Consider the following 57671-nt stretch of genomic DNA (forward strand, 5'->3'; position numbering starts at 1 on the left):
ATCAAAGAAATGGACGATGCCAATAAGAAATTGGAAAACGGCCTTGAATCGTTTTATGATAACGTTCGAAGACCGTCTTAAAGACTACGTTTAAAAACCGCAGTTACACAGAATTATTTACAGGGTCTTATTGCTTATTAAAAGTTGCTATTAATAAGAGCCAATTAACATCATAAGCTAAACTTCTTATCTATTTTTGTCTTATGAGATTCTGACTATTAACTCTAAAAAAATAGAGTTGTAATGCACTGCAAAGTTTTTAATCATAATAGTATTCGTTATTTTATGCTTATTATAGTATCACGACTCTTTTGAGCTTAATCAGATTTAGCAAACTTATCATTACTGCTTTCAGATATTTTATTAGCCACTAAAGAGCGTCCAAGATTGATGTTATGGACAGTAGATTTACACACAAGGATTTGTGACTTCATCTTATTAAAATAGATTGTGTATTCAGAAATCCTCAATTTTATTATTTTTAATTAAATGAGGCCACTTATGTTTCTTTTTCCTTGTAGCAAAAAGCGTGTTGGACTTGCCAGTGCTATACCTTTAATTCTTGTAGGTTTGACATTTGTTCCTAACAACTCTTATGCAGCACAAAATACACAATATAAAAGTGTTATGGATTTGATTGAATCAAAATCTAAAGGGCTTGCGGTTAATTCTTTAAAAAATGATCATGAACTTTTTACAGATTACACCGATACAGATGGTGAGTGGGATACTAAAAATAGTAGAACATGGTGTAGTGGTTTTGTTCCAGGAATTTTCTGGTACTTAAGTGTTATGACAGAAGATAAAGAGTGGAAAAATCGTGCAGTCTCTTGGACAGAAGGTGTGAGAGCTAGATCCTATGCTACTGATAACGATACAGGTTTTCAAATATTTGATAGTTTTGGTTTAGGTTATACTATCGGTGGGGAAAATACTGAAGATTATAAATCAGTGATGGTAACTGGTGCTAAGACATTAGTTGAAGAGCGATATAATAATGAAATAGGCGCTTTTCGATCATGGAAGCAGGGTGTTAGCAACCCAATAAGTATGCCCTTTGAAGTGAATATTGATCAATTAATGAATATGGAGTTGGTCTTATGGGTTGGTAAAAATGCAGATAAACCAGAGTATACACAAATGGCTATCTCCCATGCAGATAAAACTTGGGCAAATAATGTTAGAGAGAATGGCAGTACCTATCATGTCGTTAGTTATAATTCACAAGGACAAGTAGTAAAAAAACGCACTCATCAAGGCTGGAAAACAGAATCAACTTGGTCTAGAGGGCAAGCTTGGGCTGTTTATGCTTATGCTATGTATTATCGTTATACTGGTTTAGATAGAATGCTCGAGCGATCTAAAAAATCTTATCAATATTATCTTGAAGCAACAAAAAAACAAACGAATGATTTAGTACCATATGCTGATTTTGATGCGCCATTAGATAAGGATAATCCAAGAGATAGTTCAGCTGCTGCCATTGTTGCTTCTGCGTTAATCGAGTTATATAAGATCACTAAAGAAGAGCAATATTTAAATGATGCGCAAGCGATGTTAAACAGTTTGGCTACTCCTACCTATTTGGCGAATAACCCCGATTACGAGTCTATTTTATTAAAAGGTTCTGAAAAGTGGGGGGAACCTGAAGTGGGTTCTATTTTTGGTGATTATTTCTTTGTGGAAGCATTATATCGTTGGAAGGTTTGGACGAATAAACCATTGCCAGAGCACTTTGGATTATAAATAAGACAGATTTAAAAGTAATAAAAAAGCCACTTCATATGAAGTGGCTTTTAGTATCAGATAAAACTATTAATTAGTTTTAACAGACAATAGCGACTAGATACCTAGAGCTTGTCCGCCACCAATTTGTACAGTTTCAGCAGTGATGAATGCTGCATCTTTACTTACTAAGAAAGAGATAACACCAGAAACGTCTTCAGGTTGACCTAAACGACCAAGCATGATGCTGTCTTTCCAAGAAGCGAATACTTCTGGTTTAGTATCTTTAATTTGTTGGTGGAATGGTGTATCGATAGTACCTGGAGATACAGCATTTACACGGATACCAGCAGGAGCAAGCTCTTTAGCTAATGCGCGAGTGAATGTGTGAACAGCAGCTTTAGAAGTACCGTAGATACCAGCGCCTGGGCCACCAGCATTCCATGCAGCATTTGAAGTGTAGTTGATGATTGAACCACCAGTTGTTTTCTTCATGAATGGGATAGCTGCACGAGAAACGAAGAATGCACTGTCAAGGTTAAGAGCCATAACAAAACGGAAGAACTCAGTTGTCATTGTTTCAACTGGGCTACGACCACCTAGGCCACCAGCGTTGTTGATTACAACGTCGATTTGACCGTATTTTTCACCGATAGCTGTAACGTTTGCTGTTACTTCTTCGTCTTTAGTTACGTCAAAACCGTAGTATTCAGCTTCGATACCTTCAGCAGCAAGTTCTTTAACACGCTCTGCGCCGATTTCATCTTCGATACCGTTAAGTACAACAGTGTAACCATCTTGACCAAGACGTTTCGCTACAGCGAAACCGATTCCACCAGTAGCACCAGTGATTAAAGCAATTTTTTTAGACATGTTTTATATTCTCATTGACTAGTTAATTGATGATTATGCCAAAGGCATAAAGGAAGTAATCAAATGTGATATAAATTAACATCGATAATATATGTTCTAGGAAAGAATTAACTAAACCTATTATTTACATGTTCGATGTTATTAATTTAATGCAACACAACTGATTACTTTTTAATTGATATGCAATTTAAATGACTCTAATTAAATATCAACCGTAAAATTTACTGCGCTATTGTATTACAAATCACTCAATTGTAAAATTTTTTTATTAAACGCATCGTGATGCTGGTTATTAGATAATTCTATAGATTACTGTAAATTAAGCTTTTTTACTCATTACTGGGTATGCGAATAAGTTTTTATTTCTGATCTGTTAACAATGTTATAGTGTTATAAATGTCGCGGAAATTAATCAGGAAATTGAATGTGCTTATTCGATTATCCTGCTAAATAAGATGTAAGCATCTTAATTATTTTATAAACAAGGAATGTATCGTGAAAAAATTATTTATTGTAATGCTTATCAGTTTTACTTCACTACAAGTATCTTCTTCTCAATCCTCCTCATTAATTAAAAGTACATCAATTACTCATGCTTTTATAGAGCATCGAAGTGATGTACAAGTGAAGGGCAGAGGTGAAGTAGTAACTATTTTAAAAGATGATAATACAGGTTCCCGTCACCAGAAATTTATTCTAAAACTAGCCTCAGGACAAACGGTTTTAATCGCTCATAATATTGACCTCGCGCCTCGAGTTGCTTCATTAGAAGAAGGGGACTTTATTGAATTTTATGGTGAATATGAATGGAATAAAAAAGGCGGTGTCGTTCACTGGACACATAGAGATCCTAAGGGTAACCATATTCATGGTTGGTTGAAACATAATGGAAAAACATACCAATAGTGATTGCTATTATGCATCTATTAAAACGGGTTATTCACCCAAGTATTACCCTTGATAATTTAATTCCTGCTCACCCTCAATGTTTTACGCGGATTGCAACACGCGCTATCGTCATTAAAGATAATCAGATCTTATTAATGTTTACAAAACGGTATAACGATTACTCGCTACCTGGTGGCGGTGTTGATGAAGGTGAAAAATTGATTGATGGTTTGAAACGAGAATTACATGAAGAGACAGGAGCACACAGCATAAGAAACATTAATGCATTTGGTTTATATGAAGAATTTCGTCCTCATGAAAATAAAAAGCATTTTTCTGAATACTCTATTATGCACATGCTTTCCTATTGTTTTACATGTGATATTGGTGATGTATTAGCAGAAAATAAATTAGAAGATTATGAGATTAATAATGGTATGCAGGTTTGCTGGGTTAATATAGATGAAGCAATCAAACATAATTTTAAAACGATAAATAATGATAAAAAACAAGGGCTGTCAATTCTTAGGGAAACTTACCTAATGCAAGAGATCAAACAACGCTTGATGGCGACTTAACATTTTATTAAAAGTGCTAAGTCAGTCTCATTCGCGTACCACTTTATTGCGACCACTTGTTTTTGCTTCATATAGTGCGATATCTGCTCGTTTTAACAGTTGATCAATTTTATCTGTTGTATTAATTTTCTGTGATATACCAATTGAAATAGTTATTTTAATGTTAGTCTCTGGTGTAATTAATATTGGAGTATGTGCAATAGTGGTACAAATATTATTTGCTAGTGCTAAAACTTCTTGATCGTTTAAACCACCTGTTAAAATGGCAAACTCTTCCCCTCCTAATCGTGCGAGGATTGCATCATTAGGTAATGCTTGTTGTAACGTTTTAGCAATAAATTTAAGGACTAAGTCTCCTACATCATGACCATATTGGTCGTTTACATTTTTAAAATGATCTATATCGATCATTAATAAAGAGATGTCGTTTTGTTTTGCAAATATCTCTTTCGCTTGTATAAAGAAATGTCGACGATTACTGATTTCTGTTAACACATCAGTATGAGCAATATAATCTAAACGCTGTTCTAATTTTATTCTATCGGTTATATCAAACGCAGAAGTGCGGGCAATAGAGAAATAACCCTTTTCTAAAATCGAGGTGGCAGAGGTTGATACAAAGAAAGTGTGACCATCTTTACATCGTATTTCTAATACAACGCCTTCCACTTTTTTATCTTGTTGAAGTGCGATGAGAAAGTCTTCAAAAATGTGGATGCTATCGTTTGTTAAAAATTCAGTAAATGATTTACCTAACACTTCTTCACGAGAATAACCTAACCAATTTAATTCAGTTTGGTTTATTTTAATGATAGTGCCTTCTTTATCTAAACTATGGTAACCACATGGTGAATTTTCATATAAGTCTGTTAATTCATTGGTAATAAATCGGTCATAACGTCGTTGTCGACGCCTTTGCTCCGATAAAATCAATATTAATAATAAGATTGCTGCACTACTAATAAATAAAGAAATAATAAGAAAACGACCAATAGGTTTATAGAAAAACGATCTACTTTCCATTGTTTCATTGGGTAGAAAGATAATTAACTTCCAATCGTTTTGCTGTTTTGACTTAGCTGTCACGGACAGTGCTGCAGACTTTTCTGCTTTATATTTTCCAATGCTATTTAAAGTAAAAGGATTAATAGAGACATAACGAAACAATCCACTTTTAGTTTTTATTACACCATCAGATTGAGTATTAACTGTGGACCATGCATTAGGATATAGATCTTTAAAGGTTTGTGTGACGCTCTCTAAACTGCCTCCCCATTCATTGCTTCTATCATGGTTACTAATCCAGTAACCTCGAGGGTCAATTAACATTCCTTGCCCATTGATACGTAGGGTCATTTGTTCTCGAAAGTTTTCTAGTAACTCAGTTGCTAAATAATTCATCACCATATAACCCACTGTTCTACCGTTATCATTAACGATGGGAGTCACAAAACGAACAACTGGTTTATGAGGTAATTCTATTTCACCGTGTTCTTCATTGAGTTCCATTGATGAAACATATACTTGTCCTGGTGTGAGTTTTAGGCCCTCTTGAAAATATTTCCTGTACTTTTTGTTTTGAAGGTTTTGCGGACTAACAACCTCTGTCGTATTATTTTGGTAATTTATTCGGATCCGCTCAATACCCTCTGTATCAATTAAACGTATTTGATCATAACGGTGAAATGTAATCGCTAAATTTACAAAAAGTGTTTCTAAACCTCGACGATTAACTTTATTTTCATTCTGCATAAAATCTGCGAGTACTTTAGAGCGAGTGCTCATTTGTAACACCATTAATTGTACGTGCATTTCTTTTTGTAAAGCTTGAATTGTTGAGCCCACAAATACCTCTTCTTGTGAGAGTAATTCTTGCTCAAGACGGTCTGTATACTTTTGATAAATATAATAGGTGAAAGAGCCTAGTAAAATTATGATGATGCTGTATACCCAGACAAAACGGAATAAAATCGTTTTAAAGATAGATTTTAATTGAATAGTATCATCTATTTTTTCATTATGAATTTTAGAAGGTTTAATCAAAATTATTCGTCCGTGTTATTTATGCATCATTGCTAGAAAAGTCATTACTTATAGTGTAAAGATTATTTAATAAGGCTTGTTTTGTTGAGGCTTTAATATATTTCTATGTGATTGGATCTCTTTTAAATTGCACTACTTTGGAAATAAGTTGTAGCTTGCTAATTTCAATATGCCGTAAAATACAACAACATATTGAAAGATTGCAATATATTGTTTTCTAACAGCCTAATAGTTCAGGTAAAAAGTAGCCTGTGTTATTAGGGTAAATAATGTATTCGCCATGATATTTAACTTTTGACTTATAGTCAGTTACTTTATGTAGCAGTAAAGATTGATCAAAAGCTGCTTGTAGTGCTTCAGCTATATCCCCTCGAATATATAAACTAATTTCTTGGCTTAAAATGCCATTTTCAAAATGACTATCGAATTCATTCTTACATATAATCAATGATGCTTGGCCACCACTATGACGATTTAATTTTTCACCTACTTCAAGATCTGTATTGACCATCCATTGTAGTGCGACTAACTGTTCACATAATGATGTAACTTGCTTTATAGTGACTACTTTAGGTTGTAAATCTTGATCAAAAACATGTTCATAGGATTGTTTTATTGCAGTGAATGTCTCTACTAGACCAGAATTTTTACCCAAGCTGCGCGCTTTACGTTGCCAATGTTTTAAAGTAGGTAATACATCACTTTCAAAACGTTTTTTCTTCATCGCATTGGTTGTCCAAGCCGCTAGAAAGTGAGTTTCACTTAATGGATTATGTGGGATTTTTCCTTTTGATTGTGCTTCGTTTAGATCTGCTAATGCGCTAGTTACAACTTGATGAATTGATGTTGAGAAGCTTGTCATGATTATCCTACTGAAATAAAAAATATAATATAAAAGTATGACAGGGTAACCTGTTATGGACAAGTGAAGATACTGTTAATTGATCTTCAAAGCAGTGTATTGATGAAATGTTTAATAACTTAGATTCAAATCAAAAGCTGCCTAACTTCAAAAGTTATTAACTAAAACGGTTTTTTCGATACTAAAGTGAGTTTGCTATTTCATCAACTTTCTGAATATCATTAAACTAAATAATTGTTTAATAGTTATTATTTATTTAATAGAGAGCCTTTATGCCAACAAGTGGAACAGTAAAAGATGTTAATGAAAATAAGTGTATCTCACTTGTTTTAGGGAGTGGAGGGGCAAGAGGCATGGCCCATATTGGTGTCATAAAATGGCTACTCGAAAATGATTATCAAATTAAATCAATTTCAGGTTGTTCTATTGGTTCATTAATCGGTGGTATATATGCAGCGGGTAAGCTTGATACATTTGAACAATGGGTATGTGGATTAAATAAATTAGATATTATTTCCTTATTAGATATTTCGTGGACATCCAGTGGTTTATTACGTGGTGATAAAATAATAGATACATTGATTGCTTTATTAGGTGATCAGTTAATTGAAGAGTTACCTTTAAAATATACAGCCGTTGCATCTGATATAAAAAATGAAAAAGAGGTATGGATAAATTCAGGGTCTTTATTTTCTGCCATTCGAGCTTCTATTTCTTTACCCTTATTCTTTACTCCTGTTGATAGAAATGGTGTGCAGTTAATTGATGGTGGTGTATTAAATCCTGTACCCATCGCACCTACGTTTGGCGATAATACCGATTTTACGGTTGCTGTTAACTTAGGTGGTTCGATTAATTCAGATTGTCTTGAACCAGAAACAATTAAAGAAGTTATAGAAAGTGTGGATGAATTGTCTTTACACCAAAAAATAGGGCATTACATAAAGAAATTCGGTAGTAACTTAAATATTAAAAATAATAAACCTGCCGTTTGGGATGCATACAGTATTGCAGACCAAGCTTTTGATGCCATGCAAAGCTCTATTGCTCGTTTAAAATTAGCAGCATATCCCGCTGATTATAATATTGTAATCCCACGTAATGCATGTGGTACTTTAGAATTTGATAGAGCAAAAGATATGATTGAATTAGGTTACCGCAGTGCAGAGAAAATGTTGCAGTCAAATAAGAATAAAAATGATTAAGGGTTTGTTGTGAGTATAAATAATGTAGATGTAATCAAGAGCACGCAGTTATGGGTTAAAAACGTTATTGTGAAATATAATATTTGCCCCTTTGCAAAAAGAGAATTAGACCGAGGTAGCATTCGTTACTGTGACGAAGATAGAACAGAAATAGAAGATGTATTAGATAGATTAACTGAAGAATGTAAGTACTTAGATTCTCACCCAGAAACAGAAACAACATTGCTTATATTAAGTGAAGCTTGCAGTGATTTTGAGCATTTCCTTGATTTGATTTATTTGTCTAATCATCTATTGCAGATGAGTCAGTATGAAGGTGTCTATCAATTAGCACATTTTCATCCTGATTATTGTTTTGAAGGAGATGCAGAAGATGCCGCTTCAAATTACAGTAATCGCTCCCCTTATCCTACGTTACATATCATTCGAGAATCGAGCATGGAAAGAGCCATAGCAGCTCATCCCGATGTTGATAGTATTCCAAACAGAAATATTACTTTTATGAATAAAAAAGGGAGTCCTTTTTTTGCTGATTTATTAGCGAGTTGTTTATTTAATAAAGCTTAAATGCTGTTGCTATTAGTGCTTGATAATCGGTATTAAATAAACATTGTTTAGATATTCTACAAATATCCTGATTAACACTAACTCTTAGTTAAAACTGATCGACAAAAGCTTATAAGATCGATAGATTTGCAAGTTTTATGATGTTGTCTCTATAAAGAGTAGTACTGTCTATTTTAACTGAAGCTTTTTTATCTAACCATTAACAAGGAACTTCCATGGCACAGCAAGCCTATCAATTATTACGCATTATTATTATCGATAGCTTTTGGAAAGGACAAGTTAACGAGCTAGATTTATCTGGTCATACTCAACTTGAAGGTACAAACGGTGCGGGGAAAACCTCGTTAATGCGTTTATTGCCTTTATTCTATGGTATGCGTCCAAGTGATATCGTGAGTAAGGTGGATCAAGCAAAAAACTTTGCAGATTATTATCTACCTCGTGACTCCAGTATCTTGGTATATGAATATCAACGACCTAATGGGCAAACCTGTATGGCTTTAGCCAGTTCGGATGGGCGAGGTGTGCAGTTTAAGTTTATTGATAGTAGTTTTGATAGTAAGTTGTTTATTGCTGCCAATAATGTGCCATTAAAAGTATCTGAGATAGAGCGGGTATATCGTAATCTTGGTGTTGAGTGTTCTATTTACTTAGGTGTTGATAAATACCGTCAGGTCATTCAAAACCTACGTACAGGCCGTAAAATAAAAGAGATCCGTCAATTACAAAACAGATTTTCATTCAGTGATTTAGCAACGCCACATCTTGATAAAGTAGTGAACGGTACGATTGAGAAAAATCTAGATTTTGATGCAGTTAAGCAAATGTTAGTGGCCATTGCGAGTGATCATATCGCTCGCAGTATCAATGATGAAAAAGAGCAAATAACCCTTAATAAACAAGATATCAGCTTATGGCTTGCAGATATTCAAGCGAGTCGTTCAATTCAAAAAGTCAGTGATAAAATTGCTTTATGGCAAACTGATTTTACTCATTTAGATAGTCTACTCATTAAACTCCAACATTTGCATGCAGAAATGTTGCATCATCAAGAAAAAATTGAGCAGCTTCAACAACAGCGTAGTGAAGAAAAATCAGTATTAAGAGATGAAATCAATTTACTCGATAAACAATTAAAAGAACAAAGTGCTTCATTACAAATAGACATCAACAAATTAGCTGCCCAAATAGAGGCCGATCAGAGCAAAATTGATTTATTAGATGATGATAAATTAAAGTTTGATGATAACGATGCCGCAAGTTATCAACTACAAGCTGATAATGCACCTCGCTACCAACAACAACTTAATGATGTTAATGAAATTATTGAAGCATTTGAAGGTAATCTTAATAAAGTACAGGCTAAGTTTGAATCATTATTACAAGCTCTGACTTTACAGACAGTGAAAGATGAGTCGCGCAATAATGAGCAAGTTTCTAATGTCAAAGAACAAGCAAATATACAATTATCTGTGATATTTGAAACACATCAAGGTCAGTTAAGTAAGCTTAATGAACAACTAAACGAAAGCTTTTTAAAGTTAAATATGCATCTGCAAACTTTGCAGAATCAATTAACAATGACAGAACTTGCACAGCAAAGTATAAAGGTTGAAGATTCGTTGCAAAACGAAATAGAGCTTAATCAAGCAAACATGTCTGATGCTAAAGACCAGTTAAGTGATTTATTGCAAGTATTAAGCAGTGATAAAGAACATTTCAATACGTTAGATAAACAGCGTCAATTATTATTAGATGAGCATAAAAAAAATAATCGACAGTTAGATGACGCAAAAAAATCACGTCAACAATTACAGTTGCAATTGTTGCCTGAAGTTGACTCTTTACAACATTTTTTAAGTAATGAAAGTAAGGCTACGGGGTGGAAAGAAAATATTGGCCGTATTTTATCTGCGGAGCAATTAGCGCGTAAAGATTTAAACCCTCAATGGGTAAGTGAAATAAACGACTCTGGTATTAGTGATAGTTTATTTGGTCTTCAAATTGATCTAGAACGATTACAGGATAGTGACTTACAGTTAAATGAAAATGAATTACGTGAAAAACTAACTGATATCGATTTAAAAATAGCAGAGCTACTGAAATCGAATACTGAATTAGAAAGTCAGCTTAACGAACTTACTAAACAAATCAATGCACAAACACTCTTACTCAGTGAACGTAAACACAGCTTACAAAAAGTCGAATTAAGGCGAGATCAATTTAAGGCTCAGCAAGAGAACCTTGAGATTAAAAAGCAACGTTATTTAAAACAAGCAGCGAGTGCTTTTGAAGAGAATGTCAAACAGCTAAAAAATCAGATAAAGCAACAACAAACTAAACTAGATGAGTTTAAAGAATTACAACAAGAACAACGTTTAGAGCTTAATAATCAACTCTTAGAACAACGTATGGTAGTGGAATCGGATAGAGATAGTCAGTTAGAGCAATTAGCTGAGCAGCTTAAGTCAATTCGAGAGAGCGCTAAAATACGTCAGAAAGATTATAAGCAGCAACGTGCTCGCGCATTAGATGAATTAGATCCTGATGGTGAAGTGGATAAACGCATAAAACAACGTAGTGAACTTCAAAAGTTACTTGAAGAATGTGCTGTGTGGGCGCGCAAAGCCAGAGAATACCAACAGTTTATGAATGAGCGTTATGTTCATCGAGATCAACTTGTTGAAGTTAATCAAAATCGAGAAGTGCAAAAACGTAGTCTTGAAAATAGCTTGTCAGAGGTAACTATTGAGAAAAAATCGTTAATCAATGACAAGCAGAAACAGGTTAAAAAATTAACTCAACAACTGAGTGATGATGGTGACTTATTATTACAGTTAGGGTTAGCGCAACGTGAATGTGAACAATATGGTATCGAAGCTGTATTGTCTGATACAGAACCTCATAACAGTGCGGATCTTACGGTTACTTTCTGTGGAGATTGGGTCAAGCAATTTAAAACCATTGATAAGCGTCTACAAGAACAAATTAGTCGTTTTAATACGTCATTCAGTAAGCATAATGCAAACAGTGAGTTATATGAAAACTGGGTAAAACTTGTTGCAGATAATGATATTTATACCGGAGCGCGTAGTTTATTTAAATACCAACATCCGATTGCCGACTTATTGAGTAGTGCGGCTCAAAAACAAAAGAATACTTATCAGTTAGTTACCGTGAATGCCAATATGATCAATGAGTTTTACCAACACATAGAACATTTTGCGCGCCGCATTAAAAGTATTGGTAAACAGTTATCTAATAATGTTACAAAATTAGCTCACTTTGAAGCACTAGCCGATATCAATGTGAATACAGTGATGAAACAAGAAGAGTTGGATTATTGGGGACCATTGCAACAATTTGCTAAGTTATTTGATAAATATCGTGATGACCTACGTGAAGGCGTTGGTGATATTCCTGATGATTTAATTGTTGCTATGCAAAAACTGTCAACTTATTTACCAAGTGAAGGTTTTGCTTTAGCACATCATCAACTATTTGATATTGAATTTACTATCTCTGAGAAAGGGCAGTTAAAACATGCTCGTAACGCAAGGCAATTGAAAAAAATTAGCTCAACGGGATTATCTTATCTAGCGATGCTTTCCTTATATGCCGGCATACTTGGCATGTTACGAGGTGAAAGTGATGCGCCTACTCAAATTATTCTGCCGGTAGATGAATTAGGTGAATTAGCTGCTGAAAATATAGATCTGTTATTAACTATGTTTAACGAAAACTTTATTACTATGTTATCTGCTTCACCTTCAACGGATAGACATATTTTATCGTTATACGAACGTCATTATAAAATTAAAGATAACAAAATATTCCATGCGCATATTCCAACATCTCGTTTGGACGAACTGTTATTGCAGCGCAAACAAGTATCAGAAGCAAGCCCACAGGAGAATGCACATGTTTAAGCAAACCGTCCAACAACTGCTTACTGGCGCAGTAATTTGTGAAACTGCTTTTGCTGATGAATTCCTTTTTCTACAAGCGCAAGCAAACCAAGATCGTGTGACTGATTTTCTATTAAATTTGGATCGACAACTCACATACCTTGATAGTGCTGATGCCTATTATTGTACGTTTAGCGAAGTAGATAGCGGCAACACGGCAGAACTGAGCATGTTATTTACTGAAATTCGTGGCATGTTTCGTCCATTAGTTGAGTTTTTAGAATTAATACTCACCGCAAGCCAAACAGATCTTCCTCTTCATGCAAAATCCATTGTAAATATTAATGAGTTATTTGACCCTTTTGAACATGATCAAACGTTGCGTGAGCAATTACGCCATTTAACCGCCATTAAACCTTTTAAAACAAATAAGTTAGAAAGTCGTGAGCAGTTAGTATTTGTATTCCATAAATTAGAAGAGCTAGGTTACTTTGTGCGTAAAAATGCAGGTAGTAGCCGTTATTTTGCAACGGCTCGTTTTGATTTGGTTTATCTATTGATTGAGTTTTTAAACGATTCTGAACGTATTGAATTGCCAGAAACCATTGAACAACAACAAGAAGAGTTATTGTTCTAATGGCCGGTTATGATACTCACGATGTTGCCGAACTATTACGCCAACTAGGTGCAAATGATCAACTTTTAGCTGAAGCTTATGTTTCAGGTTCTGTACAAGGTGACGGTAGTGATGCGCGTAAAATCGCGGCATTACATAAAAAGTCATTATTAAGACCAGATGATGAACCGGGTGAATATCGAGTTAGCGCAGAATTAAAACGTATGTTGAATCGTTTAATGCGTAAACAAAGTAGTTATCGCCAATTAACCGATATGGGCAAAGTCATTGATGTATTAGAAGATACAGTCAATGATTACCGTTTATCTATTATTGCTGATCAACAGGATGATGCTGAATATTATTTAGATCAATTAGATGACTTGTTATATGAAGCTAAAGATAATCTTAATGTCAGCTTAGACAATATGCATTATGCCATCTCTAGTCAGTTTGGTTTTGTGACCACTATCAGTGCAAAAGTACGTGAAAATGAGCGTGCGTTAACTTATGCACAAAAGCTATTAACCGAACTACAACAGATAGATCCTGAAACCTGTTATGAATGGATGAATTGGGCTTGTCCTGTTGAATTAGCACGTAAAATTAGTGGCTTTATCTATTGGTTTAACCAAACACTTCCTAGATTACGTTTTATCATCGACAGTATGCGATTGAGTTTATTTAAGCTAAGACGTGATGAAAAACAGGCAAGTTTATTACGTAATATGGCGCGTTATTTACATAAACATCCTGAGTTTGAAATCAATGAAGATATTTTTGAAGACAAAGCTCTACCAACTGATTTGCGTTTTGCCGCACCAATGCATCTTAAGTCTTATATTAATGTTAAAGAAACAGCACACGAACAAGCATTAATCGAGATTGTACAATCACTGCGTAAGTTAAATACGGTTGCCAAACCGAGTGCTCGTGAAACATCAGAAGTTGAAGTGATTGAAAATGTAGCAATGAGCTTCAGTTATGATTACTTTGAAGAGCAAACAGAACGTTTATTTGAACAGGCAATTACAACGGGAGAACCTGTTTCTGCTGTCAATTTCTGGCTGAATGCATTACCAGAATGGCATAGCGAACAGCAGCATATTGAACCTACGCCCTGGGTTGAATTAGTATTTAGTAGTTATTGTAAATTAACCAATGCACAACAAGCATTAATCGATATTCGACCAAAGGGAAAACAGTTACCAGGGATTTCCCACAACTGGTCTTATAGCGATATAGTGGTTCAAGTTAATTAATGATGAACGATCATCTTTTTAATAAAATTCAGTATGATTTTTTTGCAAATCACCTTCGGAAAGATTTAGGGCAGGTTAAATCGACTAAAAGTTGCCAATGGCTTGTGGCTACACATCGTTTAGGGAGGATAGTTGATGGAGTATGGTTTTACACAGAGCAAGATAGAATAGATATTCTAAATCTAGTGTATAAACATCATCAAGTTAACTTATTAAATGATCCTTATCCTGTAAAGAAATCGCGCACAGACAATGCTAAAACACATCACAATGAAAAATTAAACTCATTATCGGTTACTAATGACTTTGTATTAGTGAACTCATTACAGTCTTTAAAATTAAATAAGAAAACAATAAATATAAATGAATTGAATACACTAGGTATTTATCTTAATGCAAACCTGATAAACAGCGTTGAGCATACAAGTATTGTTTTTGTTGAGAATCTTGCGGTGATGGCTAATTTACAACATCTTGTATTGACGGATAATGCCCTGCATCTAAAAGAGGCTTTATGGGTCTATCGTGGCGATATTAAAGCACAACAAAATACCTCCCAAGCTTATATTTTTTTTAGACGTTTTAGTGGAACACATCAACTTATTTGTTTTTCAGATTTTGATCCTGAAGGGATCATAATTGCTGCTCGTAGCGGAGCAACTGGATATTTAGCACCCGGTGCTAATGTTTTACAGCATTTTAGCCTGAATGGCGTAGAAAAAGATTATTACAAGCAAATAGAAGCAGTAAAAAAACTGAATAAAATAAAAGGTTTATCAGCGCCGTGTCGGGAATTAGTTGATGCGATATCTGCTCATAAAAGAACCATTAAACAAGAGCATATTTTAGCTCATCAAATACCTTTATCTGTATTTGAATTAAGTTAATTAAATTAGGTTATGATATACCTATTATATTTTATATTAAAAATAAATAAGACGATAACAAGGAACTAAAATGCAAATAGCTAAAGATAGTGTGGTTGAATTTCATTACCGTTTAACTGAAGGTACGGATCTATTAGAAGATAGCGCAGGTCATGATCCATTACTTTATTTACATGGTGCTGGTGGTTTATTTGAAACAATGGAATTAGCATTTGTTGGTAAAACAGTGGGTGATAAATTTGAAGTAACTTTAACACCAGATCAATCTTATGGTGAACGTCGTGAAGGTGCATTTCAGCGTATTCCATTAAAACATTTACAGGGTTTGAATCCAGGTCAAAAATGGGCTGCAGGAATGACAGCTGTTGTTGAATCAAATCAAGGGCGTAATGAAGTCACGTTAATTAAAGTAGGGCGCTTTAATGCTGATTGTGATTTAAACCATCCATTTGCAGGTAAAACATTAACATTTGCAATTGAAGTTGTGAGCGTTCGAGCTGCAACAGAAGATGAATTATCACACGGCCATGCACATGCAAAAGGTGGTTGTGAACATTAATTCAAAATTAGTTAATCGAGGCAAATTATGAAACGTATTTCATTATTTACAATGGCGAATTGCCCACATTGTAAAACAGCAAAACAATATCTAGAGCAACAAAAGTTAGAGTTTCGTCTGGTGGATATAAAAAGTCCGAGTGGACAAAAAGAGTTTGCTAAAACAGGTTACCGTGGTGTACCTATTATTAAAATTGGAGATCAATTTTTAAACGGGTTTACTGTGAAAGGTTTCCTTAATTTATACAATGGATAACAACAATATCATTTGCCACTAAGTGGTGCTGCATGTTGTTTGTAAAGAAGGCCTTACTTATTTAGTAAGGCCTTTTTGTTGCTTAACTTATTGCTTAGGCTGAAGTTAACTCACTTTGCGCTGGTAAAGGTAGTAGGTAAAGTGAAATAAATAAAGTGATTGCTGTTGGGATCACCCATGCCATTCCTAATGCAAATAATGGAATGAAGTCAAAGGAGTGCATATTCATACCAGCTACTTTTAAGCCATCTAATAATCCAAATATTAATGCGACAAATAGGACTAATGCGTAAGCTATTTGCTTATTGCGTATTTGACTTTTAAATAAGGTTAAAACAACAAGCGCAATGGCTACAGGGTACACAGTGTATAAAACAGGAACGGATAAACTAATTAGTTGTGCAAGACCGACATTAGTGACTAGTGCACAAAGAGCGCAATTAATGATGACTAATGTTGCTCTTGGCCACTTAGGTTTTAATTGTGCAATAAAGTCTGCCATGGCACTGACTAGACCAACAGCAGTCGTTAGACATGCAGTAGCCACAACAAAGGACAATAAATATTGTCCAAATGGCCCAAATAAAGCGGTAACATAATGACTAATCAATTCACCTCCATTAGCTGGATTTGGTGAAATAGTGTGGCTTGTTGCACCAAGGTAAAAAAGAGAAATATAAACAAATGCCAAACCAATAACCGCGATGCTACCTGCTAACATTAAGTATTTGTATTGTCCTTTTGCTGAGGTAATGCCTTTACTACGAATGATATTAATGATGAACATACCGAAGATTAACGACGCCAATGTATCCATGGTGTTATACCCTTCTAAAAACCCCTTAATAAAAGGAGTACTTGTATATTCTGTAATACCTTGACCTACTTCAGCCTGTGGATTAATAAATACAGCGATAGCGAGTATTAATAACGACAAAATCAGCATAGGGGTTATTACTTTTCCTACCCAATCTAATAACTTACCCGCACGTAACGATAGAAAAGCAGTGATTCCAAAAAATATAACTGAGAATAAAGCAAGGTGGCTTGCATCACTGTGTGATATAAAAGGTTTAAAGCCAATTTCGAAGGCCACTAATGCAGCTCTTGGTGTCGCAAAACTAGGGCCGATAATAATATAAACAACTAAAGCAAAAACTAAGGCAACTTTGGCGGGAAGATAACGAGCCATGGTAAGAATACCACCACCCGCTTTCGCTACGGCTAATAACGTGATTAAAGGCAAACCAACGGCAGTGACTAAAAAACCTAATGTGGTAAGGGTAAATTCTTCACCCGCTAACGCGCCTGCTAATGGTGGAAAAATAATATTGCCTGCACCTAAAAAAAATGCGAAGTTCATAAAACCGAGAGCAAAAATATCTTGATATGAGAGTTTTTGTTGCATAAGAGACCTTGTGTGGATTTGAATCATCTATCCCTTTAATAACAACAGATCATTCCTCAATAATTAATGTGGCGGCGAGCATAACAAATATGCACTTTTCTGTAATGAGCTAAACACTTGTTTTAAGTGAAAGTGATATTAATTTAATAAAAAATAGGCTTACATTTAACAGAAAGTTACTCAGATCACTGCGCCATAAAAATGTGAACAATAAACGTTCTATCTACTTTGCTATTGAATACTTAAATTGCTAGTTTAAAGGTTGGTTTATTTTGTTCATGTTAATCAATAAAATGAGTGAAACTGAAATGGAGTAAGTGATGGAGAATCGTATTATTAGACCTGCTGAAGTTATTAATTTACCTGATAATGTTGTAATGCATGAACATAATTATCACCAGCTTGTGATTGCTACTAAAGGTTCATCTGAGTCTTGTATTGAAGGCTTAGAAGATAAAATAGTACCAGGGCAAGCTTGTATTGTAACAGCGTCATCAAGCCATGCATTTAATGCGTTAGGGCAGTCAGAAATACTATTACTTAATATTGAAAACTCCCATAAGTTAACAAATTCACCTATAGAAAAACTAAACTCTTTACTGTCTACTAATCAATCTTTTAAATTAGATAATCAATTTCAAACATTATTGCAGTTATTAGTGAATGAAATAAAAACCTATCCAGAAGATCTATTAATTGCAGAGGCGTGTAAAAATACTATTGTTGCATTGTTGCAACGACATATAGAAACGGATTATGCGATAAAGACAAGAATAAATATGACGGTTATCGATAATTATATTCACCAGCAAATGACCTCAAAAATAACTGTCGCTCAACTGGCTGGTTGTGTTTTTTTAGGGGAGAGTCAATTTCATCATCTGTTTAAACAACAAATAGGTAAAACACCACATCAATATATCTTGCAAATCCGCCTTAATTTAGCGAAAAAACTATTACAAGAAGGTACTTTGACATTATCTGCTGTGGCGAATGCTGCTGGTTTTGCAAATCAAAGTAGCTTAACTCATGCCTTTACTAAATTTCATGGGATCTCTCCGTCGAAATACCGACATTAACATTTTATATGCGCTCTCTCACAAAAAAAAAGAGATCGTACTTTTGAACATAGTAATCGTAGTTTTTGACAATACATAAAAAATATTTATCAATACTATCGCTAGATTGATCCACTTTATTATTGCCATTTAATTGTTAGCTTGTTTTTAGGAGTATTGAAAATGCCATCATTTACCGCTGTCGATACATTACAAAAAGATTTCATAGACTCAGATTTAAACACGCTCTGGGCATTTATTTCACCTTTATATATGGTGAATGAAGGCGATTGGTTAAAACAGTTAATAGCAATGGCTGAACCTACGATTGATGAAAAAAATGCCATTGATGAACGAGCTACAGAGTTAATCGTCCGGGTGCGTAAAGACAAAAATGCCATTCATATGATTGATGCGCTATTGCTTGAGTACAGCTTAGATACTAAAGAGGGAATTTTATTAATGTGTTTAGCAGAAGCATTAATGCGTATTCCTGATGCCGTTACAGCTGATGCATTGATTAAAGATAAATTGAGTATTGCTGATTGGACATCTCATCTTAAAAAGTCTGATTCGTTATTTGTGAATGCATCTACATGGGGATTATTATTAACAGGTAAAGTGGTTAATTTAGGAAGTGCTGTTAAAGGTAGTCCTAGTCGCATCGTTAATCGTCTTGTTAGTCAGATGTCTGAACCCGTGATCCGCCAAGCGATGCATCAAGCAATGAAGATCATGGGGCATCAGTTTGTATTAGGACGTAATATTGAAGAAGCACAAAAAAATGCCAAACGTTTTAATGATAAGGGCTTTAGTTATTCATTTGATATGCTGGGGGAATCTGCATTAACGGCCACAGATGCTAAAAAATATTTTAATGCTTATATGTTAGCTATCGAATCTATTGGAAAAAAACAACTTAATCAACTCGATAAATCTAATGCTGCGACGGTTTCTATTAAACTATCTGCTTTACACCCTCGTTATGAGGTTGCTAATAAACAACGTGTTCATACAGAAATGCTTGCTAGTGTGCTTGCATTAATTGGACGAGCTAGAGAACTGAATGTAGGTTTAACCATTGATGCAGAAGAAGCGGATCGCTTAGAGTTATCGTTAAGTTTGTTTGAAAAGTTGTATCAACATCCAGTTACACAAGGATGGGGTAAACTTGGCATTGTTGTACAGGCATACAGTAAACGCGCATTACCAGTACTTGTTTGGTTAGCAGCATTAGCAAAACAGCAAGGTGACGTTATCCCTTTACGTTTAGTGAAAGGTGCTTATTGGGACAGTGAGCTTAAACTATCACAGCAAAATGGTTATGCCGGTTATCCTGTTTATACACGTAAAGAAGCAACAGATGTGTCTTATCTCGCTTGTTCACGATTTTTATTGTCAGAGCATATTAAAGGACTTATTTACCCTCAGTTTGCTAGTCATAATGCACATACTGTTGTTGCTATAACAGCAATGGCATCACATAGTGATTATGAGTTTCAGCGATTGCACGGCATGGGAGACGCCTTATATAACCATGTGTTAACCATGTTTGAAAGTAATGTGCGTATTTATGCACCCGTTGGAAGCCACAAAGACTTATTACCTTACTTAGTTAGACGCTTATTAGAGAATGGAGCAAATAGTTCATTTGTTCACCGTCTAGTGGATGCTAATTGTCCCATTGAAACATTAACAGAACATCCAGTGACAACCTTAAAAAGCAGAAGCACTTTACATAATGGCTTAATTGTTCTGCCTCCTGCTATTTTTGACGATAGAAAAAATTCAAGCAATATTAATATCGATATTGAAAGTGAAGCGAGTTTATTTGAAGAAAAAATAGCCCAGTTTAAAAACAAAACATGGCATGCTGGCCCCATTGTTAATGGGGTACATTACATTAATCAATGCGAAATGCTCGATACAGATACTAATGATCTGGATAACAAAAACATTGAAGATTTAACATCTGCAAAACTACAATTATGCAGCACTCCTTATGATCGTAGTATAAACATTGGCTCAATTTTATTTTCAACTCCAAGTATGCTTGAAAATGCATTAAACAATGCTCAGGAGTATTATTCTAAATGGAATGAGACTGCCGTACAACAACGCGCACAATACTTATATAAACTGGCAGATTTACTTGAAGAGAATGTGAGTGAGCTTATCGCCTTATGCCATCATGAAGCAGGTAAAACTATTCACGATAGTATTGATGAAGTGCGAGAGGCAGTAGATTTTTGTCGTTATTATGCGCAACAAGCAACGGTAAATTTTGCTATTCCAGAAACTAAAGTTAGTTTTGATAACGTGACACAACAAGTTTCTCGTCAGGGTAAGGGCGTATTTGTTTGTATTAGCCCCTGGAACTTCCCGCTCGCTATTTTCTTAGGGCAAGTAACAGCGGCACTAGTCACGGGTAATACGGTTGTTGCAAAACCGGCTGAACAAACATCATTAATCGCTGCAAAAGCTGTTTTATTAATGTTAGAAGCTGGATTCCCTAAACAAGTCATTCATCTAATTACGGGTAATGGCAGAGAAATAGGTCCAGCATTAACTGAAGATCATAGAGTCGCTGGCGTTGTGTTTACTGGCTCGACTATCACAGCGCAAGCCATTAATCGTAGTTTGGCTAGTAGGGAAATAAAACCAGCTACATTAATTGCTGAAACAGGCGGACAAAATGCAATGATTGTCGATAGTACAGCACTGCCTGAGCAAGTTGCTAAAGATGTCATCCGTTCTGCTTTTGCGTCTGCAGGGCAACGTTGTTCGGCACTTCGAGTGTTATTTATACAAAAGGATATTGCAGATCGTGTCATTGAGTTGATCCAAGGAGCAATGCAAGAGTTATCCTTAGGCCTACCTTATTTACATCAAACTGATGTGGGTCCTGTTATTGATAAACAAGCAAAAGATAAATTAAATTCATATATTAAAAGCATGCTCAGTGAACATAAATTATTAGCACAAGTTGAACTGAACGATGCATGTTTAAAAGGTGATTTTGTTTGTCCTACAGCAATTGAAATTGACCATCTAGGGCAATTATTAGATGAACAATTTGGGCCAATATTACATGTAATTCGCTTTAAATCACCACAAATGGATGAAGTAATTGAGCAAATTAATCATAGTGGATTTGGATTAACTATGGGCATACATAGTCGAAATGAAGCCGCTTATAGACGTATTGCTAATGCAAGCCATGTGGGAAATTGTTATATCAATCGAGATCAAGTCGGTGCAGTTGTTGGTGTACAACCCTTTGGTGGACAAGGTTTATCTGGTACAGGTCCTAAAGCTGGTGGACCACGTTATTTATACCGATTTACCAAACAAAAATTAAATGGTTTTATGGCTGATGATAACCAAGTATAAGGAGTTAATCATGTCTCAACTTAAATTAGAATCTACTCAATATATGCTTGAACAAGCAAAGTCAGCTTGGTTAGTTTGGAATACTATGGATATCGTAGAGCGTGTGGAATTAATCTCTAAATGGAGTGAGCTTCTATCCCAACAACGAGACGTTGATTTGATGCCTGCACAAATGGCAGACTTCCATACAAAACAAGCGTTATCACTTATTGGTGAACCTTTGACTATGCCTGGACCAACAGGTGAAAGTAATATTTTAAGTGCTTCTGGAAGAGGGACTTTTGTTATTATCGCAGAAAAAAATGTGCCATCTACGGCATTGGTCGCTATGATCAGCTGCGCCTTGGTAACTGGAAATAGTATTGTGATTGAGCAAAAATCTGAATACCAAGAGATTATTGATAGTCTATTATGGATTTTTTCATTTTCAAATATTGAAGAATCAGTTGTTCAAGTTATTGAACCTAAAAATGTAGATAGCTTAATTAGTCAACCAGCTATTTCCGGTGTCGCTTATGTTGGTCATGAAGGTCGCGCTATTGATTTAAATCGTACTTTAGCAAAGCGTGAGGGACAAATTGCTCAATTAATTATTGAAACTGATTTAGATCAATTAGCATGTGTTCGAGATGAACATCTACTGTTGCATTTTATCACTGAAAAAACGCAAACTATTAATGTTACAGCCGTTGGAGGGAACGCTTCTTTGTTAGCATTGGGCTCGGGTGACTTGTAAACAATACATTAATATTATTGTAAATTACGCTAATCACTAAGTGTTATAGCTTAGTGATTGGGTGACTGATATTAAAAAGAGTTCTCTGCAATCAACACCCATGTTAAATGTTTTAATAAATAGAAATTAATGACAAATAATACCTTAGCTATCAAATCGTTATATTCAATTACATCACCTCAAACCATTATTGAATTTACTTCGTTACACTTTGCATGAAATGATATTCAAGAGTGTCTATTTTGGTGCCAAGGTATTATGATACTTATAAAATTTCAACTCTTAAAATACCTATATGTTACGAGTTTATCGTCATCATTGAAGAAGCAAAAAAGTAATCAGTTGTGAGTTAGAGGCTCTTAATTTTTTCGCAGAGCAATCGATAGTTTCTTATGTTGCTAATATACCTTTCTCTTTTGATAATCCCATTGCAGAACTTAATACAATTGAAGGAAAACGATTTTTTATATTAACTCAATGGAGTGATGTCAATAACACGTTTGAAGCTTGTTTATATGCAAAAACGTTAGGCTAGCTTGAATAAAGATACAAATGCCTTTAAAACTTCAAATAAACGCTCTGAATATGATGTTCCATATCTACTTTCATCAATTTACTTTGTTAAAACAACAGCAAGTAGGTGACTTTACTAATCAGCAGTATTTTTATTAATTTTATTTGTGCATAGGTGGATAGATAAAAGCCCCATAAAAATGAGGCTTTAAATAAGAATGAGTTATATAAAATGTATTAAGAGTTAATACGAACTAATTTATTCAGGCAATACTGCGTTATGGTAAACGTTTTGTACATCATCGCAGTCATTTAACATTTCTAAGAATTTTTCAAACTTCTCTACATGTTCTTCAGTTACTTCAGTATCTGTTTGTGGCACATAAGTGATCTCTTCTACTTCTAATTCAACATCAGGGTAGCTTTCATGTAATGCGACTTTAGCATTGTTAAACTCAGTGTGAGGGCAGAATACTGAAATTTTACCGTCTTCACTTACAACATCCACAACATCAACGTCAGCCATCATTAGCTCTTCTAACACTGCTTCATCATCTTCACCGTTAAATACGAATACAGCTTGATGTTCAAACATGTGAGCAACAGTACCTGGAGAACCAATTTTGGCACCTGTTTTATTAAAACAGTTACGCACTTCAGTCCAAGTACGATTACCGTTGTCAGTCAGACAATCAACAATGACAGAACAACCACCAGGGCCGAAGCCTTCATAACTTGCGCGCTCATAATCTTCGCCACCGCCGCCTTTTGCTTTATCAATAGCACGTTCAATAACGTGTGCTGGTACTTGATCTTTTTTCGCTTTATCGATTAAACGACGAAGTGATAGGTTACCGTCTGGATCATGGCCGCCATTTTTTGCGCAAACATATAACTCTTTACCGTATTTTGAGTAAACCTTAGTTTTAGCACCGGCTGTTTTTGCCATGTCTAATTTTTTGTTTTGATATGCTCTTCCCATCTGAATGCTCTCTTTTTATATGGAATGATTGTCTGGAAAAATATTGGCAGGAATTTTAGCCTGTAATGAGGTTAGGTGCTAGCATGTACCGGAAATTTTAATGATTAACTTGTTATATTTTTAGCTAGGTCAATGAATGACGCTGTTATCAGTAAAATATCTGTATGTTTAATGTACATTAAAAAATGTTTATCGATTAAAGAAATGAGTAATCACTATAATTACTCATCATTATCGCAACGCTTATGAACTACACGAAAGTGCTGAGCAGCCAAATTTATTAGTTGCCCAGTCGGGGCGTTTTATTTCAAACTGTTGGTATTTAGTTTGTTGTTGGTAAGGTTTTTTTAGTAGTTCAGCTAACAATAGGACACGTGAAAAATCTCCTGATTCTGCTAATTCAATTGCTTCCTGTACTTGGAAATTGCGTAATATATAACAGGGATTTGTTGCATTCATAAGTTGTACTCTATATGATTTTGTCATATCACTAAGTGTTAATCTTTGCTGGTATCTTAATAACCACTCACTTAATTTAGATAAATAAATGCTATCAACAGTATTTTTATCATAAAAACATTCAGAAAAATGAGAGTTTAATGTCGCATAATTAGTGACATCAACTTCGCCATCTAATTTAGCTAAAGAACGATAAAATAAAGTCATATCTGTACTAACAAGCGATAGAATTTTTTCTAAATCTTGGCATAAGCTTAAATCTGTTTCGGTTAGATGTGAGTGCTGTTCTTTACACTCGGTGGCATTTGAAATGCCCAGTTTACTGCGCATCATCGTTAACCATTGTTGCTGATACACTTGATTATAATTATTTAAAATATCTTGTAAGGGTTTAGCTTCATCGATTAATGGATAAATAGCATTAGCTAATTGAAATAGATTCCATTGTCCAATATAAGCTTGCTGTCCAAATCGATAGCGTTTTTCAGCAGCATCGGATGTATTAGGTGTCCAATTTAGATCAAAATTATCTATCCAACCATAAGGTCCGTAATCAATTGTTTCTCCGATTAATGACATGTTATCTGTGTTTAATACTCCATGCACAAAGCCAACACGCATCCACTCTACGATTAAATAAGCAGTACGTTCACAGATACGGTTAAACCAGTTTAAATAAACACTTTTATCTATATGCTCAGCATTCTCTATTAATTCAGGAAAATCATTGCGAATGCTATATTCAACGGTTTGTTTTAATAACGAAATATCACCGCGAGAAGAGGGAAGTTGTATCGACCCAAAGCGTAAGAAGGAAGGTGACACTCGTGCAACAATGGCACAGGGCTCGTAAGCTGCTTGACCATCGTAAAGTTTATCCCTAATAACTTCTTCACCTGTTAGGCTTAAAGTTAATGCGCGAGTTGTTGGTATGCCTAAGTGATACATGGCTTCAGAGCAAAGGTATTCTCGAATAGAGGAACGTAAAACAGCCATTCCATCAGCATGGCGAGAATAAGGTGTTTGGCCAGCTCCTTTAAGCTGCAATGTTACGTATTTATCATTCAGTAGATATTGGCCTAAATTAATAGCTCGCCCATCTCCAAGTTGACCTGCCCATTGTCCAAATTGATGACCACCATAGTTCATTGCATAAGACTGTATTTCTGGTTGAATATTGTTACCTGTGATTAATTCAGCAAAAGCGAGCGACGTAAGAGCAGCTTCGGTAAAACCTAGCTGCGAGGCAAGCTCATTGTTACAACAAATGATTGTTGATGTTTTTGTCGGAGTGGGGGCCACCAATGAATAAGCTGCATGCTCAATACTACGGCTGTTATTGACAGTATTTGGATCAGCTGGTAATTGTGAAACAAATATATTGTGTAACGGTGGTAATAAAGAATTCATCAACTTTCCTTGTCTGTTAGATATTTACTTTACTGCTGCAATAACTGATATTTCAACAAGCAATGCTTCTCTGGCCATACTTGCTTCAACACAAGCTCGCGCTGGTGCATAACCTTCGGGGATCCATGAGTCCCATATCTCATTCATTGCTGAAAAGTGTAATGCCATATCTTTTACATAAATTGTGGCAGATAAAATGTGTTCACGAGAACTACCTGATTCAATTAATAATTGGTCAACTTTATCGAGCATAGTTTGAGTTTGTTCGTGAATGCCTTTAGTTGCATCGCTACAAACTTGCCCACATAAATAAATGGTATCATTGTGTTTTACAATTCGGCTCATACGTTGTTTTGTTCGTTGACGTTCAATCATGGATATTCTCTATGGATATAAAATAAATAATTGTAACGTGTCAGTCTTAAAAGGCGAGTGTTTTAGTCAAGTATTTAGAGTTTACTAAACCTTGTATTATCAGTATTTATAAAAAGAGTTTGAGGAATAAAAGTAGATGAAGCAGTTGGGGTATATTAATCACTATTCAGAAAGTGTGATTAATCAAGTTAAATTAATGATAGAAAATAAAACATTAGGTAAATATTTACGTAAAAAATATCCTCAATCGCATGAGATTAATACTGAGAAACAACTGTATCAATATACTCTTCAATTAAAAAATAACTATATTAAGCAATCGAACTCATTAAGTAAGGTTATTTATGATCCAAAAATTCATATTTATAATAATGCATTGGGCACGCATAGCTTTGTTAGTCGAATTCAAGGCAGTAAATTAAAGTCAAAACAGGAAATTAGGATTGCGAGCTTATTTAAGAAGGCGCCTTTAGCAATGTTAAATATGATAGTGGTACATGAATTAGCACATTTAAAAGAAAAACAGCATAACAAAGCATTTTATAATTTATGTGAATATATATTGCCTGATTACCACCAAGTAGAGTTAGATACTCGTTTATTTTTAATTCATAGTGAGTTATTTGGTAATTTATATTAATAGGTTTTTAATATTATTTGTTATGTAAATAATCGGCTAATATCGCCATACCTTGGTCTAAAGATATTAGAGCTTTATAATTAAAATCAGTTTTTGCCGCCGAGATATTAAAATAGTGGCTCGTTGATAATTGCTTCGCTACAAAGCGAGTCATAATAGGTTCATCACTTCTATTTGTACGTAAATACCACCATTCAAGCGTAGTGCCTAACATATATGCGATACTTACTGGCACACGCGAATTTACCTTGTCTAATTTTGCTGCGGTTAATATTTTGTTTAACATAGTGGCCATAAAAATAGGTTCATCGTTACTTAAAAAATAAGCTTTTCCTGCATTTTTTGAGGTGTCTTTGTTTAACTCTATCGCAGCTAAAAGGTGAGCATAAACAGCATTATCAATATAAATGGTATCAACTAGTTTATTAGTTTTACCTACTAATTTTAACTTACCTGCTTTAGCTCTCTCTATCACTCTAGGTACTAGGTGAGGATCACCAGGTCCCCAAATGAGGTGAGGACGTAAAGCAACCGTTTTTAAGGTGTTTGAATTGGCTTTTAATATATTTTGTTCTGCAATCGCTTTAGATAAACCATAATAATTTAAAAATTTTTCTGCATAAGGTTGTGATTCATCTATGCCTGATTCATCTTTGCCGCTAAAAGTTACACTAGGGGTACTTGTATATACTAAACGTTTAATATTATGTATTAAACAGGCTTGAATTATATTATCTGCGCCTTGTACATTGGGGCCAAAGTAACTTTCTTTACTACCCCAAACGCCCGCTTTAGAAGCAACATGAAAAACGAGGTCACAGCCTTTCATTGCACTAATGACTGCTTGTTGATCTTGTAAATCACCTTGAATTAATTTAACGCCTAAAGCTTGTAAATGAGGGTAGTGAGCACGAGAAAAACCAACAACCTTGATATCTGCTGCTCGTAGATACTTACATAATGCCGTACCTAGAAACCCTCCTGCACCTGTTACAAACACAGTATTCACTTGTGAGCTCAACTGTTGTAAAACAGTTTTTTGCTCTGCTAATAAAGTTGTAAAATTAAGATGTTCAAAGGTCGACATAATGGATCTCAATAGATGGTTATATTTAAATTTTTTGTTGTGCCCAAAGCGCTAATTTTTCTCTGAATATTTTCGCGTTATGGCGAATATCCATAGGGAAAGCGGGGTGAATGTAAAACAAGCTAATACCCTGAGTTTGTGTATGCTGTTTAGCTATTTCAGTTAATTCATCAAATAATAATGTTTTATCTAAAGCACTTTCGTTCTCTACTTCAATGCAAATTGCAGGGATAACTTTGTTGTCGATAACAACAGAAATAAGTGCACTACGTTTTACTTTCTTATGAGTATTAAAAATACGTTCACAAGGAATAGAGTAATAGTGTTTGTTTTTTTCTAGGTGTGTAGATGAAACTCGGTGTGCTTTACGGCCGCACATCCATAATTTATGTTGATCATCTAAATAACCCAAATCTCCCATTCGATGGTGTATTTCATTACCATCTTTTATTTTAGCTAATCTAGTCGCTTGATCTCGATGGTAATAAGCAGCGCTCACTTGAGGACCTTTAACCACAATTTCACCAATGGAGAATGCAGGTAAGGTTAGTTCTTCATCCCATTGTTCTATTTTATCGTCAGTAATATTAATTATATTAATTTCAACATCACTTACGGCTTCGCCTACACAAATCCCACCACCTTGTTCCGTAATATTGGTGGTTTTTAATAGTTGTTGGCTGCCAATTTTACTGATTGGAAGTGATTCTGTTGCACCATAAGAATTTATTACTTCTGTGCGACTGCTTAGCATTTTACTAAAACAGTGAATGGAAGCGAGTGTTGCAGGTGCGCCTGCTGATATAACACGTTTAAGGCTAGGTAATGAGTGGTTATTTTTTTGTCCAGCTTGACCTAAAACTTCTAATAAAGCGGGATTAACAAATAGATTACTACATTTATATTTTTCAATCGCTGCAAAAATATAATCTGGATTTGCTTTAATGGGTTTACTTGCATCCATATCCGGCACAATAGATGCCATACCAAGCGCAGGACCAAATAAAGAGAATAGTGGAAAAGTGGCTAAGTCTGCTTCACCAGGTTGAATATGATAATCATTTTTTAACACACTAATTTGAGCTTCAAACATACTGTGACTATATACAACGCCTTTTGGAGTGCCTGTACTACCACTAGTAAATAAAATTGCTGCTAATTGTTTGGCATTGAGCAGTTGCATTGTATAAGGCGTTTTTCGTGGATATTGCTTTAACAACTGCGTTAATTGAATGCCACCGAATAGAGCTGGACCATTAACATTAATTAAATGTTTAATGCTTTTTTTGCCCCAAGAAAATAATAAACGAGCTAAATGGGCTTTGGGAATACCAATAAACGCATCCGGTTGTGACTCTTCAAAACACTGTTTAAGATTTTTAACCCCCATTCCCGGATCAACTAAGATGGGAATAATGCCTGCTTTAAACAAAGCAAAGGTTAAATTAAAAAAAGCAATGCTAGGTGTGACCATTAATACGGCTTTATCACCTGCATTTAACCCAAATTTATTTAATGCATAAGCAATATCATCACTTTTTTGATGCAATTCACTTAAGGTTAATTCTTGATAAGTTAAGCCAGAGAGTGTTTTTTTTTGCACACTAACAGCAAGATTTCTTGGTGTATTTTGTGCCGCTAAAACTAAGTGGCGGCACAAATTTTGTTGAGTATTTGAAGGGGTTGTTAGCTCTGACATTTATGGATTACTAGCCATAAATTTTTGAATAATATTAATCACTTCGTTACTTGCATCTTCAAGGATGTAATGACCACAATCAGCAAATTCATGCACTTGTGCATGTGGCATCTTTTGTTTCCAAACCGCAAGAAAATGCTTATCAAATACAAAATCTTGTAAACCCCAACAAATAACCGTTGGAATGCTTTGGAATTGTTGCAAGCTATTATCAATTTTTTCAACTAATTGATAATTATGGTGATGTGGTAACAATGGAATATCTTGTACAAAACGTAATGTTGAAATACGATTTTTCCATGAATTAAATGGTGCAACATAAGCTTTACGAATTGCTTTAGGCATAGGCTTACGCTTTACGCCAACATAAGAAGCTATTGATGAGAATGCATTTAAGCCACGTACTAATGCAGTACCTATATAAGTATTTCTACATATCCATAATGGTATAGGAAATTTTTTCGATTTAGGCAGATTAAAGGCTGCTGTATTTAATATCACTAAGCGTTTAATACGTTCTGGATAACGGGCTGCGTAACCCATACCAATCATGCCGCCCCAATCATGAACAACTAAGGTGATATTTTCTTTAATAGCAAGGCTGTCTAATAAAGTTTCAAGATCATCAATACGCTGTTTTAGCGTGTAGTCATAATCTTTATCAGATGGTTTATCTGACAAACCACAGCCTATATGGTCAGGTACAATACATTGATACTGATGACTTAATTCAGTTACTAAATTACGATAATAAAAAGACCAGCTAGGATTGCCATGTACCATGACGACAGGTTCGCCTGAACCTTCATTTAAGTAGTGATACTTTTGTCCATTAAGGTCTAAAAAGTTGCGTTTAAAAGGGAATAAACTATCAAAATTCATTTTACCACTCCAGTCCAAGCATCATGCAGTTTAAACCACTGCCTATCCCTAAAAAGCTCACTTTATCGCCTTTTTGTAAAAAACCTTGCTCATCAGCAATTGCTGCTGTGATAGGTAGTGAAACGGTCCCCATATTACCGAGGTACTGAAAAGTTGGATATTCTTTTTCAGCGGGGATCCCTAATGCTGCAAGTACTTGTTTCTGATTTGCTGAACCAACTTGGTGGCAAATAACTTTATTGACGCTATCGACAGTCCACTGTTGTTGACCTAAAAAGTCTTTCCAAGTATCGAGAGCTAAAGCAACACCTTCTTTTAATAAAGGGACGGCATTCGTTCGCATAAATTCACGATGTAATTTAAGACCAACTTCTTGCATTCCCCATTTGCATAAATCATGATGCTCTGGTGCAGAAAGGTGGCTTGCACCTAATAATTTATGTTGACGTTGTTTGTCTAATGATAATGAACCATCAGTAAGTAGAACTGCTACCGCACCAGAACCACCTGTTAAGGTTGCTAATGACTGTGAGAAGTTTTGAATACTTTGATTAGAAAGCATGTTGTCGATAGTGATATCAACGATATGACGAGCGGACTCACATGAAACCACTAAACCAGCTTTGATTTGTCCTAACTCAATACGATTTGCTATATCTAAAATACCTGATAACACACCTAAACATGCATTACTTATATCGTAAATAGCGGTGCTTTTATTGACGCCTATTTCGGCGGCAATGCGACAAGCAGTCGCTGGTTCATGTTGATCACGACAAACACCGGTATAAACCACAGCACCAATATCGTTAACATCGATACCCGTTTCAGTTAAGGTTTTTTTGGCTGCATCAATAGCTCCGTCAGACAATCGGTGATCACTTGGCCACCATCTACGTTCTTCAATACCCGTTAATGCAGCAAGTTGACCTGCTGGAATACGTAATTTTTGGTATAAGGGAGCAAGACGGGATTCTAGTTGTTTACTTGAAACCACTTCTGGGGCTAGTTGATAAGCCATATTATTAATATAAACGCGGGAATATTTCATTAAGTTGCAATTTTTCTCATTAATGTTTCTAAAATGTCGTTCTCGACCCTTAAACCGGAGGCGTAGATTACCGTAAATTACGCTTTTAACAAAGTCGAATCCCGATTTCACTTCTAATTACTCGTAATTCTCTCGTAAAGCGATGCTTTTTTATTCTTTAAGGGGTTTGTTTTTACGCATATAGTTTATCCATTGCCTGGGTATCTGCATTTTTTTATAGATATGCCTGTCTAAAGGTAAACTTTCTTGGTTAATAACACTGGCTAAAACTTCACCTAATAAAGGGGCTGTGCATAAACCTCTTGAACCTAATCCGGTTAATAAATAAACATTCGCTAATGTCGTATTTTCAGCAGACTCTATTTTACCTTGTTTGTAGTTACTTTTGAGTTGATCGTAATCAGTTAAAGCACCAACGTATGGGAAGTGATCTCGTGTTGTACAACGTATTGCAGTATGCGCTTGGTCGCTTATGTTAATTGATTCTACCCATGGTTTATTAGGAATACATTTATTTAATTTATGATAATTTTCAGTTTGTTCTGCCTCGCGGTATTGCGTTTCTTCATCATGTCGCTTGAAAGTCGCCCCCATACAATGAGTGTGATTGAGGGAAGGGGTTAGGTAGCCTTCATGACAAAGTGTGCGTTTTAACTGTGATAACAATGCATTACTTTTAATGTGGCTAACTTGTCCTCTTGCTGCTGACAAAGGAAGCGCACGACATTGTTCGAATTTAAGGGTATCAAAGCCGGCAGCAATAATTAATAGATCATGGTTAAAGCTTCCATTAGTCTTTTCTGTTAATTGCCACTGTTTATCATGGTATTTAAATGATTGAATCTCATGCTCATAATTAATCTTAAGATTGGGATATTCATGCAACTTAAGTGTTAAAGCTTGCATCACTCCCTGGGGACTTAGCCAACCTGCATTTTGATAATACAAAGCTTGCTGATCAATATCGACGCCAGCTAACTCATTTGTTGTTTTGCTGTCTATCCAATGTATTAACTGTGTTGGTAAATTAGCATCATTAATTTTTTGTAATTTTTGAGTAGAAGCATTGTCATATGCAAGCTGAATTAAACCATTAAACTGATGAGGAAAAGGGTGCTGTTTATTTAATGTCAGATAAAAATTAAGAGCATATAAATAAGCATTGGCAAATAACTGTCCTAATTCATCATGCTGTTGGTTTAATAATGGGTATAGTGCGCCTTGTCGATTTCCCGAAGCTCTTTCGCCAAGAATTTTATCTGCACAATAAATAGTGATTTTTTTACCGCGTTGAGCTAATGATAACGCAACGCATAATGAAGCTATTCCTCCGCCTATGATAGCAATGTCTGAGGGGCGCTCTGAATTTTCAATTGCTATTGAGGTTGAAGGATTTAATGCGCCCAACAACATTTCTCGTTTTTTACCATACCCTTTACGTTTTGTTATTGTAAATCCAGCCTCTATTAAACCTCTTCTGACAAAACCTGCCGCAGTAAATGTTGCTAATGTCGCTTCATTTTTTGAATATTTAGCAATTTTGTTGAATAAAGTTTGTTGCCACATCTCTGGATTTTTACTTGGATTAAATCCATCAAGATACCAAGCATTCGCTAATTGAGTTTGCTTTCCTTTATCTTGATGCCCGTTACTTAAGTTATCTATTTGTTGGTTAACATCACCAAACCAGAGATCTAATAAAATACTTCCTTTATTAAAGGATAAGCGATGGCAACCAATAAGAGGAAGAGGGTATTGCTCCTGTAACTGACTTATCAATGATTCAAATTGTGGGAACTGTTGTAGTGTTTTATTTAAGTCTTCTAATGTTAAAGGGTATTGTTCAAAGCTGATGAAATGTAGCTGCTCTAGTTTTGCATTGTTATTTGTTTGTTTAAAAGTTAAAAATTGAGCTGCTGTATTAATAAAATTAAGCCCAGATCCAAATCCAGTTTCAATTATGCAAAATGTGGATTCTTGAAAAGTGCTCCATTTGTCTAATAAATCATTACCTTGGAAAAATACATATTGTGATTCCTTAACACCTTGATTATTATTGAAATACACATCGTCAAATTGTGTCGAATACGGTTCAGACTGATCTGACCAGTCAAGTTGTGCGTGCTTAATTATATTGTTTTTGCCTTGAGACAAGTTATATTCTCCAATATATGCGATCATGTTGATAACAGTCAGGTTGATTTTAAGGGTTATTCTCTACTTGGCGATCATATAATTAGTCCCTCAAGCAATAAAGGCTTAATAATGAAAAGAGCAGTAATTACAGGTATCGGTATTGTTTCTAGTATCGGAAACAATAAAGAAGAAGTATTAGCATCACTTAAAAGTGGCAAGTCAGGCATCACAGCTTCTGAGCAATTTAAAGAAGTGGGAATGCGTAGCCAAGTTTGGGGCGATTTGAAAATTAATCCTTCTGAACATATTGACCGTAAAGTAATGCGTTTCATGGGTGATGCTGCAGCATACACTTATCTTTCAATGCAACAAGCTGTTGCCGATGCTAACTTAGCAGACGATATGGTTTCAAATGTTCGTACTGGTTTAGTGGCTGGTTCGGGTGGTGGTTCTTCAAAAAATCAAGTTGATGCATGTCAAATCATGAAAGACAAAGGCGTTCGTCGTGTTGGTCCTTATATGGTACCTCGTACTATGGCTAGTACTACTTCTGCTTGTGTTGCAACACCATTTAAAATCAAAGGTATTAACTACTCAATGAGTTCAGCTTGTGCAACAAGTTCACATTGTATTGGACATGCTCTTGAGCAAATTCAACTTGGCAAACAAGATATTGTTTTTGCTGGTGGTGGTGAAGAATTAGATTGGACAATGGCTTGTGAGTTTGACGCAATGGGCGCGCTTTCAAGTAAATATAATGAAACACCTGACCAAGCTTCTCGTACTTATGATGCAAACCGTGATGGTTTTGTTATCTCTGGCGGTGGCGGTATGGTTGTTGTTGAAGAGTTAGAACATGCGCTTGCTCGTGGTGCAAAAATCTATGCTGAAATCGTAGGTTATGGTGCAACGTCTGATGGTTATGACATGGTTGCTCCATCTGGTGAAGGGGCTGTGCGTTGTATGCAACAAGCACTTTCAACTGTTGATGGTAAAGTTGATTACTTGAATACTCACGGTACATCAACACCTGTTGGCGACGTAAAAGAGTTAGAAGCAATTAATGAAGTCTTTGGTGATAATGCACCTAAAATCAGTGCAACTAAATCACAAACTGGTCATGCTTTAGGTGCGGCAGGTGTTCATGAAGCAATTTACAGCTTACTGATGATGGAAAATGACTTCATTTCTCCTTCTTGTAACATCGATGAAGTTGATGAAAAAGCAGTAAACCTTCCAATTGTTAAAAATAAATCTGAAGCAGCTAAATTAGATATTGTTATGTCTAACAGCTTTGGTTTTGGTGGAACGAATGCAACATTAGTATTTAAACGTTACTAATAAAGCTTAATGCCATCATATAAAAAAGGAGCTTTTGCTCCTTTTTTTGTCATTAATTTTTATTACCTGTATTTGTTAGCGATCTTATATCTGGTAATGGTGAGTAAATAATGAAAATTTATATTGATGAGAATATACCTTACGGTAAATCTTTTTTTAAAGGTTTTGGTGAAGTGGTTCAGTTCTCTGGTCGTGATGTTACTGCTGAACAAGTAAAAGATGCGGATGTTCTATTAGTTCGTTCCATAACAAAAGTTGATCAATCATTATTGGCGTTAAATAAAAAAATTAAATTTGTTGGTACGGCAACGATTGGCATTGATCATATCGATATAGAATATCTAAAACAGAAAAATATCCAATTTAATAGTGCACCAGGTTGCAACAAAGTATCTGTTGCTGAATATGTGTTAAGTGCTCTATTAGTATTAGCTGAAAAAAAGCAGTTTCAGCTGACAAATAAAACAGTCGCTATTGTGGGTGCAGGCAATACAGGTACAGCTGTGTATCAATGTTTAACTGCTATTGGAGTGACATGTAAGCTGTATGACCCGCCGCTAAATGCAGTTGGTGATCAACGTGAATTTTGTGATTTTTCTGAAGTGCTCAGCGCTGATATTATTTCATTACATGTACCTAAAATAATAACTGGTCCTTTTAAAACCTTACATATGTTTGATGAGCATGTGTTAAATCAGTTAACTGATAAACAAATATTAATTAACGCTTGCCGTGGAGAGGTGATTGATAATCAAGCTTTATTGAAAACAGTTAAAAAAGAAAACTGTCCAACGCTAGTGCTTGATGTCTGGGAAAAAGAACCGAATATTGAAAAATTATTGCTCCCTTATATTGCATTAGCAACTCCGCATATTGCTGGTTATAGTTTAGATGGGAAAGTACGCGGCACAGAAATGCTGTATCAAGCCTTATGTAAATACCTAAATATGACTCCAATGTTAAATAGTACTGACTTTATGGCAAAACCTAATATCAGTGAAATCACTATTACATCCTCTTTTACTTTAGAATTATTAAAACCTTTAGTGCATTTAATATATGATGTGCGCAGAGATGATGCGTTGTTTAGAATTAAAGTGAATGAAAGTAATGGTTTTGACAATATGCGTAAAAATTATCAGGAGCGCAGAGAGTTATCCACTCTGATGTTGAATATGACAACGTCAGAAGTTAATCACTTATCAACAACCGATTTATCACAAGTTGGTTTTACCGTTAATAATATATAAAAGGTCAATATGAACAAAGAATATAACATTGCATTAATTGGCGAGATCGATGGTTGCATTGAAGCAACTTTAGAAGTGCTATTAAAAAGAGACTTTGCAATCAATAACATTTTTCCTTTAAGCATCGGTGAATGTGATACAACTTCTGTTATGTATTCAGGAAAACCTGTTGATGTACAAGAAATAGAATCATTTGATTGGCAGCAGGTAGATATTGCTTTATTTCTTGCTGACCGTGACGTTGCGCAACAATGGGTGCCTGTTGCAAAAGAGCATTGTGTTGTTATTGATATCAGTGGTTATTATTTAGAGGATGCTTTAGTGCCTTTAGTGCAGATGGGTATTAATGACGATGATGTCGCCCGTTATAGTGATGCGAATATCATTGCAATTCCAAGCCCAGAAACAGCACAGTTAACATTAGCGATTAAACAAATTCATCAAGAAGTTGGTATTAAACGTGTAACAGTAGCTGGTTACCAGTCTGTTTCTTGTATTGGTAAAGCAGGGGTCACCGCTTTGGCAGGAGAAACTGCACTGTTATTGAATGCTAAAGGTATTGAACATCGTAAGTTTAAACAACAAATTGCATTTAATGTTGTACCACAAATTGATGAATTTAATGAAGACGGTATAGACTTTTCAGAATTACGTTTAGCAGCTGAAACACGTCGTTTATTAAATGATCCTGAAATGGTAGTTTCAACGACTCAAGTTGTTGTTCCTATGTTTTATGGTTGCTCTCAAGCTGTTCATGTAGTGACACATTACCCTGTGGAGCTTGAAGAAGTAGCAAATGCATTGCACCACAGTGATAACATTGTGTTATCAGAATCAGTCAATGATTATGCGAATATGATTGATGATGTAGTGGGTAATGTTGAAGTACATGTTGGGCGTTTACGCAAAGATACTTGTGATGCCGCAGGTATTAATATGTGGGTTTGTGCTGATAATGTTCATTATGGTATTGCTACAAATGCAGTATTGGTAATGGAAAAATTAGCTTATACCTATTTATAATGTGTTAAAAAGTTATTTAATCTACCCAGGTTAAATTTTTAAAGAGGGCTAGATCTCAATTCTAGCCTTTTACTTTATTTTAAAAGAACGGCTATTCTCGCTACTAGTTTATTATATAAAGAATATTATTCTGATTTCTCGTACAAGGAACGTTTATGAAGCGTATTTTGCTTAGTCTTATTTTCTGTTCTCCGTTGTTATTAACTATACCTGTCGCTCATAGTACTGATTTTACAGCAAGTGAAACGACTCAGTCAGCAGCAGAACAATATGGGCCCACTGCACCTTCAGAAACGTTATGGTCTATTTCTACTAAACTCCGTCCTAATAATAGTGTTTCTGCTTATCAAACCTTAGTTGCTATTTATAAATTAAATCCAAATGCATTTCATAAAGGGGATATTAATAGAATTATTCCTCATTCAATGCTAACAATTCCAGATCTAACGTTTGTATCAGAACAAACAAATAGAGAAGCTTACTACCTATTAAAACCAACTAAATCGGGTAATGTAACTGCGGGAAGCAAAAGTGAATTAAGCAAAGCAAAACAACAGAAAGTAACAGGATCAAACAGTATTGATCCTAAAATTATCGATGAGTTAAAAAAAGAGATTGAACATAGAGATAATACGATAGCGAATACAGAGCTTATCATTTCTGAACAAAAAGATACTTTATCTTCTCTTAATGAAGAATTGCAGTTGGCTAAAGAGCAAAATCAACATTTAAAACTAAAGTTACAACCTCTTACTGAACAAATAAATCAACTTAAAGCTGAAGTTGAAAAGGAAATACAAGTTCAACATGAATTACGTTTTGTCACTGAACAATTACGTATGCAAGTTGAAACCTATGTTGAACCGCCATTTAGTGGAGATGGTTTAGTAAACAAAGTTATGCGAACAATAACTTCTTCTATTAGTTCTTTAATATTTGCCATTATTTTTCCATTATTCATTTTGTTCATTATTTTTATAGGTTTATTACGCCGTAAATCTAAATCAGCGGCAGACCTTGAAGATAACAAAATAGCCAAGGTATCAGTACAACCTAAGAATGAAGATGCGTTCGTTCAAACACCTTATAATACTTCCATAGTTGAGCAACCGGTAACTAAAAACGAAGTAAATGATGCTATTAATGATGAAAATGAACAGCAAGTTAATTTAAAAGATAATCAGGTTATCCCTTCAAAAGATATAGTAGAAGACCCGTCGAATGTTATTGATATCAAGCATGAAAAAACAGTAGATAAAAAAAATGAAGTAGTAGAAATAGTTGAAGAAGTAGAGTTCACGCCTAAAAATAACGTGATAGACAAAAAGACTATTACGACACAAAAAGAAAATAATGAATTTATTAATATTGAAACATTATTAGCAGATACTGATAAAAATAGCGAAACAACCGAAGATGAATTTAATTTAGAGTTTGGTTTAGATGAATTCCCGGATGTTGTGCAATCTTTTAGTGAGTTCGACAGTGATGAAGATGGCATTGCAGCACACTTAGACTTAGCTAGAGCCTATTTAGAAATGGATGAGAAAGATGCTGCGAGTGATATCTTAACGGCATTATTATCAATTGCAAAAGATGACAAGTTAAAAGAAGTAGAAAAACTATTAGAAAGAATTACTTCAGACTCTTAATATTTTATAAATTGGAATTATATATATGCGCCCAATTATTTTGGATGTAGAAGGTTACTGCTTAACCGCAGTTGAACAAGAATATTTAGCCCACCCTTTGGTGGCCGGTGTCATTTTATTTACACGCAACTTTGATAACGTTGTACAACTAAAAGAATTAGTACAGCAAATTCGTTTACATGCAAAAAATGATCTTATTATCGCAGTTGATCATGAAGGTGGAAGGGTACAACGCTTTCGAGATGGGTTTACTATACTTCCAGCTTGTGGTGATTTGTTATCTAAAACAAGTTCAGTAGAACAAGCGATGAGATTAGCAAAGGCAAGTGCTTTTGTGATGGCAAGTGAACTAATTGATTGTGATATAGATTTAAGCTTTGCACCTGTTTTAGATATCAATGGTATTTCTGATGTTATTAAAGAGCGTGCTTTTAGCCATGATAAATACCAAGTGTCACAAATGGCATCTGCATATATTGATGGGATGAAATTAGCAGGCATGTCCAGCACGGGTAAACACTTCCCTGGTCATGGTAGTGTAAAAGCCGATTCGCACATTGCATTACCGGTTGATGGACGTAGTGAAATAGAAATATTTACTAATGACATGTTGCCATTTGTGGAATTAATTAATAACAACAAATTAGAGGCAATTATGCCATCACATGTTGTGTATTCTGAATGTGATACATTACCCTGTGGATTTTCTGAATATTGGTTACAAAAAATATTAAAACAGAAATTAGGGTTCAAAGGCACCATTATTAGTGATGATATATCAATGCATGGTGCAAGTTTTGTTGGCAACCATTTATCAAGAGCAATAAATGCGGTTAATGCAGGTTGTGATTTGATACTTGCTTGTAATGATCAAAAAGCGGCAATGAGTATTCTTGATGGTTTAACGATCAATAACAAATCAAATGAATTATTGATATCTTCACTACTTGCAGACAAAAAAAAATTATCATTACCTTTATTAAAAAACCAGTCTTGGCTAGAAAGTAGGCGCTTATTACTTGAGTTTGCTGAGCGAGTCTAAATAGTATCAAGCAGTACTTGCACTATTTAGCAATTTACATAGACTAGAAAAAAATAGAAAATTTAGTATTAGAAAAGATAAATCGCTAAATGACAGTAGAATAACAAAGGCGGAATTTAACATATGATCATCTATTTACACGGTTTCGATGCAACCAGTCCTGGCAATCACGAAAAAGTGATGCAATTAAAATTCATTGATCCAGATGTTCGTTTTGTCCATTACAGTACGATTCATCCTAAACAAGATATGAGCCATATACTCAAAGAGGTTCATAAACATATCCAAAGTACTGATGATAAAGCACCTTTGATTTGTGGTGTTGGTTTGGGTGGATACTGGAGCGAACGAATTGGGTTTTTATGCGGTATCAAACAAGTTATTTTTAATCCTAATATCCACCCTGAAGATAATATGGTTGGCAGAATAGAATGGCCTGAAGAATATTTTGATATTCAGACCAAATGTGTCAGCGATTTTCGAGCTGAAAACAAAGGTAATTGCTTATGCATATTATCTGTGAGTGACGATGTGCTCGATAGTAAAGCAAGCAATCATGAATTAGCTGACTATTACCCAATTATTTTTGATGAGAAGCAAAAACATAAATTCACAGATATTTCTCATCATCTTCAAACAATTAAAAAATTTAAAGACGAATAATTAAGCAAACAAACGATAAAACATAAAAGAGGGTGACTTAGGTTGCCTTTTTTTATATCTTAAATCCCATAAATAGAAGATAGATCAATTTTTACCAAAACATAGTCCATTTCTTGTTGTTAATTGAAATGATCAGAATGTGCTTTTGTAAAAAATTTAATTATTGAGGTAAGTATGAAAAGAATAGTAATTGTTGGCGGCGGTGCTGGTGGTTTAGAGTTAGCAACTAAATTAGGCAACAAATTAGGCCGTAAACATAAAGCACATATTACATTAGTGGATAAAAATAGAACCCATTTATGGAAACCGTTATTGCACGAAGTTGCAGCGGGTTCGTTAGATGATGGTATTGATGCTGTAAGTTATAGAGTACATGCAACTAATCACTATTTTAATTTCAAATTAGGTGCAATGCGCAATATTGATAGAGTTAAAAAAACAATATCATTGGATGCTTTACACGATGATGACGGCACTATTATTTTGCCTGAAAGTGAACTTGAGTATGATATTTTAGTCATGGCTCTGGGCAGTGTAAGTAATGACTTTAATACAAAAGGTGTACGAGAACATTGTATATTTTTAGATAGCCCGCAACAGGCAAAAAAATTCCACCACCGTATGTTGAACAAGTATTTACAATTAGGTGAGCAAGAAACTAAATCAGTTAATGTTGTGATCATTGGTGCAGGTGCAACAGGCGTTGAATTATCTGCGGAATTATATAATTCACTTAAACAAGTATCGAGTTACGGTTACGAACATATTAAAAGTGCTGATCTACACGTTAGTTTAGTCGAAGCAGGAGATTCTATTTTACCTGCTTTACCTAAACGAATTTCTGCTTCTGCTCATCAAGAGCTATTAAAACTAGGTGTCGATGTTCGCACTAAAACAATGGTGACTGAAGCAAATGAAGAAGGTTTAATAACCAAATCTGGTGAGTTAATTAAAGCAGATTTGATTGTATGGGCTGCAGGTATCAAAGCGCCTGATTATTTAAAAGATTTGGCGGGTTTAGAAACTAATAGAATTAACCAAATAATAGTAAAACCTACTTTACAAACAACCTTAGACCAAGATATCTATGCTATTGGTGATTGTGCTAGTTGTGCGTTACCAAGTGGTGGTTTTGTTCCGCCACGAGCTCAGTCAGCTCATCAGATGGCGACGTTAGTGGGTAAGAACATCATTGCCAGCATTAATAACAAACCTTTGTTAGATTACAAATATACAGATTATGGATCTTTAGTATCATTAAGTAACTACAGTACAGTAGGTAGTTTAATGGGGAATCTAATGAAAGGCTCTATGATGATAGAAGGGCGCGTAGCTCGTATGGTTTATATATCGCTATATCGTATGCACCAAGTGGCCTTACATGGCTATGTACGAACTGGATTAATGACTATAGTTGAACGAATTAACAGGGTATTACGCCCTCGATTAAAATTGCATTAATTATGATACTAATTACATTAAATAGGTGATCTATTTACTGTGATTGGTATTACTTAGTTGAAAATAAAAATGCCTCATTAATTGAGGCATTTTTTTAATTAAAATTTGTGTTTATATAGAGGACTTATTTTATTTATGTAGTCTGTTTAAAACAATCTCTTAATTGCTTACTTTTCAGAATATATATACAACTCCATACACCAAATACTAACTGTAATGATGCTGTAACTGAATATCTAAAATGCTCTAGTGATAAATAAAATAGTTGAAATGCTAAATCACCGATAACACTTATCACAATCAAATAAAAACAAAATGGCCAGCATTTTATTGCCCAGCTATCTTGTGCGTGTCTTCGTCCTGAAATCAAAAATACAATTAAAGGTAATATGCCCAGAGCAAGCCCTAAATAAAAGTGCGCTTTGTCGGGGTAAAATATATGTAATAGCTTATTACCAGTCTGATGTGATGCAAGAGAGACAATAAGTAACATCCAAGTTCTAGATAAAAAGAGTAAAATATAAAGCAAAACTGCTGGTGCTTTCAAATCCCCTGATTCTGTATAATGCTGTAGGGCGTATAAACGACGTTTCATGGCTAGCTCGATAAAAAATTAATAATACCAATCAACATAAATAGCTTATCTATTTGTTAAAACAGCGCTTTATCGTCGTAAATTTAGTTTAGGGAATTAACCAGTTACATCAGTTTACGTCTTGAATTGAGCTGTTTTTCCAGTACAAAATGTAGATAACATATTTAATGAAATAGGTATAATACTGAAGGTAAGTCATTATATATTGCAATCTAAAGAATAAGAATAGTTTTAAGGAGAATTGATTTCTATATGCTTATGTTGTTACTTTAAAGTTAGCTACATAGTGAAGTGCAATATTAGAGAGGGTAAAGGAAAAAACACCTAAAAAGTTATTAATAGGTGTTTTTATATAGAGACTTAATTTATCGAATTGTACATTCAGTGCAATAGATAAAACGATTTTGTGGGTCATTCAATCGTGTCATAAAATTAATTTCTTTATCTATATCACCCAATAGATTGAGCATAGAAGAAGTTTTAATTAATCCCGTTGGTAATAAGCCCACTGATTTTGAAAATAACTCATTAATAAAGGCTTGTTTTGATGAAACTTGAGGCTCTATTAATAGCACATCATAATCATTTAATTCAGCTATTTCAGCAGCAGAATCAATCGCCGTTTGTAAGTTCCCTAATTTATCTACTAAACCATTTTGAAGGGCATCTACGCCGGTCCATACACGACCTTGAGCAATTTTATCAACTTCTTTTTCTGTTAAGTCTCGTCCTTCTGAAACTACTTTTAAGAAGTTAGCGTAACCATGTTCAATACCAATTTGAAATATTTCTGCCAACTCCGGCGATAGGGGCTGTGTAACACTGATATTAGATAATTCATTTGTACTAACACCATCTTGGTGAATGCCAATTTTATTAAGTGATTTATCTACCGTTGCAAACATACCAAAGATACCTATCGAGCCCGTTAGAGTAGTTGGAGCCGCAATAATTTGGTCTGCTGCTGAAGCGATCCAATAACCACCTGACGCTGCGACAGAGCCCATGGAAACAACCACTTTTTTACCTGTATTTTTTAATGCTAATACTTGTTGTCTTATATTTTCAGAAGCAGCTGCACTTCCTCCTGGTGAATCTATACGTATCACAACAGCTTTAATTTGATCATTATTTAATGCTTGTTTTAATAGTTTATTGAAACTTTTATCCGCAATAGTAGAACCATCTGAATATCCTGAGGCAATTTCACCTGAGGCATAAATTATCGCAATCTTATTATTTGTGTCTGAGCTTGCATATAATGGAGGTAAAGTGGACGCATATTTTTGGTAATCAATGACTTTACTTTCATCAGCTTTAAGTAGTTTGTTTGTGAATGGTTGGTAATATGTCAACTCATCAACAAGGCCTACTGCTAATGCATATTGTGCACTATCCCCTGCATTTTTTATAAGCGCATTTTTGAACTGTTTTAATGTCGGATTGATTGATTGTGCATTTAATTGTGGTACGTTATTGCGCTGTTTTACAACATCAGCAATGTAACCTTGCCATAATTGATTTAACCAATGCCCACTTGCTTCTTTACTATAACTCGACATATCTGTTCTAAGATAAGGTTCAACAAATGATTTATAAGTGCCTACTTTAAAAATATGCGGTGTGATCAGTAAATTATCGATTAAGTCTTTATAATATAGACGGTTAACAGAAAAACCTTGTAATAACACCAAACCATTTGGAGCTAGGGTAATATGGTCTGCATAGCTTGCTAGTTTATATTGTGTTTGAGAATAGTTGTCAGCATAAGCATATACAGGTTTACCTGAAGATTTAAATTCATTAATTGCATTACCAATATCAGATATTTGATTAAGACTTGCAGATTGTAAACCACTTAACTCTAAGATCAGGCCTTTTATTTTGGTATCTTTCTGCGCAAAATTAATCGTATTGATAACTTCTGCTAGTGTGAATTCTTGTGAAAAATCAGGCGCATTATCTGATAATTGTTTTGATATTTGTTGTGATAGGTTAACGGCTTGTTTCTGTTCAACAATTGAACCATTTAAATTAAGTCGTAAATAAGAATTATCTGCTACCGTAACTGCTTCACCTTGATCATTCATTAAAACAAAAATAGTGATTACAATGGCGATAAATATAGTGTTCATTATTAATAAGCGCACCCAGTTGATGAGCTTAAATAACTTGCTAAAAAGTTGTTTAATAAAACGAAATAAAAAAGTCATGGTTTGTCCTTAAACAAGTCCAACATAATAATAGCAATTACAATAAATAACTTACCACTTTACTTGTTAAAGCAGTCCACTTCCTGGTTGTAAATTACGTAAAGGGAATAACCATTTACGTCAAATTACATATTCAATTGAACTGTTTTTTCAGTGAAAAATTTAGATAACATATTTAATGTAATCGGTATAAAGATTAAATTATAGGTAAAAAAAAGCACCGATTAGAATATAATCAGTGCTTTAGTAATAATAATCAATTGTTTAGTTTAAAAGCTTGATGTATCAACAAATAAACCAACTTTTAAATCTTCTGCTGTATAGATCACTTTACCATCAACTTCAACAACACCATCAGCAATACCCATTACTAACTTACGCATGATTAGGCGTTTCATTGTAATGCGGTATGTTACTTTTTTAGCTGTTGGAAGTACTTGACCAGTAAATTTAACATTACCTACGCCCAGAGCACGACCTTTACCAGGACCACCGCTCCATCCAAGGAAAAATCCAACTAGTTGCCACATTGCATCAAGACCTAAACATCCAGGCATTACTGGATCATTTGGGAAGTGACATTGGAAGAACCAAAGTGCTTTATCGATATCTAGTTCAGCGATTAGTTCACCTTTACCGTGTTCACCACCATCTTCAGTGATGCTAATAATGCGGTCTAGCATTAACATATTATCAATTGGTAATTGGCAGTTGCCTTCGCCAAATAATTCACCTTGACCACATTTGATTAATTCTTCTTTATTGTAAGAGTTTTTACCCAACTCTTTTTGAGATACGATTTTAGTCATAATTGCTGTTCTTATAATAATGGTTAAGGTGAGATAATAAATAATAACATTTATTATCGCGAAATAATGAGCGCCATACTTTATATTAGGCTCTAAAAACAATCAAGAGCAATCAAAGTCCTTGATAATATTTTGTTTTTTTTAAAACATTTAACGGAATATAGAGCCTATTAATCGAGAAAACAAACTATTGGACGTTTCATCCATCTCTTCTTTGGCAGCGGTTTCTATTCTTAAGTTAATTGCATCAAGTACTTCTTTAAACGTTTTATTTAATAAAAGAGGATAGGCTTGATGGCAATGGGAAATAGCATGGATAACTATTTTTCCTGATTCAACTAATGCTAAGGTTTTAATATTTAAGGTTAAATTTATTTGGTTTGCTTTAGGCATTACAATTAATACAGGTTCTTTTAATAAATCTAACTCAAATAATCGAGTAACAGCTTCAATTTTTTGCTTAATACCGCCAATAGGAAGCACGTTTCCATGTTGATCTAATGACCCAGTTACAAATATATTCTGCTTAACAGGAAATTGAGCATAACAAGAACTGACCGCAATAAGAATGGCAAGTGATGCACTATCACCATCGCACTCTTGATAAGATTGCTCAAAGACTAAATTACATGAATAAGGGAAAGCGTTAATGTGACTAAAAAAATGATTCAAATAACCTTGTACAATTAAAGTGCTTTTTGCGTGAATATTGCCTGCTAATTCAACCTTACGTTCAACATCTATAATTTCACCATCACCGATCATATCACTGGCTGAAATTCTAAATACCTCACCAAACTCACATGGATAACCTAATAATTCGACGACGGATAGACCGTTAATTTGTCCTATTTTTTGACCTGATAATTGTAAATTTACTTGGCCTTCAATAAGTGATTGTTCGCTGTATTTTCTGGCTAATGATTGAGCTTGCTCAACCTCTTCAAAATAAGCAATTAAATCTTCTTTTGTAACCTGATTATTATCATTAAATAAACTTGAGTATTGTAATGTTTGTTGGATTAACTCAGGTGAAAACAATAGCTGTTGCTGATGTTGACATTGTACGGAGAGAAAATCTAACAGTGTTGCCAATACTGATTGTTCAAGTGGTTTGATTCCTAATTCACTGGCCGCTCGATGACAATAACTTGCAATGGCATTAATTGAATGCTGAGAGACAGGTACTTGACCAGCTAATTCACAAAATAAAGAGGTGACTTGAGAGTATTCAGGGTCAATTTGGATTAACTCTTCAAGTTGTAAACGACTTGCGACTAAGATTATTTTGGTATTAATGGCTTGTGTTGTTAAGTCCGGTAATACTTGTTTTATCTTTTCGGCATTAACTGCATCACTTGCCTGTAAATAGCCACGTTGTAAAACAGATTTGAGCATAAACCATAAATTAGGATCAACTAACAATGGGCTTATATTTAGTATAAGTAGGCCATCGCTATATTTTGTTAATTCACCATCAGCTAATTTTAACTCAGCTTCATTGATAACAGATAAACGTCCAAATAAAGTTTCTTGATTATAGCTAAGTAAATATTTACTCGATAACGTACTAGGAATGATTTGTTGTAGCATTTGTGTTGCTGCTGCCCAATAACGGCTATTAACTAGCAACAATTGAGTAGGTAATTTTAGATAGTGAGTAACAATAGAAATAGCATCAGGAAACAAAAGCGCCGATTCATTGAATTCAGATGTGCTGTCATTTTGTAAATAACTTTCTAAATAGTTATCAAAATTAGGGGCACACTGTTGAGTTGTTAATGGCTGAACAGGCACGGTATTCATTTGATCATTTTGGTTAGAGGTATTGTTTGATGTTAAAGGGGAAATGTTATCTACCAAAATGTATGCTCTAGTTAAAGTTTAAAAGAAAGCAATTTAGCACATTCCTCTCTAATTAGTTAACAATTAAAATAGCCTTATAGTTTAAAACCTTTTACTTTTTGTTTTTGATATTTAATTTCACATTCAGGACAACGTTGCATTGTTGGATTTTTAAATAATTCATCAACATCTAAATCTTCTTCGCAGTCTGAACATAAGCCGTATAACCCTAACTCCATTCCTTGTAATGCTGCATCGATACTTTGAATTTTGAGTTTGTAGAGGTTAAGTGAGTGACTTTCACTATGAACTAAATTAGAAATTAATGTATCAGCACTCATTGAATCAATTTGCTCAACTAAATCGTTTAAGTTCTTTTTCGAAGAAATACTTAAACGTGTTTTTACTTTTTCTTTTAATAAAGCAAATTCAGCTAATAAGCCTTGTTGTAGAAGTTGTTGTTGTTCTGCTGTAATCGCTTGCATAAAAATATCCCGCTTAACTTATGTTGACTTCATCATAAGTGAGAAGATTTTAAAGGTAATGATTTATATCAAATTAACTTCGCTTGATTTGCACGGTAAGCTATTGATTGACTTGGATCAGTAATTTTTTTTGGATTACTTATTTTATTTTTAATCTAGCTATGGACTCAGACATTTAAACAGCAAAATAAGTCTTAATAGAACCTTTTTATACACTATATTATTTTAAAAATTGATTTGAAGTATAAAATAGAAAAGTATGACTTTGCATATAAGAGAACTCTGTTAGAATTAAATGGAATATAGATTTAAACAAATGGAATATGAGTTGGTAAAATTATGAAATTGCAACAACTGCGTTATATTGTCGAAGTACTAAACCATAACTTGAATGTTTCAGCAACAGCTGAAAACTTATTTACTTCACAACCAGGGATCAGTAAACAAGTCCGTATGTTAGAAGATGAATTGGGTATTCAAATTTTTGAACGTAGCGGAAAGCATCTAACTAAAGTGACTCCTGCAGGGCAAGAAATTATACGTTACTCAACTGAAATATTAGGAAAAGTTGAAAGTATTAAAGCTGTTGCAAATCAATACACTATGCCTGATCAAGGTACATTAAATATTGCTACTACTCATACACAAGCTCGTTATGCATTACCTGAAGTCATTAACGGCTTTATGAAACGTTACCCAAAAGTTTCATTACATATGCATCAAGGAACACCAACTCAAATTAGTGAATCAGTGGTGAAAGGTAAAACAGATTTTGCAATTGCTACTGAAGCCTTACATTTGTATCAAGATTTGATCATGTTGCCTTGTTATCATTGGAATCGCTCTGTGATCGTTCCTAAAGATCACCCGCTAGCACAAATAAAAGAGCTAACCATTGATGATATTGCTAAATATCCGATTGTTACTTATGTCTTTGGCTTTACAGGGCGATCTGAATTAGATGATGCTTTTAATGCGGCAGGTTATAAACCAAATGTTGTATTTACAGCGACTGATGCTGATGTCATTAAAACTTACGTCCGTCTTGGTTTAGGGGTTGGTGTTATTGCTTCAATGGCAATTAATCCTGACGATGATTTCTGTGTATTTGATGCAAGCCATTTGATTAAATCAAGCTTAACAAGTATTGGATTTAGAAAGGGCTCTTTCTTACGAGATTACATGTACGACTTCATGGTTCGTTTTGCACCACATCTAAATAGACCATTAGTTGAGAAAGCGATTCAATTAAAATATGCAGTGGAAGTAAATAAATTATTCGAAGATATTGAATTACCAACTCGTTAATTTATTTAAAACAGTTATATATTTAGCCCAATAATATTAATTATTGGGCTTTTTTAGATATGCGTTTATCGCAATCATAATACATAGCTTATCTATTTTTTATTAAGTTTACTTAATACGGGCAATATTCTACTGACTTTATCAAAACATTCTTTGTATTCACTCTCAACGCGTGAGTCTGCAACGATTCCTCCACCTGCCCAACAATAAATATGTTGTTGATGACAGACTAAAGTACGGATGGTGATGCTGCTATCCATATCGCCATTGCCATTAACATAAGCAATACTGCCACAATAAATTTCACGTTTGTATTTTTCTAATTCACAAATAATTTCCATGGATCTTATTTTAGGCGCGCCAGTAATTGATCCCCCCGGGAAACAAGCTCTGAGCAGGTCTTCACAGCTATATGGTTTATCTAATACACCCGTTACTGTACTTACTAAATGATGAACAGCAGGAAAACTTTCAATAGTAAATAGATATGGCACGGCAACACTGCCCGGAGTACAAACCCTACCAATGTCGTTACGTAATAAATCAACAATCATTAAATTTTCGGCTTGGTCTTTTTCAGAGTTTAATAGTTGCTGTTTGTTTAATAAATCTTGTTTGGGATCAGTATCTCGAGGCATGGTACCTTTGATTGGTTTACTTTGTACTTTATTACCTGACAATAATAGAAAGCGCTCAGGAGAAACCGATATAATGACTTGTTCTGGTAAACGGATGAATGCAGCAAAGGGCGCTTTGTTTTCAGATAATAAAGCTTGATAAGCTTGATACTCATCACCTGCATATTTGGCTTGAAAACGCTGTGCTAAATTTACCTGATAACAATCGCCATTAAGAATATATTGCTGAATTTTTTCAAAAGATTGGCGATATTCAGATTCAGTGTAATTTTCATTCCATTCTTCAGTTAGATAGAAATCGTGAGCATTGCCACTTGTTAAATTTTCAAGTTGAGAGTAACGATCATGCCACAATTCATTAACACTCTTTTCTTGGTTTTTTGTTTGATGTTGCATGAGATAATATTGGTTATCTTTTAGATTATAAAGAATTGCCCAATCATAAAATCCGCAATAAAAAGCACCTAAATCTAACCCAGTATTTACCTTGTTTTTATGTAAAGACTCGAACAACTCGCCCATTTCATATTGGTAAGCGGCAATCACTCCACCAGTAAAAGGGTATTCACTTTCATCTAATGCATGAAAAAGTTGTTGTCGTAATCTTGACTGAGCCGCCAATGGATCTCGACCCATGTCAGTTGTTGTCTCTCTAATGCGATCATGAAACAGTGTTCTTCCATTTGATTCAGTTAATGTTGCGATGGGTTGAGCTGTGTAAATAGACCAATTGCTGTCCACGTGCTGCAAGCTAGCTGACTCTAAAAACATCGTCCAATCCAAAGATGAAAGATGTTGTTTTATGTTTAGCATTGTCTTTTCTGAAAAGAAGAGAGGTTTTATGAGTATATTAGTTGTTCTATCTGTCATTTTTTATATTCAGCAACATTTTTGTAACAAAAGTTAAGAGGATAAGTGTTACAATAATATCATTATTTTATAGATAACTGTTTACTATTTATTTGGAGCGACTGATGACAGTCATTAAAGAACTTGATTTTATTAATAGCGTAAAAAACGCATTACAATTCATCTCTTATTATCATCCGTTAGATTTTATTCAAGCAATGGATAAAGCATATCAAGCAGAAAAAAACCCTGCTGCTAAAGATGCGATTGCACAAATCTTAATTAATTCACGTATGTCTGCAGAAGGCAAACGACCTATCTGTCAAGATACAGGCATAGTGACTGTATTTGTAAAAATTGGTATGAAAGTTAGCTTTGATACTGAGTTAACAGTTCAAGAGTTAGTTGATGAGGGGGTTCGTCAAGCTTATAACGAACAATCAAATCCATTACGTGCTTCTATTGTTGCAGACCCTGCGGGTGCTCGTAAAAATACTAAAGACAACACACCTTCAGTTGTTCATGTTGAAATGGTTAAAGGCAATAAAGTTGAAATCATGGTTGCGGCTAAAGGCGGTGGCTCTGAAAACAAATCAAAAATGGCAATGTTAAATCCATCTGATTCAATTGAAGATTGGATTGAAAGAACCGTACCAACCATGGGCGCAGGTTGGTGTCCTCCTGGTATGTTGGGAATAGGCATTGGTGGAACGGCTGAAAAAGCGGCTGTGATGGCAAAAGAATCATTAATGGAACCGGTAGATATTTTTGATTTACAAGAAAAAGCACAAACATCAGCAGAGTCACTTTCTACAGATGAAAAGTTACGTTTAGAAATATTTAAACGTGTTAATAATTTAGGTATTGGGGCGCAAGGCCTAGGTGGTTTAACAACAGTTTTAGATATTAAAATTAAAAGTTGTCCAACTCACGCGGCTTCAAAACCTGTTGTTATGATCCCTAACTGCGCAGCAACAAGACACGCACACTTTTTCTTAGATGGTTCCGGCGAAGCTATTTTAACGCCACCATCATTAGATCAATGGCCAGAAATTACACGTGAAGTAGGTGAGAATGTTAAACGTGTTAATGTCAATAACATTACTAAAGAAGAGATGAGTGATTGGAAGAGCGGTGATACGTTATTACTTTCAGGAAAAATATTAACGGGACGAGATGCCGCACACAAACGTATTCAAGAATTAATCACTTCAGGCAAAGGTTTACCAGAAGGAGTTGATTTTAAAGGTCGTTTTATTTATTACGTTGGACCTGTTGATGCAGTCCGTGACGAAGTGGTAGGGCCAGCAGGTCCGACAACCGCGACGCGTATGGATAAATTTACTGATTTCATGTTACAAGAAACGGGTTTAATAGGCATGATTGGTAAATCTGAACGTGGACAACAAACTGTTGATTCTATTGCAAAACATAAATCAGTTTATTTAATGGCCGTGGGTGGTGCTGCTTACTTAGTTGCAAAAGCAATTAAAAAATCACGTGTTGTCGCATTTGCTGATTTAGGAATGGAAGCTATTTATGAGTTTGATATTGAAGATATGCCTGTAACTGTTGCCGTTGATAGTTTAGGAAATAATGTTCATGAGCAGGGACCTGCTATTTGGAAAGCAAAAATTGCTGAATTAGACAGCAAATTATCAGAATAATGACTAAATAGATTGCTTGAAATAGTAGTAATGGTATAAAGCATTAAATGAAATTTTTTTGTCACCTGTAATAAAGGAATTAGTATGTTTGAACAAGTAAGCATGGCACCTGCGGATCCTATCTTAGGCCTAACTGATGCATTTAAAAAAGACGAACGCGCTCATAAAATCAATCTAGGTGTTGGTATTTATAAGAATGAATTGGGACAAACCCCAATTCTTGCGACAGTGAAAGAAGCTGAAAAACGTTTACTTGCTGAAGAAACAACTAAGAGTTACTTAACTATCGAAGGTATCGCTGCTTACGGGCAAGCAATTCAAGCTTTATTATTTGGTAAAGAGTCTGAAATCATAACTTCTAATCGAGCTCGTACAGCACAAGTACCTGGTGGTACTGGCGCACTTCGTACAGGTGCAGATTTTGCAGTTAAACACTTAGGCATTAAAAAGATTTGGGTAAGTAATCCAACTTGGGCAAATCACGGTAACGTTTTTAAAACTTCTGGTTTAGAAGTTGCTAGTTATGACTATTACGATGCTGCAACTAAAGATATGGATTTTGATGCTATGGTAGCCTCTCTTAAATCTGTTGAAGCAGGTGATATGGTATTGTTCCATGGCTGTTGTCATAACCCAACGGGTATTGACCCAACAACAGAACAATGGGAAGTGCTAGCTAAATTAGTTGCTGAATTAGGTGCGATTCCATTCTTTGATTTTGCTTACCAAGGTTTTGGTAAAGGTGTTGAAGAAGATGCGCAAGGTTTACGTTTATTTGCTCAATATAACAAAGAATTATTGATTGCTAATTCATTCTCTAAAAACTTTGGTTTATACAATGAACGTGTTGGTGGCATTACTTTAGTTGCGGCGACAAGTGATATTGCAGATGCAGCATTTAGCCAAGTTAAGTCTGGTATCCGTAGTAACTACTCTAATCCACCTGCACACGGTGCTTCTGTTGTAACTACTATTTTAAATGATGCTGATTTATACGAGCAGTGGATTCAAGAAGTGGCTGAAATGAGAGAACGTATTCAAGAAATGCGAGATCTATTTGTAGCGACGTTAAAAGAAAAGGGCGTTAAAGGTGACTTTAGCTTTATTAGCCGTCAATCTGGAATGTTCTCGTTCTCTGGTTTAACCGTTGCGCAAGTAAATCGATTAAAAGAAGAATTTGCTGTATATATTGTAGGTTCAGGCCGTATCTCTGTAGCAGGTATGACTAAAAACAATATGCAACCATTATGTGATGCACTAGCAAAAGTGATTAATTAAGTTAATTAAGTACTTATGTTAATTTATTACATTGCCATTTAAATTTTTAAGCCTCATGGTTATTTGTCATGAGGCTTATTCGTATTAAATTTACTAATTTCTATTCATTTATGCATGTAAAATGAATACTAGCTAGACATAAAACCAAGTTTTAGTCTTTGTTATTGATTATTTTTCTTTAAATGTTAAACATTATAATCAATACCTTGCTTTCATCCTGTTTATCTATTTATTGTAAAGTCTATAAATATTTGAACGGTATAACATAATAGAGATCTATGAGTAATAAAATTAATCAAAGCCTTTTGTTTTTAAAGAAGCTAAAAAAACTACCAATATCAGCCGATAATGTGAGTTGCTTATTAACAACAAAAGCATTTAAAACCGAACTATTCAAGCAGATTCAATCAGCTACAAAACGCATCTATATTGCTGCTTTGTACTTGGAAGCAGATGAAGCCGGAAATGAAGTTTTAGAAGCTTTATATGCAGCAAAAGACAGACATCCCGAAATGGATATTGCTATCTGTATTGATTTTCACCGAGCTCAACGAGGTTTAATTGGTTCAGAAAAGGGTGGAGATACCAATACCACTTGGTATCAGAAGGTTGCCGCATTAAAAGGTCAAGGTGTTAAGATCTTTGGTTTACCTGTAAAAAGAAAAGAACTTTTTGGTGTACAGCATCTTAAAGGTTTTATTTTTGATGATATTGTTTTTTATAGCGGTGCAAGTATTAATAATATCTATTTAAATCAACAAGAAAGATATCGATTTGATCGCTATTGGATAATCCAAGATCAAGCACTAGCTGATTCTATGGTCGACTATTTACAAAATATAATTATCGATAGTGATGCCGTAGTTGAGTTAAATTCAGAAAAAGTTCCAAGATTTAATGAATTAAAAAAAGAGCACAAAACATTAAGCCGTAATTTGAAATCATCTGGGTATAAATTTGAGCATACCAAGACAGATGGACTTGCTATTAGACCGCTTACAGGTATTGGTAGTAGTAAAAATATATTAAATAAAGTTATTAGAGCTGTTTTTGAATCAACAGAAAAAGAACTGATATTATTTACACCTTACTTTAATTTACCTACAGTATTAGCGCGTGATATTTCAACTTTATTAAAACGTAATGTGAATATTACAATTGTTGTTGGTGACAAGACGGCTAATGATTTTTATATTCCTGAAGATCAACCGTTCAAAACGATTGCAGCATTACCTTATTTATATGAAGTTAATTTACGCAATTTTGCGAAAAAACATCATACATCTATTTTACAAGGTAATTTAAAATTACACCTTTGGAAACATGATACAAATAGTTTTCATTTAAAAGGTGTTTATTCTGATCATCGATATTCTTTATTAACGGGTCATAATTTAAACCCAAGAGCATGGCGCTTAGATTTAGAAAATGGTTTGTTAGTTGATGATCCAGAACAAAAACTAGCTTCTTTGATGGATGCTGAATTAGCAAATATTCTTGAACACACTCGTCTTATTACTGATTATAAACAAATTGACGATTTAACAACTTATCCTGAAAAAGTGAAACAACTTATTTCTAGATTAAGACGTATCAAAGCAGATAAAATTATCAAAGGTATTATTTAGTGTTGATTATTGCGTCCTATCTATTGTTGGGCGCCGTTGCAGGGCTTGTTGCAGGTGTATTTGGATTAGGTGGGGGCATTGTTATTGTGCCCACTTTAATTTTTACTTTTACCTTTTTGAACTTTGATCCACAAGTCTTAACACATTTAGCCATTGGTACTTCTTTAGCTTCAATTATTTTCACTTCACTTAGTGCTATTTGTATCCACCATAAACATGCAGCCATTGATTGGTCATTAGCACTAAAACTCTCAATAGGCATGTTTATTGGAGGTTTGTTTGGTGCTTACGTTGCAGACCTCATCAGTGGTGAAACCTTACAAGGCATTTTTGCTTGTTATGCTATTTTTGTTGCTATCCAAATGTGGTTTTCATTAACGCCCAAAGGGACTTATAGTTTACCGAGGCAACTAGGTTGTACTTTATTAGGCTCTTCAATAGGGTTTATTTCAGGACTCTTTGGTATTGCAGGTGGCTCTTTAGTGGTGCCTGTTCTGGCTTTTTATAAAATAAATATTAGTAAAGCAATTGCTACCTCATCAGTAACTGGTTTTCCTATTGCTGTATCTGGTGCATTAGGTTATTTATGGATGGGCAGAGATGCTGTTAATTTACCTGAACATACGGTAGGTTATATTTATTGGCCTGCATTAGTGGGGATTGTGGTAACAAGTACTTATTTTGCAAAGGTTGGCGCAAAGCTTGCTCATGGTTTAAACCCTGCTATTTTAAAAAAATTATTTTCAGTACTCATGGTGTTAGTTGCAACCGAACTCCTTTTTTCTTAATAACCAATACAGTTTATGTGATGAGTAGGGTAAATATTCGCTAATTTGCTGACTATTTAATCGTTTAGATTCAAACACTAATTTATTTATTGAATTATGTTTTGGCTTACGTATAATCCCTCGCATCAAGTGTTAAAGCTTGATGCAGTGACAATGGTAGGCTTCTTGGTTTCTCGCATTGATAACTTATTAACCTGGTCAGAGCCGGAAGGCAGCAGCCATAGTAGGTGATTCAAGTGCCGAGGGTTAGCTGGGAAGTCTACCACCCACCTATTTACATCATTATTAGCTTCTAAAGGTCTAATTATGACGCAGTATAATTCTCGATTTGATACCTCACTTAAAGCAAAACATTTCTTACCTAAATATTGGGGAACTTGGTTTTTATTAGCTCTATTATTCATATTCAGTTATGTGCCAGTTAGACTGAAAGACACCTTTGCCGCTTGGCTTGCTAACCGCCTTTATAGTACGAAGTTATTAGATAAACGAAAACGGATCGCATTTATCAATTTAGGCCTTTGTTTTCCTGAATATACAGAGCAAGAAAAAGACACTTTAATGCGTGAAAATTTTCGTTCTGTTGCTCAGATAGCACTTTCATTAGGTGAAATTGCATTTCGTAGTAAAGCTCACTTACGCAACAGAATTAATTTCATTGGTGAAAACTTTGTGAAAGAAGCAGAAGCAGAAGGCAAAGCGATTATCTTTTTAGCTCCTCACTGTTATGGAGTTGATTTTGCTGGTGTAGCGGCTATTTCTGCTCGAGGTTATCCTTTATCAAGCATGTTTAATGACTACAAAAATCCTATTTTTGATTGGTTTGTAACAAATTATAGAACCCGTTTTAGTCGTTTAAATGACAAAGGTACTCTTTATCATCGTAGTGAAGGGTTAAAACCTTGTATTAAAAGCTTACGTGATAAAGCTCATTTTTATTACTTACCAGATGAAGATCATGGTCGAGCTAATAGCTTATTCTCTAATTTTTTTGCTACACAAAAAGCAACACTGCCTGTTATTGGCCGTTTGGCAAAATTAGGAAAGGCTATCGTGATCCCAACGTATACTTCTTATAA

The 57671-nt window shown here is 34.7% G+C and carries 46 protein-coding genes and 1 other RNA gene (1 of these 47 running past the window's edge); 29 read left to right on the plus strand and 18 right to left on the minus strand.

The features are described 5' to 3' along the window. Positions 1-501 precede the first annotated feature (501 nt). Positions 502-1746, plus strand: a complete 1245-nt coding sequence (locus E2R68_RS05215; RefSeq protein ID WP_166738808.1) for a glycoside hydrolase family 88 protein — start codon at positions 502-504, stop codon at positions 1744-1746. 96 nt (positions 1747-1842) lie between these two features. On the opposite strand, the gene E2R68_RS05220 is transcribed toward E2R68_RS05215, so the two are convergent. Then, positions 1843-2598 carry an SDR family NAD(P)-dependent oxidoreductase gene (locus E2R68_RS05220; protein WP_134276450.1) on the minus strand — a complete coding sequence of 252 codons (756 nt, stop codon included), beginning with the start codon at positions 2596-2598 and terminating at the stop codon, positions 1843-1845. Between the two features lie 495 nt (positions 2599-3093). Between E2R68_RS05220 and E2R68_RS05225 the strand changes: the two genes are divergently transcribed. Together E2R68_RS05225 and E2R68_RS05230 are read left to right on the plus strand one after the other, a co-directional pair. Further along, positions 3094-3504, plus strand: a complete 411-nt coding sequence (locus tag E2R68_RS05225; RefSeq protein ID WP_243834606.1) for a DUF3465 domain-containing protein — start codon at positions 3094-3096, stop codon at positions 3502-3504. Between the two features lie 11 nt (positions 3505-3515). Beyond that, positions 3516-4064 carry an NUDIX hydrolase gene (locus E2R68_RS05230; protein ID WP_134276451.1) on the plus strand — a complete coding sequence of 183 codons (549 nt, stop codon included), beginning with the start codon at positions 3516-3518 and terminating at the stop codon, positions 4062-4064. A gap of 27 nt (positions 4065-4091) precedes the next feature. On the opposite strand, the gene E2R68_RS05235 is transcribed toward E2R68_RS05230, so the two are convergent. Together E2R68_RS05235 and E2R68_RS05240 are read right to left on the minus strand one after the other, a co-directional pair. Continuing rightward, on the minus strand, positions 4092-6107 hold the full coding sequence (locus E2R68_RS05235) for a diguanylate cyclase (protein WP_134276452.1): 2016 nt from the start codon (positions 6105-6107) through the stop codon (positions 4092-4094). A gap of 217 nt (positions 6108-6324) precedes the next feature. After that, positions 6325-6969 (minus strand): DUF2913 family protein, encoded by a 645-nt coding sequence (locus E2R68_RS05240; RefSeq protein ID WP_134276453.1) that lies wholly within the window; start codon positions 6967-6969, stop codon positions 6325-6327. A 272-nt stretch (positions 6970-7241) separates the two neighbouring features. Here E2R68_RS05240 and E2R68_RS05245 point away from each other — a divergent pair, with 272 nt between their 5' ends. The 8 genes from E2R68_RS05245 to E2R68_RS05280 all read left to right on the plus strand — a co-directional run bounded on the left by E2R68_RS05245 (position 7242) and on the right by E2R68_RS05280 (position 16228). Further along, positions 7242-8174: a patatin-like phospholipase family protein gene (locus E2R68_RS05245; protein WP_134276454.1), complete on the plus strand. Its 933-nt coding sequence runs from the start codon at positions 7242-7244 to the stop codon at positions 8172-8174. A 15-nt stretch (positions 8175-8189) separates the two neighbouring features. Beyond that, positions 8190-8741: a DUF1415 domain-containing protein gene (locus tag E2R68_RS05250; RefSeq protein ID WP_134276671.1), complete on the plus strand. Its 552-nt coding sequence runs from the start codon at positions 8190-8192 to the stop codon at positions 8739-8741. 215 nt (positions 8742-8956) lie between these two features. Continuing rightward, the gene (locus tag E2R68_RS05255; protein WP_134276455.1) at positions 8957-12670 is read left to right on the plus strand and encodes an ATP-binding protein; all 3714 of its coding nucleotides are present in this window, start codon (positions 8957-8959) and stop codon (positions 12668-12670) included. Further along, positions 12663-13286 carry a hypothetical protein gene (locus tag E2R68_RS05260; protein WP_134276456.1) on the plus strand — a complete coding sequence of 208 codons (624 nt, stop codon included), beginning with the start codon at positions 12663-12665 and terminating at the stop codon, positions 13284-13286. The genes E2R68_RS05255 and E2R68_RS05260 overlap by 8 nt, the downstream gene beginning before the upstream one ends. Continuing rightward, the gene (locus E2R68_RS05265) at positions 13286-14527 is read left to right on the plus strand and encodes a hypothetical protein (protein WP_134276457.1); all 1242 of its coding nucleotides are present in this window, start codon (positions 13286-13288) and stop codon (positions 14525-14527) included. The genes E2R68_RS05260 and E2R68_RS05265 overlap by 1 nt, the downstream gene beginning before the upstream one ends. Further along, positions 14527-15414, plus strand: a complete 888-nt coding sequence (locus E2R68_RS05270) for a DUF7281 domain-containing protein (RefSeq protein WP_134276458.1) — start codon at positions 14527-14529, stop codon at positions 15412-15414. The genes E2R68_RS05265 and E2R68_RS05270 overlap by 1 nt, the downstream gene beginning before the upstream one ends. A 70-nt stretch (positions 15415-15484) precedes the next feature. Then, the gene (locus E2R68_RS05275; protein ID WP_134276459.1) at positions 15485-15973 is read left to right on the plus strand and encodes an FKBP-type peptidyl-prolyl cis-trans isomerase; all 489 of its coding nucleotides are present in this window, start codon (positions 15485-15487) and stop codon (positions 15971-15973) included. Positions 15974-16000: 27 nt separating this feature from the next. Continuing rightward, entirely contained in the window at positions 16001-16228 is a 228-nt protein-coding gene (locus E2R68_RS05280; protein WP_134276460.1) for a glutaredoxin family protein, read from the plus strand. Between the two features lie 94 nt (positions 16229-16322). On the opposite strand, the gene brnQ is transcribed toward E2R68_RS05280, so the two are convergent. Continuing rightward, positions 16323-17636: a branched-chain amino acid transport system II carrier protein gene (brnQ, locus tag E2R68_RS05285; protein ID WP_134276461.1), complete on the minus strand. Its 1314-nt coding sequence runs from the start codon at positions 17634-17636 to the stop codon at positions 16323-16325. Positions 17637-17956: 320 nt separating this feature from the next. Here brnQ and E2R68_RS05290 point away from each other — a divergent pair, with 320 nt between their 5' ends. The 3 genes from E2R68_RS05290 to E2R68_RS05300 all read left to right on the plus strand — a co-directional run bounded on the left by E2R68_RS05290 (position 17957) and on the right by E2R68_RS05300 (position 22823). Continuing rightward, positions 17957-18715 (plus strand): AraC family transcriptional regulator, encoded by a 759-nt coding sequence (locus tag E2R68_RS05290; protein ID WP_134276462.1) that lies wholly within the window; start codon positions 17957-17959, stop codon positions 18713-18715. A gap of 162 nt (positions 18716-18877) precedes the next feature. Continuing rightward, positions 18878-22087: a bifunctional proline dehydrogenase/L-glutamate gamma-semialdehyde dehydrogenase PutA gene (gene putA / locus E2R68_RS05295; protein ID WP_134276463.1), complete on the plus strand. Its 3210-nt coding sequence runs from the start codon at positions 18878-18880 to the stop codon at positions 22085-22087. A gap of 10 nt (positions 22088-22097) precedes the next feature. Next, a complete protein-coding gene (locus tag E2R68_RS05300) occupies positions 22098-22823 on the plus strand; it encodes an aldehyde dehydrogenase family protein (protein ID WP_166738809.1) in 726 nt (241 codons plus the stop codon). Positions 22824-23595: 772 nt separating this feature from the next. On the opposite strand, the gene E2R68_RS05305 is transcribed toward E2R68_RS05300, so the two are convergent. The 3 genes from E2R68_RS05305 to E2R68_RS05315 all read right to left on the minus strand — a co-directional run bounded on the left by E2R68_RS05305 (position 23596) and on the right by E2R68_RS05315 (position 26562). After that, positions 23596-24318, minus strand: coding sequence for a YebC/PmpR family DNA-binding transcriptional regulator (locus E2R68_RS05305; protein ID WP_134276465.1), 723 nt, complete (start codon positions 24316-24318; stop codon positions 23596-23598). 243 nt (positions 24319-24561) lie between these two features. Beyond that, a complete protein-coding gene (locus E2R68_RS05310) occupies positions 24562-26187 on the minus strand; it encodes a protein adenylyltransferase SelO (RefSeq protein WP_134276466.1) in 1626 nt (541 codons plus the stop codon). 24 nt (positions 26188-26211) lie between these two features. Further along, entirely contained in the window at positions 26212-26562 is a 351-nt protein-coding gene (locus tag E2R68_RS05315; RefSeq protein ID WP_134276467.1) for a RidA family protein, read from the minus strand. Between the two features lie 136 nt (positions 26563-26698). Between E2R68_RS05315 and E2R68_RS05320 the strand changes: the two genes are divergently transcribed. After that, entirely contained in the window at positions 26699-27202 is a 504-nt protein-coding gene (locus tag E2R68_RS05320; RefSeq protein ID WP_134276468.1) for a YgjP-like metallopeptidase domain-containing protein, read from the plus strand. A 13-nt stretch (positions 27203-27215) separates the two neighbouring features. On the opposite strand, the gene oleD is transcribed toward E2R68_RS05320, so the two are convergent. From oleD to mnmC, 5 genes are all read right to left on the minus strand, one after another. Further along, entirely contained in the window at positions 27216-28289 is a 1074-nt protein-coding gene (gene oleD, locus E2R68_RS05325) for a 2-alkyl-3-oxoalkanoate reductase (RefSeq protein ID WP_134276469.1), read from the minus strand. A gap of 25 nt (positions 28290-28314) precedes the next feature. Further along, positions 28315-29988, minus strand: coding sequence for an olefin beta-lactone synthetase (oleC, locus tag E2R68_RS05330; protein ID WP_134276470.1), 1674 nt, complete (start codon positions 29986-29988; stop codon positions 28315-28317). After that, positions 29989-30870 carry an alpha/beta fold hydrolase gene (locus E2R68_RS05335; RefSeq protein WP_134276471.1) on the minus strand — a complete coding sequence of 294 codons (882 nt, stop codon included), beginning with the start codon at positions 30868-30870 and terminating at the stop codon, positions 29989-29991. It lies immediately after the preceding gene. Between the two features lies 1 nt (position 30871). Further along, on the minus strand, positions 30872-31921 hold the full coding sequence (locus E2R68_RS05340; RefSeq protein WP_134276472.1) for a 3-oxoacyl-ACP synthase III: 1050 nt from the start codon (positions 31919-31921) through the stop codon (positions 30872-30874). Positions 31922-32071: 150 nt separating this feature from the next. Beyond that, positions 32072-34102, minus strand: coding sequence for a bifunctional tRNA (5-methylaminomethyl-2-thiouridine)(34)-methyltransferase MnmC2/FAD-dependent 5-carboxymethylaminomethyl-2-thiouridine(34) oxidoreductase MnmC1 (mnmC, locus tag E2R68_RS05345; RefSeq protein WP_243834607.1), 2031 nt, complete (start codon positions 34100-34102; stop codon positions 32072-32074). 84 nt (positions 34103-34186) lie between these two features. Here mnmC and fabB point away from each other — a divergent pair, with 84 nt between their 5' ends. The 7 genes from fabB (at position 34187) to E2R68_RS05380 (ending at position 42489) form a co-directional block, all read left to right on the plus strand. Next, positions 34187-35398 (plus strand): beta-ketoacyl-ACP synthase I, encoded by a 1212-nt coding sequence (gene fabB, locus E2R68_RS05350; protein ID WP_134276473.1) that lies wholly within the window; start codon positions 34187-34189, stop codon positions 35396-35398. Positions 35399-35508: 110 nt separating this feature from the next. Then, on the plus strand, positions 35509-36648 hold the full coding sequence (locus E2R68_RS05355; protein ID WP_134276474.1) for a 4-phosphoerythronate dehydrogenase: 1140 nt from the start codon (positions 35509-35511) through the stop codon (positions 36646-36648). Positions 36649-36657: 9 nt separating this feature from the next. Beyond that, a complete protein-coding gene (locus E2R68_RS05360; protein ID WP_134276475.1) occupies positions 36658-37671 on the plus strand; it encodes an aspartate-semialdehyde dehydrogenase in 1014 nt (337 codons plus the stop codon). Between the two features lie 155 nt (positions 37672-37826). After that, positions 37827-39323 (plus strand): FimV/HubP family polar landmark protein, encoded by a 1497-nt coding sequence (locus E2R68_RS05365; protein ID WP_134276476.1) that lies wholly within the window; start codon positions 37827-37829, stop codon positions 39321-39323. A 25-nt stretch (positions 39324-39348) separates the two neighbouring features. Then, positions 39349-40365, plus strand: a complete 1017-nt coding sequence (nagZ, locus tag E2R68_RS05370) for a beta-N-acetylhexosaminidase (RefSeq protein ID WP_134276477.1) — start codon at positions 39349-39351, stop codon at positions 40363-40365. A 123-nt stretch (positions 40366-40488) separates the two neighbouring features. Beyond that, complete coding sequence (gene ycfP / locus E2R68_RS05375) at positions 40489-41028, plus strand: alpha/beta hydrolase YcfP (protein WP_134276478.1); 540 nt, start codon at positions 40489-40491, stop codon at positions 41026-41028. Between the two features lie 174 nt (positions 41029-41202). Next, entirely contained in the window at positions 41203-42489 is a 1287-nt protein-coding gene (locus tag E2R68_RS05380) for an NAD(P)/FAD-dependent oxidoreductase (RefSeq protein ID WP_134276479.1), read from the plus strand. A gap of 133 nt (positions 42490-42622) precedes the next feature. Here the strand turns inward: E2R68_RS05380 and E2R68_RS05385 are convergent, their stop codons facing one another. The 5 genes from E2R68_RS05385 to E2R68_RS05405 all read right to left on the minus strand — a co-directional run bounded on the left by E2R68_RS05385 (position 42623) and on the right by E2R68_RS05405 (position 48436). Then, positions 42623-43084 carry a DUF2919 domain-containing protein gene (locus E2R68_RS05385; RefSeq protein WP_134276480.1) on the minus strand — a complete coding sequence of 154 codons (462 nt, stop codon included), beginning with the start codon at positions 43082-43084 and terminating at the stop codon, positions 42623-42625. Positions 43085-43449: 365 nt separating this feature from the next. Beyond that, positions 43450-45297 (minus strand): signal peptide peptidase SppA, encoded by a 1848-nt coding sequence (gene sppA / locus E2R68_RS05390; protein ID WP_134276481.1) that lies wholly within the window; start codon positions 45295-45297, stop codon positions 43450-43452. 269 nt (positions 45298-45566) lie between these two features. Continuing rightward, positions 45567-46106: a bifunctional 3-hydroxydecanoyl-ACP dehydratase/trans-2-decenoyl-ACP isomerase gene (fabA, locus tag E2R68_RS05395; RefSeq protein WP_134276482.1), complete on the minus strand. Its 540-nt coding sequence runs from the start codon at positions 46104-46106 to the stop codon at positions 45567-45569. Between the two features lie 150 nt (positions 46107-46256). Then, entirely contained in the window at positions 46257-47969 is a 1713-nt protein-coding gene (locus E2R68_RS05400) for a S16 family serine protease (protein ID WP_243834608.1), read from the minus strand. A gap of 77 nt (positions 47970-48046) precedes the next feature. Then, positions 48047-48436, minus strand: coding sequence for a TraR/DksA C4-type zinc finger protein (locus tag E2R68_RS05405; RefSeq protein WP_134276483.1), 390 nt, complete (start codon positions 48434-48436; stop codon positions 48047-48049). A 339-nt stretch (positions 48437-48775) separates the two neighbouring features. On the opposite strand from E2R68_RS05405, the gene cysB reads away from it, so the two are divergent. Continuing rightward, complete coding sequence (cysB, locus tag E2R68_RS05410) at positions 48776-49744, plus strand: HTH-type transcriptional regulator CysB (RefSeq protein WP_134276484.1); 969 nt, start codon at positions 48776-48778, stop codon at positions 49742-49744. Between the two features lie 92 nt (positions 49745-49836). On the opposite strand, the gene pabB is transcribed toward cysB, so the two are convergent. Beyond that, the gene (pabB, locus tag E2R68_RS05415; RefSeq protein ID WP_243834609.1) at positions 49837-51195 is read right to left on the minus strand and encodes an aminodeoxychorismate synthase component I; all 1359 of its coding nucleotides are present in this window, start codon (positions 51193-51195) and stop codon (positions 49837-49839) included. Between the two features lie 161 nt (positions 51196-51356). On the opposite strand from pabB, the gene E2R68_RS05420 reads away from it, so the two are divergent. From E2R68_RS05420 to lpxM, 6 genes are all read left to right on the plus strand, one after another. Beyond that, positions 51357-52898: a fumarate hydratase gene (locus tag E2R68_RS05420; protein WP_134276486.1), complete on the plus strand. Its 1542-nt coding sequence runs from the start codon at positions 51357-51359 to the stop codon at positions 52896-52898. A gap of 84 nt (positions 52899-52982) precedes the next feature. Next, on the plus strand, positions 52983-54176 hold the full coding sequence (locus tag E2R68_RS05425; protein WP_134276487.1) for an amino acid aminotransferase: 1194 nt from the start codon (positions 52983-52985) through the stop codon (positions 54174-54176). 278 nt (positions 54177-54454) lie between these two features. Beyond that, positions 54455-55804: a CDP-diacylglycerol--serine O-phosphatidyltransferase gene (pssA, locus tag E2R68_RS05430; RefSeq protein ID WP_134276488.1), complete on the plus strand. Its 1350-nt coding sequence runs from the start codon at positions 54455-54457 to the stop codon at positions 55802-55804. After that, positions 55804-56592 (plus strand): sulfite exporter TauE/SafE family protein, encoded by a 789-nt coding sequence (locus E2R68_RS05435; protein WP_243834610.1) that lies wholly within the window; start codon positions 55804-55806, stop codon positions 56590-56592. Before pssA ends, E2R68_RS05435 begins: the two co-directional genes overlap by 1 nt. A 162-nt stretch (positions 56593-56754) precedes the next feature. Continuing rightward, positions 56755-56852: signal recognition particle sRNA small type (ffs, locus tag E2R68_RS05440), an RNA gene on the plus strand. 46 nt (positions 56853-56898) lie between these two features. Further along, positions 56899-57671: the 5' portion of a lauroyl-Kdo(2)-lipid IV(A) myristoyltransferase gene (gene lpxM, locus E2R68_RS05445; RefSeq protein ID WP_134276489.1), read on the plus strand. 193 nt of this gene lie beyond the right edge of the window; only the first 773 of its 966 coding nucleotides appear in the window; it begins with the start codon at positions 56899-56901; its stop codon lies off the right edge, out of view.

It is taken from the genome of Psychromonas algarum (assembly GCF_004376845.1).
In the GTDB taxonomy this organism is placed as follows: domain Bacteria; phylum Pseudomonadota; class Gammaproteobacteria; order Enterobacterales; family Psychromonadaceae; genus Psychromonas.

Bases quoted from the DNA above. Each gene is read 5' to 3' on its own strand.
- E2R68_RS05215 (WP_166738808.1), top strand. From the start codon at position 502: ATGTTTCTTTTTCCTTGTAGCAAAAAGCGTGTTGGACTTGCCAGTGCT.
- E2R68_RS05220 (WP_134276450.1), bottom strand. From the start codon at position 2,598: ATGTCTAAAAAAATTGCTTTAATCACTGGTGCTACTGGTGGAATCGGT.
- E2R68_RS05230 (WP_134276451.1), top strand. From the start codon at position 3,516: ATGCATCTATTAAAACGGGTTATTCACCCAAGTATTACCCTTGATAAT.
- E2R68_RS05240 (WP_134276453.1), bottom strand. From the start codon at position 6,969: ATGACAAGCTTCTCAACATCAATTCATCAAGTTGTAACTAGCGCATTA.
- E2R68_RS05245 (WP_134276454.1), top strand. From the start codon at position 7,242: ATGCCAACAAGTGGAACAGTAAAAGATGTTAATGAAAATAAGTGTATC.
- E2R68_RS05255 (WP_134276455.1), top strand. From the start codon at position 8,957: ATGGCACAGCAAGCCTATCAATTATTACGCATTATTATTATCGATAGC.
- E2R68_RS05260 (WP_134276456.1), top strand. From the start codon at position 12,663: ATGTTTAAGCAAACCGTCCAACAACTGCTTACTGGCGCAGTAATTTGT.
- E2R68_RS05265 (WP_134276457.1), top strand. From the start codon at position 13,286: ATGGCCGGTTATGATACTCACGATGTTGCCGAACTATTACGCCAACTA.
- E2R68_RS05270 (WP_134276458.1), top strand. From the start codon at position 14,527: ATGATGAACGATCATCTTTTTAATAAAATTCAGTATGATTTTTTTGCA.
- E2R68_RS05275 (WP_134276459.1), top strand. From the start codon at position 15,485: ATGCAAATAGCTAAAGATAGTGTGGTTGAATTTCATTACCGTTTAACT.
- E2R68_RS05280 (WP_134276460.1), top strand. From the start codon at position 16,001: ATGAAACGTATTTCATTATTTACAATGGCGAATTGCCCACATTGTAAA.
- brnQ (WP_134276461.1), bottom strand. From the start codon at position 17,636: ATGCAACAAAAACTCTCATATCAAGATATTTTTGCTCTCGGTTTTATG.
- E2R68_RS05290 (WP_134276462.1), top strand. From the start codon at position 17,957: ATGGAGAATCGTATTATTAGACCTGCTGAAGTTATTAATTTACCTGAT.
- putA (WP_134276463.1), top strand. From the start codon at position 18,878: ATGCCATCATTTACCGCTGTCGATACATTACAAAAAGATTTCATAGAC.
- E2R68_RS05300 (WP_166738809.1), top strand. From the start codon at position 22,098: ATGTCTCAACTTAAATTAGAATCTACTCAATATATGCTTGAACAAGCA.
- E2R68_RS05305 (WP_134276465.1), bottom strand. From the start codon at position 24,318: ATGGGAAGAGCATATCAAAACAAAAAATTAGACATGGCAAAAACAGCC.
- E2R68_RS05310 (WP_134276466.1), bottom strand. From the start codon at position 26,187: ATGAATTCTTTATTACCACCGTTACACAATATATTTGTTTCACAATTA.
- E2R68_RS05315 (WP_134276467.1), bottom strand. From the start codon at position 26,562: ATGATTGAACGTCAACGAACAAAACAACGTATGAGCCGAATTGTAAAA.
- E2R68_RS05320 (WP_134276468.1), top strand. From the start codon at position 26,699: ATGAAGCAGTTGGGGTATATTAATCACTATTCAGAAAGTGTGATTAAT.
- oleD (WP_134276469.1), bottom strand. From the start codon at position 28,289: ATGTCGACCTTTGAACATCTTAATTTTACAACTTTATTAGCAGAGCAA.
- oleC (WP_134276470.1), bottom strand. From the start codon at position 29,988: ATGTCAGAGCTAACAACCCCTTCAAATACTCAACAAAATTTGTGCCGC.
- E2R68_RS05335 (WP_134276471.1), bottom strand. From the start codon at position 30,870: ATGAATTTTGATAGTTTATTCCCTTTTAAACGCAACTTTTTAGACCTT.
- E2R68_RS05340 (WP_134276472.1), bottom strand. From the start codon at position 31,921: ATGAAATATTCCCGCGTTTATATTAATAATATGGCTTATCAACTAGCC.
- mnmC (WP_243834607.1), bottom strand. From the start codon at position 34,102: ATGATCGCATATATTGGAGAATATAACTTGTCTCAAGGCAAAAACAAT.
- fabB (WP_134276473.1), top strand. From the start codon at position 34,187: ATGAAAAGAGCAGTAATTACAGGTATCGGTATTGTTTCTAGTATCGGA.
- E2R68_RS05355 (WP_134276474.1), top strand. From the start codon at position 35,509: ATGAAAATTTATATTGATGAGAATATACCTTACGGTAAATCTTTTTTT.
- E2R68_RS05360 (WP_134276475.1), top strand. From the start codon at position 36,658: ATGAACAAAGAATATAACATTGCATTAATTGGCGAGATCGATGGTTGC.
- E2R68_RS05365 (WP_134276476.1), top strand. From the start codon at position 37,827: ATGAAGCGTATTTTGCTTAGTCTTATTTTCTGTTCTCCGTTGTTATTA.
- nagZ (WP_134276477.1), top strand. From the start codon at position 39,349: ATGCGCCCAATTATTTTGGATGTAGAAGGTTACTGCTTAACCGCAGTT.
- ycfP (WP_134276478.1), top strand. From the start codon at position 40,489: ATGATCATCTATTTACACGGTTTCGATGCAACCAGTCCTGGCAATCAC.
- E2R68_RS05380 (WP_134276479.1), top strand. From the start codon at position 41,203: ATGAAAAGAATAGTAATTGTTGGCGGCGGTGCTGGTGGTTTAGAGTTA.
- E2R68_RS05385 (WP_134276480.1), bottom strand. From the start codon at position 43,084: ATGAAACGTCGTTTATACGCCCTACAGCATTATACAGAATCAGGGGAT.
- sppA (WP_134276481.1), bottom strand. From the start codon at position 45,297: ATGACTTTTTTATTTCGTTTTATTAAACAACTTTTTAGCAAGTTATTT.
- fabA (WP_134276482.1), bottom strand. From the start codon at position 46,106: ATGACTAAAATCGTATCTCAAAAAGAGTTGGGTAAAAACTCTTACAAT.
- E2R68_RS05405 (WP_134276483.1), bottom strand. From the start codon at position 48,436: ATGCAAGCGATTACAGCAGAACAACAACAACTTCTACAACAAGGCTTA.
- cysB (WP_134276484.1), top strand. From the start codon at position 48,776: ATGAAATTGCAACAACTGCGTTATATTGTCGAAGTACTAAACCATAAC.
- pabB (WP_243834609.1), bottom strand. From the start codon at position 51,195: ATGCTAAACATAAAACAACATCTTTCATCTTTGGATTGGACGATGTTT.
- E2R68_RS05420 (WP_134276486.1), top strand. From the start codon at position 51,357: ATGACAGTCATTAAAGAACTTGATTTTATTAATAGCGTAAAAAACGCA.
- E2R68_RS05425 (WP_134276487.1), top strand. From the start codon at position 52,983: ATGTTTGAACAAGTAAGCATGGCACCTGCGGATCCTATCTTAGGCCTA.
- pssA (WP_134276488.1), top strand. From the start codon at position 54,455: ATGAGTAATAAAATTAATCAAAGCCTTTTGTTTTTAAAGAAGCTAAAA.